The following is a 57,671-nucleotide window of genomic DNA, read 5'->3' as shown; positions in this document are numbered from 1 at the left end:
TGTCTTCAGGGCCTCCGAAAATTTAGCCTCAAAAATATTTTTTAAGGTTTCAGGGTCGCTAGCACGTTCACAGCCTAAATTTTGCGCCACGTTGATCACATCATCTACGGATTTATTTACACGTACGAAAAAAGCAACTTTTATATCTGCCCGAATATTATCTTTACAGATAAGGCCATCACCCTGCATCCGGTTTATTTCCAGTTTTTTTACCGAAATATCCATGGTTTCCATTTTATGGAATACCGGAATAACATACATCCCGCGGTTAAAGGCCACATGTGTACCCCCAACGCCCGATCGTACGATGGCTTTTCCTTGTGGAATCTTCTTGTAGAACATGCTGAGCACTACAAAAAAAGCGAATATAATAAAGACGATAGCACCAATTGCAATTAAGGCAACTCCGGTTATGCCATCCACGAATAATAAGGTATTGTTCATATAATTTAATGGTTTGTTACAGGTTATTTAAGTTAATATCTTTTTTTACCAGGTAGATGCGTTCGGTTTTCAGCTCATCTACAATACGGACATCATCTCCATATTTTAAAGGTTTCCCATCTACACTTTTAACGGGCAATCGGATAACATCCGAATTAATTTTAAGCTCTACAGAACCGATATTTTGATCCTGAATGGTAGAACGCATTTTAGCAACGCGACCTAAAAAATCAAGTCTTTCTTCGCCACTGTAGCCTACATTTTTATACAGTTTTACCAGCGGTATTGTTACATAATGCATCAGGAAAAAGGTTAGCAGGAATACAGGAATCAAGATAAAAACCGATTTCCACCCATAAGAGGCGAGGTTAAAGGTTAAAGACGAAATTATCGTAATGATCCACCCTATAAATTTAAAAAGCGTTACAATGACCATTAGGGGGGCCTTCCCCATATTAATATAATCCATTGTTTTTCCTATAAATGAGGGTTCCATAGGCTGGTCTGTCTCCAAGTCCATACCAGCATCCAAATCCTGAATATCAGCCCCGTCGAAATTAGCATCCACATTAACGTCGCCAAAGTCAAAACCATCGCCCATTAACATGCTAAACAACCAGTACAACAGCGATAGTCCTGTTAATAATGTCATAATCGCATTCGGAAGCGGATTAAAAAGAATATGGATAATTTCTGTCATGGTAATAACGCGTTAATAAGGTCTTTTAAATGTATAGAATACCGTATGTCTGGCATACTGCATTACATAAACAGATACCAGCTCCCAGCCCTGCTGTCCGAGGCTGCTTAACTCAGCGTCTATTTTTTTTGTGTCTAAGATATTACCGAAAAAGCCTCCAGGTCTTATCTTTATAGTTTTATATTCAAATTTTTTCATGGCTTTAGTCCTAATTGCTTTTTTAATTGTTCAAGTTCTTGTTTCGTATTTTGGTTACGTGCTTCAGAATTTATTGGGTCAGTATCGGCTAATCGTTGCGTAAGGGCAACTTCCCGGTAAGCCTCGCCCATAGCATCATCAGATGCTGCTTTAGCCTTTAGCTTTTCCAGCATCTCAATTGTACTGTTACTCGCTATATTTGCCATTTGCTTATTTGCAAACTCAGCTGCTGAATTCACTTTTTCTTTGGCTTTTAAAGTTGTCAATTCTTTTTCCCATTTGGAAATATTGCGCGTTAATATATCTATAGATGCCGCAATTTCCTTAGCCGTATGGGCATGTTTTTCGGTTTCTGCATTCAATAATTTCAAATCATCAAGGATATCTTTTTTCCGACGCAAAGCCTCCATCGCCAAATGCTCAGCCTGCTCCATATCCAACTCCTGTTTTGGTATTTTTTCCAATGCTATTCGCGCTTTATCTTCATAATCTTGGGCTTCTATTTTTTTTGATTGTATAAGGTTTTCATTTCGAATAACCTGCGCACGGCTCTGTATATAGCCCTCCTCGGTTTCCCGTAATTGTTTTTTCATATCCTTAATACCTTGCTCGGTAAGGTGTATAGGATCCTCCATCTTGTCGACCAAGGCATGAATCTCCGCCTGGCCAATCTTTAAAAGTCTTTTAAAAATATTCATAACATATTATTGTTTAGAAAATTGTATTAACTGTTGAGCGTATTCATTAAGCAATAGTGAGAGGGAATTGATAGCCGCATCAAACTCGTTTTGATCCAAATTATGAATCTGTACGGTATAGCGAAATATTACACGTTTGCCATCCTCTGTTAGTGCAAAGCCACCATGTATGATATCGCGGTTTTTCACTAATAGCGCCTTTAATATGTTCAGGTCATCAGCCTGAAGACTAAAAAGGTACTGCTCAAATATCAATACCGGCGGACTAACGCCAATTATTAAATTCCGTATTCCCTCTGTTTCACTCTCTACCACGAAGAAACCTTCCGTTTCATTTTTACTTTTAATGGTAAAATCCAGGTCAATTATAAATTTTTCTACCTTATTAAAGTGCATTGGCTAATAAATTTATATATTTGCTTATAATGTTAGCATAAATATAATGAATGCAAAAATATTTTGCAAAATAAATTTTATATTTTTTTAATATGAGTCAGATTGGGATTAATATAAAGAAGCTAAGAAAGGTCAAGAGTTTAAGTCAACAAGCATTTGCTGACCTATTTAACCTGAGTAGAGGGAATATATCCTCCTATGAAGAATTTCGGGCTGAGCCTCGTATTGAAGTAGTTTTGCAAATTGCAAAATATTTTAGCATACCCGTTGCCGAGCTGCTTGAAAAGCAACTTACGGTAAACGAAATTCTTAATTTTGAAGATCATTTTTTCGAAGATCAGCCGGCGAAGAATAGCAACACCCTTACTGCAATTCCCTTTATAGGTAGAGAGCTGTTCCAGCAAGAAAAGGTAAATTGGTTAGCCATGGATCAGTTTCCACAGATTTTTTTACCCACCCTTACGAAGCATAAGTTAATAGCCTTAGAAAATGTAAGCTACATCGCTAGGCCCAACTTTTTCCCTTTTCCGGAAAATAGTATTTTATTTTTTGAACAGGTGCAGGTAGATATTCTGCATACCCTAGATCAACATTTTGGTTTTTACCAAAATGGAGAGGAGTTTTTTTTCGGCAAATACCTGGTAGCGGAAAAAAAGATTGAATTTGTTTTAAACGACTGGAAAAAAGTAAGATTTGATTTGCCAGAGGCCGAATGTTTTTGGAAATTATATGGCTCCTTTGAAAGGAAAGATAATTTGGTCTATTAATTGATGAGTACAATCGTATGATAAAAAATAACAGATATCAAGGTTTTACTCTCCTCCGCTCCATGCTACCGATGCTGCCGATGCTGCTCGCAGTGGCTTGTAATTCTGGAGCAAAGCAACAGCACAGTAGTGCAGGTATTGATTCTACAAGGGGATCACTTTTCGAAGAACAAAAGGTATTGGATACAACGGTGGTAACCCGCGACGGTAATACCCCATTTACCGAGAAATATGTTATTAGCAGAACGGAAGTTGCGCTAAAACAAGCACCATCAATGCAGGCCAAAACGATGGAAAAAGCCCATTACGGAGATAGTTTTGAGGTTATTGAAGATTTGGGGGAATGGCTTGCTGTGTGGAGTAAAGAGCGTTATCCCTTTGCTGGCGAGCATGACGGCAAGCCTCGTGTCGTTACTGCATCCCGAAAAATATTTATTCCTAAGGCTGCTGTTGGTGGCAGAAGCGCGTTGAAATTGTATGTAGAGGATGCTAAAATTGTGACAACAGTAACACCCGAGGGTAGAAAGTCGCGTTATGAGGAGCAAGGCTTTCCCTTGTCAGAATATTTAGATATAACACTTATTACTGCAAACGATTACCGCGTAAAAAAGGCCGAACGCTATGAGGCTCTTTTGTTAGATACAGTAGATCATCCTAAAGTTGATGGTAAACTTGTATTAAAAACAAAGGCTAAGGAATTGATTTTTAACGATAGTCCGCCCGAAGCAGAAGAGACAAGAGCAGATTATTGTTACATAGGGCAGATCCCTGCATTAGAAAGTTATGTGGTTTCCGGCAACTATTATGAGTCGTCCGACTATAAGCTAATCGATAAAAATACAGGTAAAACACAGGTAGAGCTTGAAGATTACCCCCTATTGTCTCCAGACGGAAAACACCTGTTATCTTTTCACGCTGACCCCTATGAAATGACCGAAGAGGTAGCAATATACAGTATCCAAGGGGCTAAAATTTCAAAGGTAGTATCTCTTTCTTTTAAACATTGGATGGGTAGTGTTACAAGGGGGGATGTTTTCTTTTCAAAAGATGGTGCAATATACCTACCCGTAGCTTACAATAAAATATACTGGTCGGAAGATGGCCATATTGATTCCGCAAAACAATTTATGAAAGTTACACTTCTTAAATAAGTGATCTACTGCGATTAGCGCTATACCCGATAAACATAACTACCTACAGTCGTTTTAGTATAGCGCTAAGCATTCCGTTAAAATTCCAATTTTAAGAAACGTGCTGTTTCGCTGTTTTTTTGTTTAATAAGGTCCTCCGGTGTTCCGGCAAACATCAGCTGTCCACCATTGTTTCCCCCTTCAGGCCCCATATCAATCACCCAGTCGGCAACCTTCACTACATCCAGGTTATGTTCAATAATTAACACCGTATTTCCGCGATCTACGAGGCGGTTTATAACGCCAAGGAGAACGTTTACATCCTCAAAATGTAAACCCGTTGTCGGTTCGTCTAAAATATAAAAAGTATTTCCCGTATCTTTTTTAGAAAGCTCGGTAGCAAGTTTCACACGTTGAGCTTCTCCACCAGAGAGCGTAGTTGAAGACTGTCCGAGTGTGATATAGCCTAAACCAACATCTTGTAAGGTTTTTATTTTGCGATAAATAGAAGGTATATTCTCGAAGAAATCAACCGCTTCGTCGATGCTCATATTCAAAACATCGGAAATCGACTTACCGCGGTAGCGTACTTCCAAGGTCTCCCGCGTATACCTTTTGCCATGACAGCTTTCGCACGGTACTTGTACGTCGGGTAGGAAGTTCATTTCTATCAGTTTCATTCCCGCACCCTGGCACGTTTCACAACGCCCACCTTTAACATTAAAAGAGAACTGTCCCGGTTTATAGCCTCTGATTTTCGCCTCGGGAAGCTGAACAAATAAGGTACGTATATCCGAGAAAACACCTGTATAGGTCGACGGGTTGGACCGTGGTGTTCGCCCAATAGGGCTCTGATCGATTTCGATAACCTTATCGATATTTTTTAAACCATCAATACGTTTATAGGGCATTGGTGTAGCTTTGGCCCTGAAAAAGTGCTGGTTTAGAATGGGGTATAAGGTACCCGTAATTAGACTGGATTTACCCGATCCGGACACCCCGGTAACCAGAATAAGTTTGCCCAAAGGGAAATCAACCGATACATTTTTAAGATTATTGCCATTGGCACCTTTTAGCGACAGCGTATGGCCATTACCTTTTCTGCGTGCAGCAGGTACTGCTACAGTTTTCTCCCCGTTTAAGTAAGCTGCAGTTAGAGATTTTGCGTTTAAAATATCCTTAGGTGTACCTTCTGCGACCACTGTACCGCCATTCACACCGGCTGCTGGCCCCATATCGATTACATAATCGGCATTTAAGATCATGTCTTTATCGTGTTCTACGACCAGTACAGAATTGCCGATATCGCGCAGGTTTTTCAGTGATTTTATCAGGCGCTCATTATCACGCTGATGCAGCCCGATGCTAGGTTCGTCGAGAATGTATAACACATTAACCAGTTGCGACCCAATTTGTGTCGCCAAACGAATACGTTGAGCTTCACCACCCGACAAGGTTTTTGACGAGCGGTTTAGGGTAAGGTAATTTAGGCCTACATCCAGCAGAAACCCTAAACGAGTACGTATTTCTTTTAATATTTCTGTGCCGATTAGTTTTTGGCGTTCGTCTAAGCGCGATTCTAAATTTTCTAACCAACTGCTCAGCGAAGCGATGTCCATTGCCGACAGTTCGGCAATATTTTTGCCATCCACCAAGAAATGTAAGGACTCCTGCTTTAGCCTTGCACCTTTACAAGAAGGGCAGATAACCTTGGTGCGGAAGTCTTCCAAGGCAGGGGCATCCTCATTTTGTTTTCCAGTTTGTTCTTCCAACATTTTAAATATCCCCGAAAAACTAACGCGATATTCTCGCGCTCCATAGGAGCCATAGGATACGGTAAGCGATACCGGTTCGTCGGCACCGAAAAGAAGAATATCAACCTGCGCCTCGGTCAGTTTTTCAATCGGCGTTGTAAGGCTGAATTCAAACTTATGGGCCACAGCTTTTAGTACCGCAGCATTCCACGATTCCTTAAGTGCACCCAATGGTACAATACCTCCCTTTTGAATGCTTAATTTTCTATCTGGTATTACGGTATTCTTATCGATTTCAAAAATATAACCTAAGCCATCACACTTTGGGCATGCTCCATAGGGCGAATTAAAGGAAAAGGTGTTTGGCTGTGGCTCATCGTAGGAGATTCCAGATTCAGCATCCATAAGATAACGGCTGAAAAACTGTTCCTTGCTGTTGTCTCTATTCGCGATTTTTATAATGCCTTTAGCAGTTTTCATCGCTTGTAATACCGATGTATAGAGGCGCTTACGGTCTTCTTCCGTCACTTTTACACGATCAACTACGGTTTCGATATCGTGAATCTTGTATCGGTCTACCTGCATTTTAGGCTCAAGATCTAAAATTTCTCCATCTACCCTTACTTTCGTATACCCTTGCTTGCGGATTTGCTCAAACAGTTCTCTATAATGCCCCTTACGCCCTTTTACAATAGGTGCGAGGATGTAAATATAATCTTCCTTAAAGTCGGCCAGTATGCGGTCTACAATTTGATCTTCCGACATACGTTGCATTCTTTTACCTGTTACAAAGGAATAAGCCTCGCTGGCACGCGCGTATAGTAGACGCAGGAAGTCATAAATCTCGGTGATGGTGCCTACTGTAGATCTCGGGTTTTTGCTTGTAGTTTTTTGTTCTATCGATATTACAGGGCTTAAACCTGCAATTTTATCGACATCAGGGCGCTCCAAGCCTCCCAAAAACTGGCGGCTGTAAGCCGAGAATGTTTCCATATATCGACGCTGCCCCTCGGCATAGATGGTGTCAAATGCTAGCGATGATTTTCCCGAGCCACTTAAGCCGGTTATGACCACTAACTCATTTCTTGGGAAAGAAACATCTATGTTTTTTAGGTTATGCACCCGAGCACCAAATACCTCTACAGCACTTTGATCTACTAAATCTACCGCTTTTTTCTTTGACATTAGAACATTAATTTTTTGCAACTTGCAAAGTTAAAAAATATTTAGTTAATAAGCTGTAGCTTATGGGCTGTAGCGCTCCCGCAATGCGGCTGTTTTTTTGCGTACGGATAACGTTAAAAAGTTTATAATCTATTGATTTTTTAAAAAAAATTTTTACTTTGTCTATTAATCCAATATGAATTGTGAAAAAAATTGAGCTTAGCAAACAAGATAAAGAAGTCGTAGAAGAGGCGCTTTCGCATTGGCAGGAGCAGGGCATGCTTACGGAGGAGAAGGTTACAGCGCTTCTGCAAAATATCGATGAGCGTAGCTTTGAGTGGAAAGTATTGGCGAGATATGCTTTTTGGGTGGCTTTGGCATCTTTAATTTTCTCTGTTATTTCACTTTTCGCCGACGATATGTTGGTGAGTTTTATTGAACGTTTTTACCAGACGCCAAACATAGTATTCTGTTTAGTCTTCGCAGCTGTAGCCATTCTATTTTTTATTCTTGGTTTCCGACAAAAAGGTTTATATCCGGAGAAGACCTTTTCCAATGAAACATTGATGCTGGCAGGAGCATGCGCTACTGCGGCAAGTATTGGTTTTTTAGGGCAGGTAATAGATCGTAATACCCATTATTTTTCCATATTATTCTTTATGTCGGTTTTGGTATACGCGATATTGGCAGTTAAGCTAAGGTCTAAACTGCTATGGATTTTTATGCTCGTTGCCTTGGGTATATGGTTTGCAACGGAAACAGCGATGCATAGCAATTGGGGTTGGAAGTTTTGGGGGATGAATTTTCCGCTGCGATTTACAATTTTTGGTGCCTTGCTAACACTTGCTGCCGCTGAGGTGCAACCCAGGGTCACGTTGTTGATGCCATTTCAATCGACGAGTTTTGTGATCGGTTTGTTGTATACCATGATTGCACTGTGGTGTCTTTCCATCTTTGGCAATTATAGCGAGCTTGAATCATGGGCCGTTATTCCGCAGATCGAGATTTTTCATTGGGGATTATTGGCCATTGTGGTTTCGTTGGGACTGACGATTTATGGTCTGAAAGTGAAAAATAGCACTGCACGGGATATAGGTTTTGTGTTTTTCTTATTGAACTTATATACACGGTTTGTTGAATATTTATGGGATAGTATAAATCGAACCCTATTTTTCTTGATTTTAGCACTATCCTTTTGGTTGGTTGGAAGATGGTCGGAAAGAATATGGAAAAAACAAACAAATAAGGATTAAGGTAAAAAACGTTACAAATAAATTCTTCTCTTTTCGGGATTAACGCAGGTTGCTCCGCTAAATAGGTATGAAAAACAACCTAAACGTTATTAATAAGTATAATTTGTGCTTACCATGCCAACACCAGCAGCAGCAAACAGATATATTACGGAATTTAAAAAAAGGAGCTCGACACTATATCGAGCTCCTTATTGAATATACGAACCTTTTTGGCTGATCCAGTTCAGCACGTTTATTTTAATTAATCTTGATGCTATAGGTAATATCTACACCACCAGCAGCAAGCATATCGTGAACAGAGCAGTATTTTTTTACGGCTAATTCGGCTGCTTTTTGGGCTTTAACTTCATCGATATCTCCTTTTAACAGGAAGTCGATATGGATATTGGTGAAAATATTAGGAACCTCTTCTCTTCTTTTTCCAGCAACTTCTACCTGGATATCAACAATTTCTTGACGTTGTTTCTGTAGGATGGAAATAAGATCTAAAACACTGCACGAACCCAATGCCATTAACACCAGTTCCATCGGCCGTACACCTTTACCTTCTCCGCCAATTGCCGGAGTACCATCAATATTAACTTTAACATCAGTCAGCTGACTTGAACCTTCAAAATGAACAGCTTTATTTACGCGGGATAGGGATATTTTCATATATGCAAATGTAAAAAAGTTTTAAGTAATACGTACGTCATAAGTGTTTGGTCTGTAGGATTAGGTGTACATCTACAGACCAAACAGGTAGTTACGGCAATTTTACACCTCTGTATTTGCTGGCATCGACTTTTTCGATGCGGCTGCCATATTTCGCATTGATAGCTTCAATAAAGACATTAGCCGTTATTGCATTTCCTAGTGGTGTAAGGTGAATACCATCCAAGGAGAAGGCATTGCCCGATATAAATTTAGCACTAATAGGGATGCCGTTATAGTTATAACCAAATTTTACTTTATGTAAAAATGCAGACATATCTGCCAAAGCTAAACCTTTGCTTTCTGCGGTAGACTTGATAAATGTATTAAATTCGTCTGTTCGTTGTTGTACCAATTTAGCTTCCTCCGTATCGAGTACAAATCTATCTTCAACGGCATTTCTAGGGTCTAAACCATAAGGTCTGCCCTCGCTGTTGGGAACGCCCAGCAGTCCTTCTGATAAGAAGGGTAGAACAAACATATCCTGGTCTGTTGCAGGGCGGACTCCCGCTTTTGTGTTGATATAAATATCCGTAACGGCGGTTGGCACTTTAGCATTTACTGCCGCCAATAGCGCCTGCCGTGTCACGGTGGTAAAATGTGGAATACTGGTAACATCAGGAATGGTTCCTAAGATACCTTTTTGTCCTTTTTCTGTAAGGCGGTTTACCAAATCAGCGTACATCTTCTGGAAGACAGGTAAGGTAGTGAGCGTGGCTGTGCCGTCGAGCTTCAATACCCCGCCGTTGGTCGCGAAACCTAGGATATCGTTGCCACCAATCCAACATGTAAAAAAGGTGTGGTTACGATTGGATACAAAATCCAGGTAGCTTTTTTTGCCCACCTCAGCATCCGGTAGTAACCTCTCAAAGAACATATTAGCCGCACTTACCAAAGGTACTTGCGAATGGTCAACACGGATTCCCGGTACCCCCAGGTTTTGAATATCGTCGGTATTTTTGAGTAAATGATTTTTCTCGGCATCTGTATACGCTGTTTTGTCGGTTACAAATTCCGTTACCGGACTACCGTTTACCAGGGCCTTTAACCGGAGATAACCCGATCCATTTTCCTGTGCTTTGGGAAACCATGGTGATTTAAATTCGCCCGCACCAACCCCCTTCATTTTATCGGCGATAAGATTGGGGAAGGCTGCTTGCTGTCCTTCTAAATAAAGGCCACCATCCGCATATCCAGCAGAAAGTGAGTTTCCTACGGCGATGACTTTGCTGAAGTCTGCAGTAGCCGACTTCTCTGCTGTCCAACTGTCAAATTCTGGTTTACAGGATACCACCAATGCCATGGCGGCAAGTCCGATATATAGTTTGGTATTTATGTTCAAATTTTTCATAACGATTACCATTTATAGGTTAAAGAAATGCCAGGGGCGTGAATATTGGTCTTATAAGCACCCGCTAGTCCGGTAGGAGCACTCGTTACTGTACGTTCCATAATACGTTGGAAGGCATAGGAGCCCGTTAAATCCCATTTCTCGGATATGTTATACGTAAAACCTCCAGCAAGCATATAACGGTTGTTGTCTGGCGTTTCTGGCGACACATATTCTCCTCTAACAGGCGATACAATATACCCCGCACCGGCTCTAAGATGAAACTTATCCGTTGGTTTGTAGTTTATACCCAATTTTCCAGAAAATGCATTGTCATAATTCTTTGGCGTATGGGTGTCTTGTAGCAAAGGTGTGTTTTCATCGTACTTGAATGCCAGTTCCTTATAAATATCATACCCGATAAAGGTTGCATCTGCTGCGATATCTATTTTCTCGCTTAGCGGAAATGAAATACCTAGATTTAAGGACGATGGCAAAGGAAGTTCGGCACTAAAAGTGGTGTTGGGGAAGCTGCCCGCTAAGGCCTCAGGCACGGTAAATGTTGCTTTTCCGTCGGTTAGCTTCGGAACCACCTTGGACCGGTAGCTTAATGATATTGCAAATTCGTTTTCTAAGTTATAATGTACACCAATATTGTAACCTGTTGCGGTACCTGTACCTTTAAGTTCTGCGCGACCTGCCGTACCATCTTGGAAATATACAGGGAGCGATCGGGAAAGGTCCACCGGCCCTATAGCATAGACAAAACCTCCACCAATACCGAAATTATCGGTAAGTTTTATACTTAAAGTAGGTTGAATGTATATCGCCCGCATGGTTAGGTGGTTGAGCTCAAATTTTCCTGGCCAATTGGTGCCCCAGTCTACTGCACCACCAAAGGGCGTGTAAATACCAATACCCGCTTTCCACCAGGTGTCCTTGGGGCCGAATGTTGCAAATACTGAAAATGGCGGACTGACCTGAAACTTCGTGTTATACTGTTCACTGCCGTTAATTTCTCGAAATGCGGAGCGGTACATAATCGCAGAACCGCCAATGGAGATTGCATTATGTTTCATCTTTACCAATGCCCCAGGGTTATAAAATATACTGGATTCGTCTACAAATAATGCAGAACCAGCGCCGGCCATGCCGACTGCTTTTAGCCCTTGTGTGTTAACTTGGGATCCTTGAGCCCATAACAATAGTGGAGCTGCCGATAGGAGGGTGAGTAGTAACTTTTTCATACAATTGTTCGGTTAGCTTATAATGGTATAATTACAATGCTAACATAGTATTTATTTTCCGTAAAAAATAATTTTTTAATAATTAAGATGTGTTAAAAGGTTTTTTTTTGGTTATCTTCAAGGCTTAAAATATACAATCAAATGAGTCAAATAACATTTAAAGGTACAATTGTTACGAGTAAAGGTAGTTTACCTGCTGTAGGCACGGCAGCACCAGATTTTTCACTTACAGGAGGCGATTTGTCACAAAAGTCTTTATCGAATTATAAAGGAAAGAAAGTTGTTTTAAATATTTTCCCAAGTATTGATACCGGCACCTGCGCAGCGTCGGTACGCCACTTTAACCAGTCGGCAGCGGCATTAGATAATACGGTAGTATTATGTATTTCTAGAGACTTACCTTTTGCACAAGCCCGTTTTTGTGCTGCAGAAGGTTTGAGCAACGTGGAGACCTTATCAGAATATAAGGATGCAAATTTTTCGGATGCTTATGGCGTTCGATTTGTTGACGGGCCTTTGGAGGGTTTATTAAGCCGCGCTGTTGTGGTAATCGATGAAGCAGGGCATGTGGTGTATACCGAGCAGGTTGCTGAAACAGCCGATGAACCTAATTATGAGGCTGCTTTAGCGGCCTTATAAGAAGCATAAATAAAGCTCTTTACTGTAATACTTAAAAAAGAATTACCGAAAAATTTAGTCATAATCAATATTATCCATATTTTTGGATAATATTGTATTATGACATCACCTATTGCTAAAAAAGTAGCGCTGATTACGGGTATTACCGGTCAGGATGGAGCTTACTTAGCCGAATTTTTATTACGCAAGGGCTACCTTGTGCATGGAATTAAACGAAGAACTTCGCTTTTTAATACGGAGCGTATTGATCATTTATACCAGGATCCACATTTTAATAATCGTGATTTTATTTTGCATTATGGTGATCTGACGGATTCTACCAATTTAATACGTATTATTCAAGAAGTACAACCCGATGAAATATATAACCTTGGTGCTCAATCGCATGTAAAGGTAAGTTTTGATAATCCAGAGTATACAGCAAACACAGATGCTTTAGGACCATTGCGTATTTTAGAAGCGGTACGTTTATTGGGGCTTGTGGAGAAAACACGCATTTATCAGGCCTCTACCTCCGAATTGTACGGTTTGGTACAAGAGGTGCCACAGTCTGAGCGCACAGCCTTTTATCCACGTAGTCCATATGCCGTTGCCAAAATGTATGGTTATTGGATTACCGTAAATTATAGGGAAGCTTATGGCATGTATGCCTGCAATGGGATTTTGTTTAATCATGAGAGCCCTGTTCGGGGCGAAACCTTTGTGACACGTAAAATCAGTAGAGCCGTTGCCCGTATAGCTCTGGGGCTACAGGGAAAGGTATTTTTAGGAAATCTATCGGCACAGCGCGACTGGGGGCATGCCAAAGATTACGTGGAGGCGATGTGGTTGATGTTACAACAAGATACACCGGAGGATTTTGTTATTGCAACGGGTGAAATGACTACCGTTCGTGATTTTGTACGCCTTTGTTTTGCTGAGTTGGGTATTGAGGTTGAGTTTAGCGGTAAGGGCGAAGCTGAAAAAGGGGTTATTATCCATGTTGATGTGGATCGCTTAGCTTCCTTAAATATTGATGCTGAGCATATAAAGTTAGGACAAACGGTGGTGAAGGTCGATCCACGCTATTTTAGACCTACTGAAGTAGAACAGCTGCAGGGGGATGCTTCTAAGGCGTTTGAAAAATTAGGCTGGAAACCAAAATATACTATTACCACCTTAGTACAAGATATGGTACTTTCCGATTTGCAACTCATGCGTAAAGAGTGTTATTTGAAAGCAGGCGGTTTTGATACGTTGAACTATTTTGAATAATTTTTTGGAATAATTTTTGTTTAAAGCTTGTTGCACATTTATGCAGCGCTATAGGCGTATATTTAATTTAATCGAGAGTATAAGTAATAATGGAAATTAAGCGTTCAACAACGGATAAGATAGCGTCTCACGAAAAGAAAGATAATTCTAAGATTTATTTTTTCGTAATTGCTATTGCAGCCCTCTTATTGACAAATGTGTATTTTTATATAAAATTTAAGTCCTCAGGCGAAAAGTTATATACAGTAGCATTACAAAAAGAAAACTTACAAATAGAAATTGATCGTATTGAAGCCGAATTAGATAATATTAAGCAGAATAAAACCGAGGTTATGCCTGCGGCATGGGTCGAAGATGAAGCGGCAGCACGGAAGGCTATTTCTGATTTACGTACAGATTTAGATAGATCCAATATTTCGGATAAAAGTTTGCAGGAGGCTCGCGATAAGGTTCAAGGATTAAAGAGTAATGTCTTTTCCCTTAAAAATGAGTTAAACGAGCTGCGCTTGCAAAACGAGATTCTTTCGCGTGAAAATAGTAAGCTCAATACTTCGGTACAGGAAAAGGATTCTCAGCTTAAGGTGCTTAAAGAGAGTAATACCGCATTAACGGAAAAGGTGGATGTGGCCTCTTCTATAAAGGTATCCAGTATATTTGTGAACGGGGTTGATCGAAATCGTAAAGGTGAATTGGAGCTTGAAACAAAAGCCAAACGTATCCAGGACTTACAAATCCGGTTTACTATAGCCGATAATCCATTAGCAAAAGAAGGTTCGAAAGATGTATTTATACGGATTATAAATCCACAAGGCAATTTAATTGCTGAGAGCGCTAATGTATTTTATGTGCATGGCGATAAATTGCAGTTTACTAAAAAAGAGACTATAAATTTCACAAATAAAGGCGAGGAATATCAGTTCCTATGGCGAGATAAAGATAAATTTCAAAAAGGTGCTTATACCGTATTATTATACGCTGATGATGCCATCATGGGAAGATCTAGTATTATTTTAAAATAAAGACTGCATTCTCGTCGGTTAGCTAAAATTATTTATAAGCGATACTGTATTAAATTACATGATCGCTTTTTTTGTGCCTGTTTACCGCCATAGACTTTTGATAATTGATTGTAGTTGGGGCGCTGTGCTTAAGTATAGGTAATGCTTTTTATGGTACTTATACCCGCATTGCTATCAACAAAAGGAGCCGGCCTATGGGCAAGGGGGAAAGGGTAGGAAAAAAAATGGGCTTATCCTAATTTTGGATAAGCCCATTTTTTATGGTCCATATGTGAACAACATAAAGAGATATTGTTAATTATCGTAGTTTTCCTTTTTCGGAAAAACCAGGGACGCAATTACACTGAGGACTAAAATACCGATTATGATAACCAGGGAATGCGTTGTCGTAAAACCCCAAGCCTTCAGATAATCGTGTAAAAGCATTTTCACACCAATAAATACCAATAAGAAAGCTAATCCTACTTTCAGGTAATGGAATTTATGGATAATATTCACTAAAAGGAAAAACATGGATCGCAGTCCTAAAATTGCAAATATATTGGAGAAGAATACAATATAAGGATCTTTAGTGATGGAAAATATTGCTGGAATGGAATCCACAGCAAAAATAAGATCCGTAAATTCTATGACCAATAACACCAAAAATAGCGGTGTAATATAACGTACACCATCCTCAACATGAAAAAATTTTCCGCCATCTGTTTTTGATGTAACCTTAAAGTACTTCGATGCAAATCGAACTACAGGATGATTTTCAGGATCTACTTCTTCATCTTTATTGCGGTTTAGGTACATATTTATACCGGTGTATATTAAAAAAGCACCAAAAACATAGAGTATCCATGCGAACTTAGTTATCAAAGCGGCCCCGATAAAAATAAAAAGACAGCGTAGGATAATAGCCCCCAAAATACCCCAAACCAATACCTTATGGTAATGTTTCTCCGGAATACCGAAAGAAGAAAATAAAAGCACCATAACAAAGATATTGTCTACAGAGAGTGCATACTCTACGACATAGCCTGTAAGATATTCCAGGGTAAGATTCCTGTTATAGGCCTGTATACTCGCAGGTAAGTCGTTGGCCACGATTTTAACATCATGGAAATGTTTAGCGATTACCTCCTGCAGGCGAGCAAAATCGTGTATGTCGTGCAATTGGTTACCCCAGAAATATAAGATTAATGCAAAGCCTAAGGCAAACAATACCCATATACTCGACATAATCGCAGCTGTTTTAAGACTTACAGGTTTGTCGGATTTACTGAATAGACCCAAGTCTATGGCCAGCATAAGGATAATGAAGAGGATAAAGCCTCCAAAAAAAAGAATTTCATGGCTCATAGTATAGGTTTATTTATTTCTTTCTGTTGTAAATTTAACCAATTGTTGTAATCCTGTATTATACGCATTATCCGGGAATTCTTTTAAAATATCAAAAGCCTCCTGTTGATAAGCCATCATTTTTTTTGTGGCATAATCTAGGCCACCACTGCTACGAACGAAGTTAATCACTTCACGTACCTTTTCCGGATCCTCATTATTATTTTTAATCAGGTTTATAATACGGCGTTTTTCCGATTTTGTGGTCTGATTAAGGGCATAAATCAACGGCAGTGTCATCTTTTTCTCTTTGATATCATTTCCTACAGGTTTCCCCACATCATCCATACCAAAGTCAAACAAATCATCTTTTATCTGAAAAGCTAATCCCACTTTTTCACCAAAAAGGTGCATTTTTGCAATGGTTTGTGGATCTGCTTTAACCGAACATGCGCCACTGGCACAGCAGGAAGCAATTAAAGATGCTGTTTTTTTACGTATTATTTCGTAGTAAATATCTTCCTGAATATCTAATTTACGTGCTTTTTCAATCTGCAATAATTCTCCTTCACTCATTTGTTCTACCGCCTCGGAGACAATTTTCAGCAAATCATGTTCATTATTGTGCACAGATAAAAGAAGCCCCTTAGACAGCAGGAAATCGCCGACCAAGACAGCGACTTTATTTTTCCATAAAGCGTTTATAGAGAAAAAGCCACGGCGTTCATTGGCGTCGTCAACCACATCGTCGTGTACGAGGGATGCGGTATGCAGTAATTCAACCAAAGACGCTCCACGGTAAGTAGACTCGTTGATTTGCCCACATAGGCCTGCAGCAAAAAATACAAACATAGGGCGCATTTGCTTACCTTTTTGTTTGTATAGATACTGCGTAATAATATCTAATAACGGCACTGAGCTTTGCATAGACTGCTTAAATTTGGCTTCAAATGCCGTAAGTTCAGTGGCGATAGGTTTTTGTATTTCTTTTAGACTTAGCATGAATAAATGGTACTTCCTTACAATGCATCAGCATGCATGCAAATTAATGAAAAATAAACTTACATTGGTTCAATTGTTGCCTCTAGCTGGGCATACCATTCTGATCCATACTCCCTGATTAAGGGGTCTTTTAAAAATTTGTATACGGGAACCTGTAATTCTTTACCAAAAGAACAAGCATCTTTACAAATATGCCAACGGTCGTAATGTAAGACGTCAAATTCTGGGTAATGGGTTGTACGTATTGGGTACAAGTGGCATGAGATTGGTTTTTTCCAGTTTACTTCCCCCAGCTCATACGCTTTTTCAATGGCACATTTCGTAATTCCATTTTCCCAGGTTACATAGGCACATTCTTTATTTCCATCTACACAGGTTGTAGTCAAATCGCCATCGCCATCGATAACATACTTACCCTGTTCTTCAATTGCCTGAATGCCTTTTTCCGTCATATAAGGCTTTACTGCGGGATAAATTTCCTCCAATATGGCCTTCTCCGACTCTAACAACGGAGCACCAGAATCGCCTTCAATACAGCATATTCCTTTACATTTGGATAAATTGCAGACAAAATCATTATTAATGATATCCTCATGCACTAAAACGTTCCCAACTTCAATCATGTATTTTTTATTTAGAATAACTTACTTTTTTTCCGAGTTCATATTTTAATCCTTCGGCTTTAACCAATTCCATCGTAATCGAACCAATTAGAATTTCTACCTGCGCCTTCACCGGTATCCGGTTACCATCATTGGTCACCCAAAGATACAACTTCGAGTCTTTTTTAAATATCCTTCCAGGTTTTATCTCAGGACTTAATTTTATACAGTTCAGGGTTCCTAGACTTGTTTTAATATCTTCAGTGCCTACATATGTAACTTTAAACTCGCCGATTTCATCGTTCAGAAAATAGGTAAGTTTAAAAGAATCGTCTACCTTTAAAGAAGACAAATCCAAGTTTCGCGAGAAATAATAGGCCGACAGCAAATCGAATGTCTGGGGGTTTTTACTCTTAAAGCTGCCTTTCGCGCCATTAACGGTCTGTGCTTTATGGTCGAATGTAGCATATTCTTTCCGTGTATACTTCCCTTCTTTAATATCTTCCAGGTATAAATAAGGCTGGTATGTATTTCCATCGATATACGAATCGTATTTATTTTTTACCGTATAGAAAATAGAAAATGCACTAGACGTTTGTCCGAAGGCATTTAGGTGATAGACATTTTTATTTGAGAATTGTAACTGCGATTTGTTAACCGATAATACACCCGTTGCAGCAGAAATAACCCCATATCGAAGTTTGTAGGTCAATTTTTCACCTTCTTTAAATGTGGGTTCCTTAAGATAAGCTAGGCTCTGCGCCGATAGGCTGTTGAGGCATAACATTAGTACAAATAATACAAGGTAGTTTTTTCTCATAATAGTTTAGGCTGGATTATAATTAGACGATATTAATTTTTGCGTTTAAATACAGGCACTGTAGAACAAGGTTCACCGTACATTATACTCTTGGCTACAGCAGATAACCTGCTGGTAAACGCTACAAAAGCCTGTTCAGGCACAAATATATCCCCACAACCTTTTACCACAATACGTTCGTCTTGGTACTGCATAAAGTCTATAGCCTGTATGGCTTGAACATACAACTGTGTTAAAACCTCCTCTTTCGTACCAAAGTGTATCCCTGCGGCAAATGGCGCTAAACGGTTGGCCAGGAGCATATAGGCCCAAGTAGGTACTATGGCCTCTGTGGAGCAGGTGATGGCGATCTGTTTACCGGTATACTGCGACCAGTCATGGTCCTTAACAAAATCTCTAAAATCCTTTTCTTTTAAGATAAGACCGTGAAAAAGATTATCTTTTATATCGTAAACTTGAATTTCTTCTTGTGGATAATACTTTGCTAAGTCCACGGTTATTAAGCCACTCTGTGCTACTTTATTAACAAAATTTTCTTGAATATCCATACTGTAAAAATAAAAAAAGCCGGACACATATTTGTGTCCGGCTTTAAAATTAACGATAATATATTAATAAAATCTAATTCGATTGTCATCAATGTTTGCATTATCCTGAAGAGCTTTAAAGATAGAGCCCCAAGTACGTTGCTGTTTAGCCGTTAACAATTGTTTTTGCTGGTTCTTACGCTCCGAGTCTACCATTTCTTTAGGGTTAACAAAGCTTTCTACCTGCACCGCATAAATACCTTGGCTACCCTCGATGCTTTTCGATGGTTTGTTTGGCTGTAAACCAAATATAGTACCGATAACAGCGCTTTCTAAAGCTACACCAGGGATTACAGGGTTAGCTAAAACAATGTTTTCAACCTGGATTGCAGGTTTACCAACTTTCTGTGCGATCTGCTCAATGGAAGATGCCCCTTGGATTGCATTGTTCATCTTCTCTTTTAACATACGCGCTTTCACCATATTTCTTACGCCTGTTTCGATTTCCGATTTAACAGCTTCTAAGGGTTGAATGCCTTTCGCATGAACAGCTGTTAGTTTTGCAATAATAAAACTATTCTCTGTTTCGTAAACTTTGTCGGAAACTTCACCATTTTTAGCTTCAAATAACCAACGTACCAACTCTCTAGGAACCTCCACACCATTTACAGTATTGTCCATTGCCTGGATTCTATTTGAGTGCTGTAGGTTTAATTGCTGTTGTTTAGCATTTTCAGCAAAGTTGGCTGCTGTAGATCCGGTAAAAAATGCGTTAGCCTTGTTATAGGCTGCATCTGTAGTTTCTTTACCCGCAGCAATTGTTTTATCTACAATGGCAACTTTAACTAATTTAGAGTTACCAACTTGTTTTTCAATTTTTAACACGTGAACACCAAACTGCGATTCCACCACTACGATATCGCCGGGTTTACCACCGAATGCTGCCTCCTCAAAAGGTCCTACCATCTGGCCACGTGCGAAAGTACCCAATTCACCGCCATTATTTTTACTACCAGGGTCTTGGCTATATTCTACCGCTAAAGCAGCGAAGCTTGCACCTTTAGCTAGTAAACCTTTAATCGAATCCGCTTTAGCCTTCGCCTTTACAACACCACCTTCAGCAGCCGCATTTAATAAGATATGGCTAGCTTTAACAGAGTCCGGGCTATATTTGGCGTTAATAACTTTCGCAATCTCGTAGGTGCCATTGGATAGGAATGGGCCTACCGTAGTACCATTAGCCGCATTGAAAATTACCGAATCTAAAGCAGGGCTTACCTGTCCTTTTTTGATGTATGTTACCGGATATTTAGTATCCGAATTTACGGAAGCAAATAGGGAATCATTTGTCGACGCGATTAATTCATTTTTTAAATGTTGAATAGCCGTCAACGCTGCTGTCGAATCCTTAGCAGTAGGTCTAGCATCTACGACCACAAGATCAGCAGCACGTATTTCTTCCTGGTTTTTAAATGAATTTTTGTGCTTATCGTAATATTCTTTATAATCAGCATCGGTTAATTTAATTTCCGAATCATTTACAGAAGAATAGTCTAATAACACATATTTAAAGTTTGCTAATTTATTTTTAGCGGTATAATCTTCCTGAGCTTCTAAAGCCGTTACATAAACAGCTGCACTCACCAGGTTCGCATACTTTTCGGTAAGACGTTGGTTTGCTACACCCTCTAACATCGCATTCCATTGATCGGCAATCTGGCTATTTCCATTTTTTGCTTCTTGGATAACTTGCGACAAATAATTACGGTCGAATTGTCCTGTCTGTGGATTGGTAAATGTTTGGATAATCTGTTGGGAAGGATTTGGACCTGTAATAAGATCGTTCAATTCTTTACTACCCACAATAATACCAATTTTTTTAATCTCTGCTGCGATTAATTCCTTAGAGATAAATTGGTTCCATACCTGTTGTACCGCAAAGTTTTTTATTTGAGGTGTCTCTGCTCCACCCATTTGTTGTTGGTACATGGCTGTAGTTTGATCTACCTGGGCGTTAAAACTTTGGTAGTCAATAGATTCGCCGTTTACGCTGCCCACCTCATTCTGTTTCTTTGCAAAAAAAGGCATTCCGGACTTAATGATGTCCCCTAATAAAAATGCCACGATTGCTAAACCGATAACGAATAATACTAATCCGGCACGATTACGCAAATTCCCCATTAATCCCATATTCTCGTTTTGTATTTATGTGTTTTATAGTTATTTAATTGACTTTTCTTTAACAAAGGCGCAAGATACAACTTTTATAAAAAAAAGTATAAACTTTTATATGCTAAATCGTAGTTATTTACAGCTGTCTTTCGACATATTTACTATTGTGCAAACGATGGAAATTGACTGTTGTTTGATGGGATATAAAATCCGGTCATATTCTCGCCATTAATATGCTGAAAATTATTGTCCGACGTAAACGAGGTAGCCTGTAATTTACCACGTGCATCTTTAAAATCGAATGTTATAGGCACTGTATTATAGTATTTCTTGTTTTTTTCGTCGTAAAACAGCTCCTCAGATTTGATAACAGCGCCATCTGTTCGTGTTACGACAACATTTTTCCGGAACTCAATTAAACCATCAGGCCCATGCTGCATGGCATAATCCGAGCGAATGCGTTGCGTTTCCTGCACCTTATCATCATAGAAAATAATTAATACACCCTTTGGGAATTCGCTATTCGTGTTACGGTTTCCGGTAGTATCGTGGTGAATACGCATTTCAGGTCCTGTAAGCTGTCCTTTAACTTTTGCGGAGTCACTAAATATAACTTTAACATTTTTGGAGATATCCACCGCTTCCTCCTTTTTCATGTTTTCAAATTTACTCACCTCGCGCAGGTCATTTTCACAGGAACAGAGCCAAAAAGCCCCTATTGAAATGAATAACAATAGGGGTGTAGATTTTAGTAGGGTACTGTTTTTATTAATCATAACCACGTCTCAAAAACCATGTGTCATTAATTGTAAAACCAATATTAAGGTTAATATAGCGCTCGCGCACTAAATTATTAGATAAGCTACCCTGCTGGCCAAATTCTGCCGAGATATTAATTCTAGAAAATGTTCTACCAAAGTTAGTTTCTGGCATTGGTAAGCCAAGCCCTACGGTTACAGCCATATCATTGATCTTATTGTCTTGGAATCGCACCTGTGTTTGGTTGTATCTGAAACCCAAACGGTAGTCTACAACATTCCAATATTTCACGGATGTAGGATCAGGTTTAAATTGCCCACCAATAGCACCTCCAATATTTTTACCCAACTGCGGTTGCCCTTGTCGAGGCTGGAAATTAGACCAGTCGGCATATTTAAAGTCGGCACCTACCATCCAATTATAACCCTTGGATAGTGTAAAACCTACATTATGTTTTAATGGAAGATTTATTTTTCTTGGATCTTTATTGGCTATAAAAACCGTATCACGTGCTACGTTTTCGATATCATTATTAATAGCACCATCCGTTCTGGTTCTGGTGATGGTTGTGGTACTTTTTATGGTATTGTTTAAGGAACCCGAATACCCTAAAGTAAGGTTCAATTTGTTGCCCAAGGATTTGGAATACTGTGCACCATAGTCTACCGTAACGCCATTGATTTCACGCGTTTCATTGCTACTTGAACGCAGCATACTCAAATCATTTGGGAAGCTAATGGTCGAAATATCTTTCAACTCCCCGAAAATTAACCCCACGTTAGCACCAATACTCAGACCCTTAAAAGGCGAAACACCATAACCAACAAAGGCTTTGTTGGTGCCACCTTCACCATAACTCATTCTCTGGTTTACAATGTTATTGGAAACGGTATTTTCTACAGAACGGTAACCAATATCGGAGTAAGGCATTAAACCAAAAGCCACACCGCCAGCTTTATTTAACGGAATACCGATAGCGAAATGAGAGAATGCAAAATCTGCTGTATTATCTTTAATGCCACCCTTTGCCAACTGTGTAGTATTGCCGTATAAACCGGCCTCCAAAATGGTGCGCGAAAATGCGGTGTAACTAGCAGGGTTGAAGATATTTAATGTGGCTAATCCCGATTGAAATCTTACCCCTGTTGCAATGCCGCCCATAGCCCGCGTTTGTGGTAACAAATCTTCACGCATTTGCCCTATACCAAACTGCGAGTAAGGAGAATTGGACGTAGTTTTTTGCGCATTAGCTTGTAAGGCGGTCAGGAATATCCCTGCACTAAATATAAATTTTAAAGTCTTACTAACTTTTAAACCTTTCGATTGTCTATGCATATAATTTGTTAAACTCCGCTTCGGATCTATAATTTTATGAATTAGGTCAATGTATTACTGACGATATTAAATTTGTACAAAACTATCTAATTTTTGATGAATCCTTTAGTTCATTTTGTTAAAAAAGGTTAATCTGTTGTTATATAGATTGTTATGTGAGTTGAAAATATAAAATAGCAACAATAATGATAAGGTACAAACCCTCATATAACCATTTCGATTTGGCATAGGTAAAATAATAAGCCAAATAGATTGCCAATGGTGGGGCACAAAGTAAAAAGTGATTGATTGTAATATGCTCATTCAAGTAAAAAGAAGCGAAAATTAACGCTACCATATAGAAGAGCAACTGAAACGATTTTCGTATCTGAACAATGCTTCGAAAATAATGCTCGCGAAGGGTTATCAGAAAGAATAACAGCGCAATAGCAATCGGAATTATTACAAAATAATCGTTTACATCTACGGATAAAGAGGTTGGTAATGAATTAGCGAAAGGCGAGAATATGGCCTTAAATTCTTCAAAACGATCAAACCAGAAATAGACGACGCCCATTAAAAAATAAATCGTAGAAAAGCCCAGTAAAGGTGTTACCCACTCACGCCATAAAAAAGGGCGGAAAATAATGAGCGCTATCCACAACAAGATGAGCATGACCATAAACGGAAAATAAATAAAGCTGCCCAGCGCAACAATCATTCCCAGGTCGAACATAAGCCCTTTGACATCGGGCTGTTTGTAAATATTAAATAGCTTGCCCAACATTAAGATGGTAATAAAATTGCATATTAATGTTGGGGACAGGATTAGAAAGGGTAAAAATAAACTTACCAAGGTCATAAACATCAAGGCTACCAGGAAGTTTGGCTTGGTGAAAAAGTTAAAATGGTTGATAACTTTATTTAATAGAAAAGCCTGCAATAAGGTAAGGACCAGTGTGGTCATTAGATTATTTAACGGGCTTAACCCAAAGCCTATTTTTATGCCCAGCAAATTGTTTACGGCAGGTTCGAAAATTAAGGGATCAATATGGTCGGGTAAATGAAAAAGAGCACCCAAACATAAAAATGTACCTATGATACTAACCAGTAAAATATTAACAGGAGTAAATTTTCTAAGCTGATTGATAATCATAGTGATTCCTTAATACCGCAGCGCAGGTTATTTTATTTGTTTTCTAATTTTTTAATTCTTCTATCTATAGAAAATAAGTATAGGAAAAGACCAACCATTATGGTTAATAATACCAATACTACTACCCAGATTTTACCCGAACTGCGTAAACCGGTAGCCATCTCTATGCTGTTATCTGCTTGTGCGAAAGCCGATATACCCGATACTAGTGTAATTAAAATCGATAAAATTATTTTTTTCATGATACGTGTTAATCTTCAAATTGATTTGATTTGTTTTCCAAAATGCGTAAACGATACCTTAAAGTGCAAATCCAAGTACCTGTAAGAATCCAGCCAATGACTGCAGTATAAAATACCGGACGCATGTAATGATCCATATCTAAGTCGCCAAAGGTAGAGTTTCCACCATTTCCCGGGTGTAAAGAATCGGTAAGTTTGGGAAGGATATAGAGCAAAACAATCATTATCGGAAAAGCAAAAATATTATAAACAGCAGATATTTTAGCCCGCTTTTGCTCTTCTTCCAATGCGTTTCTTAAAACAAGATACGCCAAATACATCAGCGTAGCAATAGCCGATCCATTCAGCTTAGGGTCATTTGGCCAGGGGTCTCCCCAGGTTATATTTGCCCACTGCATGCCCGTTAGTAAACCTAAAAAACAAAATATAATACCTACGTTTACAGCTTCTACAGCCATAATATCATGTTCCGCCTTTCCGCTACCCAAATATTTCACGCTATAAATAACAGATATAAGGTACAATATCAACATGGCAAACCACATCGGGACATGGAAATACACATTACGGATAGTTTCGTGTAAAATAGGTAACTCAGGAACTGGCCCCATAAATCCGGCAATAACAGATGCACAGATAAAGCACATTGCTAATACTTTCCACCAATTTTTTCTCATTGTAAATGAAGTAATTTTAATCCCTCCAAAGGTAAGGAAATAACAATAAAGAAATGGTCATTGTTATTACATTAATTGCTATTAAAACAAGGATTTCTTTTGTGCTGCTGGCCGTTTCCATGCCCATCAATGCCTTTTTGGAAAGCTCGATTAATAAGATTAGAATGGGAATAATAATAGGGAATGCCAAGATAGCCATTATGGTGCTATTATTTCCAGTTTTAGCACTAATGCCAGATACCATTGTAAATACCGTAGCAAAGCTGCTGCCACCAAGAATCACGGCTACCAAATACAAAGCAGGCTCGGCAACGGTCATTTTAAAGATAATGGCATATACAAAATAAGCAATAAGCGCTAAAAATAACATCAGCAGCAGATTGTAGATAATTTTGGATAGAATAATAGCCTTAGGGCTCGCAATCGTATAATAATACAATTGCCGGTACTGACTCTCTTGAACAAAAGATCGGCTTATTGCCGTAATGGAGGCGAACAGCAGAATTATCCAAAATAAAGCATTCCAAACGGCAGGGGATTCAATAGATTTAAAGGCTTGGTAGCACACGAACACCGTGGATACTACATAGAGTAAAATGCTGTTTATAGCGTGTTTAGAACGCCATTCTAAGCGAATATCTTTGTGGACTAAAGTCTTTATCTGATTCAATAAACTCATCTGTCCACAAAGATACATATTTTGCTATCTTGTTAAGCAAGATAACCGAGGTATTACGCTTTGTTAACTTCCGATTTGGCATCATCGGCTAGATCACCTGCTTTATTTGCGAATTTATGTGCTGTATCTGAAGCTTTGCTGGCTAAGTCAGAAGCTTTGTCCGAAGCCTTATTGGCCAAGTCGGCGGCCTTATCCGAAGCCTTGTCTAAAGCCTGTTTGCCTGCATCTTTAGCTTTAGCTTTAAAGTTTTCTAAATCTTCTTTAGCACTTTTAGCAAGTTTAGCTGCTTTTTTGGCTTCCTTTTTTGATAAATCTTTTATGGATTTAGTTAAATCTTTAATACCACAATTGGCCTTATCTAATGTTTTTTTCCCATCTTCAGTTGCCAATAAGTAATAAGCAGCGGCGCCAGCGGCTAATCCTAATAAAGCAAATGCAAATAATCCTTTTCTACTTTTCATAACGTTAATTCCTTAATAAGTTTCTAAATGTTTTACAAATTGTTGTCTAATAGAAACAAGCATTGTTCCAAAAAGTTTTTGTAAAAAGGGATTAACTAAAATTTAACGTTCTATTTTTTGTGCTGTTTGTAGCGTGAACAAGTGGTGGTATAATCCAGATCCTTTGGAAATTAACTCGATATGATTGCCAAAGTCGGCAACCTGTCCATGCTCGATAACAAGTATACTATCCGCATTTTTAATTGTCGACAGACGGTGAGCAATAATTATGGAAGTCCTGTTCTTCATTAATTCTTCCAAGGCCTCTTGTACCAGACGTTCCGACTCCGAGTCTAGCGACGATGTAGCCTCATCCAAAATTAAAATAGCAGGATCTTTTAGTAAGGCACGAGCAATCGCTATACGCTGCCTTTGTCCGCCAGAGAGTTTAACGCCCCTTTCGCCCACCACCGTATCGTAGCCATCCGGAAAGCCCATAATAAAGTCGTGCGCATTCGCTCTTTTTGCCGCCTCAATAATGCTTTCGGCGCCAGCATCCAGTTTGCCGTAATTGATATTTTCGCGTATAGTGCCACCAAAGAGCAATACATCTTGCGGAACAATAGCGACTTGATTTCTGATATCCGTTAATGAAAAAGAGCTAGAGGGTACATCATCGTACAAGATTTCTCCGTTCACAGGTTTATAAAATTGAAGGATAAGCGATGCAATGGTCGATTTTCCGGCACCACTCGGCCCTACAATGGCAATTTTCTGGCCAGCTTCCGCCGTGAAAGATATGTCTTTTAAAATTTTAATATCAGCGCGTGAAGGATAAGCAAATTCAATGTTTTTAAACGTTAACTTTCCGATAATCGACTTTTTAATGGTCTTATCCTCTTCTGTGACCTGAATTTCTTCGGTTGTTTCATGCAAAATTTCTATAACCCGCTCACTCGCACCCAAAGCACGTTGAATATTGGCATACAGCTCGGGAAAACTACCCATAGAACCCGCCACAAACATGGAATATAAAATATAGGTAGTCAGGTCTCCAACGGTAATTTCACCTACCGATACCAGGGAAGCGCCATACCAGATCACAGCTATTACAGCACCAAAAATGCAGAATATAATAAAGGAAGCAAATATTCCTCTGTAGGTGGCGCCTTTAACAGCCAGACGCACAACGTTATCTAATTTTTTGCTATAGCGCTGCGCCTCATAGTACTCGTTGACGAAGGCTTTGACATTGGTAATTCCCAGTAAAGTTTCCTGCACAATGCTATTCGAATCGGCCAGCTGATCTTGCGTCTGTCGGGAAAGATTGCGTATAAAACGCCCGAAAAATATAGCCGTAACAACAAGTATAGGTAATATACACAAGTTCATTAAAGCTAATTTTGGCGATACAATGATTAATAACAGCACCCCTAACACCAAACTAATCCCCTGTCTAATAATTTCGGCCAAGGTGGTGGTTAAGGTATCCTGAATTTGAGAAAGATCCGAGGAAAGGCGGCTATTTAACTCGCCGACTCTACGGTTGGCAAAGAAATCGATAGGCAGTGTTATAAGCTTTAAATACGAGTCTCGGCGTACATTCGCTACCGCTTTTTCTGCAATCTCAACAAATAGCCGAATTCGGAAAAATGACATTACCGATTGGCTGAAAAGAATAAGTAACGATATTCCTCCAATATACAGCACACTGGCAGGTAACCAAGGGTAGGTTTGTTTATCCTGTGCAGCATCGATCATGGCGCCCAAAAGTGCCGGAAAGGTGAGCATGGTTAGGCTGGAGAGAACGAGAAACACCATCCCGATAATAAATTTACCACGGTAAGGTTTTAAGTAAGAAAAAATCTGAAGGGCCTTCTTTAGAAGTTCTTTATTCAGCTTGGGTTTGGGTAAATCATCTGTATGCGAATCGCTACTATTCAATCTCGGTCTAGCCATTATTTGTAACCTTAATCACTATATGTTAAACCACAAAGGTAATAATATATACCTGTTGGCTTATCAAACTTTCGTCACTTTTTGCGATTTAAAGCGGTTTTCTGTCTAAATTTTAGGGCTAGCTGAATTCGATAATAATCGTTTCATCGGGGTATAACCCTAACAAGTTACTGGCATTGCCTTTGTTAATGGCGATCTCGAGGTAGTTGCTGATGCCAAAAAGGCATAATTTCTCGCCTTCCGAAACCTCATTATAGTGCCAGCTCATCTTATTAATGGTTTCGTTGCGCTTAAAATGTAGCGTAAAATCTCTTCCTTTCTGTACTTGGTTGAAGAGCTCCTTGCTAATGTTGCTAATTACATTACCAAAGGAGTCGATATACGACACATGCCCCTTGATAATATTTTTTTCAATAATAGGTAGTAGCGTTACCTTTTGTAAGGGAGCTTCAATTTTTGAGCCTAAATCTTCAATTCTGCTGCCCTTCGCAATATGGCAGGCAGCCTTAACTAAGATGTCGGCTAATGGAAAATGTAGGAATCGTAAATCTTGTGTTATTTCTATTTCATGCAACGCTTCCGCCTGTTTCTCGCCTAAAATAATGCTGAAGATGCCATTGTCGGCACCCACGAAATAGTGGCCATTAAATTTCATGGCGATATATCTTGAGCCCTCCTGAAATACCGTGTCTATTCCGATAAGGTGTACTGTTTCTTTGGGGAAATAATGGTAAGCATTTTGCAGAATAAAAGCTGCATTTTGAATGTTAAACGACGGGATTTCGTGCGAAATATCAATTACACGCACCTCTGGAAGTAAAGATAATATACTTCCCTTAAGTGCGGCCTGATAAAAATCACGATAGCCCAAGTCTGTTGTTAATGTTATTACTCCCATACTGACAGCTCGTTGAATTGAAAACGTGCTTATAACGATGTTTACATTTTATGCAAAAAGGCAAAGTTAACAAAACTCATTAGCAAAAAGGTTTTCTAATACGTTTTTCATGAATATTTTTTGGAATTCGCTAGGGTGATTATTTTAGTTTGTATTTTTGGTTTAAAATTGTTGGTAAAGGATAGTTTTAAGCCTTGTAAGTCAAAAATCTTATTTATATTTAACGGAGATATTTACCATTTAAAATTTACAATTTGAGCGAATTGATCATTAATCTGGATAGTGTAAACTTGGTTTCCCTTTGGGGGGCGCAGAATGAGAACTATGAAGCCGTAAAGAAGAGATTTCCAAAATTACGCTTAATAGCCCGAGGTACGGAATTGAAAGTTTTAGGTGAACAAGAGGAGCAGAAGTCCTTTGAACGAATATTTGAAGGTATTTTGGCTCATGTATCGAAATTTAATGCTTTGGAAGCCTTGGAGCTGGAGGAGTTGCTCGGTATCGCTACAACGGCGGGGGCAGCGGAAAAGCCGAGTGCTGAAGATGCTGCAGCTGCGAACCTGCTGAAAGGCGAGCCTATCGTATATGGCCCCAATGGATTGATCGTTCGTGCGCGTACAGCAAACCAGCGTAAAATGGTAGAAAGCATCAACAGCAATGATGTTTTATTTGCTGTTGGCCCAGCAGGAACGGGCAAGACCTATACCGCAGTAGCATTGGCGGTACGTGCCTTGCGCAATAAGGAGATAAAACGTATTATCTTAACCAGACCTGCTGTGGAGGCTGGAGAAAATTTAGGCTTTCTGCCCGGCGATTTAAAGGAAAAAGTAGACCCTTATCTACGTCCTTTGTATGATGCACTGGATGATATGATTCCTGCCGAAAAATTGAAAGGTTATTTAGAAAATAGAGTTATCGAAGTGGCACCCCTGGCTTTTATGCGGGGCCGTACGTTAGATAACTGTTTTGTGATTTTGGATGAAGCGCAGAATGCTACAGATATGCAGCTTAAGATGTTTTTAACGCGTATGGGCCCTTCGGCAAAGTTTATTGTTACAGGCGATTTAACACAAATAGACCTTCCTAAAAAGTCGCAATCTGGATTGGCTACGGCGGTAAAGATTCTGGACGGCATAAAAGGAATAAATATTGTCTATTTAAGTGGTAGCGATGTGGTGCGGCATAAGTTGGTGCGTCGAATTTTGGAAGCTTACGGAGATTTGAATAAAAATTAAATATATACAATAATATACGGTGCGTGAGCACCACCCCTACAAAAGATGAGTGCGATAAAAGAAACCAACTTTAAATTTGATAAGCAAACTGCATTTTACCGCGGTAAAGTTCGCGATGTATATACCATAGACAACCAGTATCTGGTGATGGTAGCATCGGATCGTATTTCGGCTTTTGATGTGGTTCTGCCTAGGCCTATTCCTTATAAAGGACAGGTATTAAACCAGATTGCTGAAAAATTTTTAAAAGCTACGGAAGATATTCTGCCAAACTGGGTTATTGCTGTGCCTGATCCTTCTGCCACATTAGGCCATACCTGTGAGCCATTTAAAGTGGAAATGGTTGTGCGTGGTTATTTATCGGGCCATGCGTGGCGTACGTACAAAGCGGGAGGAAGGTTATTATGTGGTGTAACCTTACCGGAAGGGCTTAAAGAAAATGATAAACTGCCGCATCCTATTATCACCCCTACAACAAAAGCCGCTGTTGGGCACGATGAGGATATTTCTAAAGCCGAGATTATAGCACAGGGTATTGTAAGTGAAGCAGATTATGAGGCATTGGAGCAGTATACGTACGCTATCTATGCTAGAGGAGTGGAGATAGCGAAAGAAAGGGGGTTAATCTTAGTGGATACCAAGTATGAGTTTGGAAAAAAAGATGGTCAGATTTATCTGATGGATGAAATTCATACACCGGATTCTTCGCGTTACTTCTATGCGGAGGGTTACGACGAGAGGCAGGAGAAGGGGGAGGCACAAAAACAATTGTCTAAAGAGTTTGTACGACAATGGTTGATTGAAAATGGATTTCAAGGTAAAGACGGGCAGGTGATACCCGAAATGACCGACGAGATTGTGCGCTCTATTTCCGAACGTTATATTGAGCTATTTGAACATATTACAGGCGAAAAGTTCGTCTTCCCGACGGAAGGTGAAGTATTAACACGTTTGGAGAATAATATTAACAGTGCTTTGAAAAAACTAGCATAAATTTAGAAATTTAACCTATGCGATTTACTATTGACAAACACGAGCGTTATGTGGTTATTGAACCTCTATGTGCCCATTTAGATGGCCATGCTGCCGCTTATTTAAAGGCTGAGTTTATGTTGCGTAATACCTCTGGTCAGCGTAATATCGTATTGGACTTTTCTAATATTGAAAAGATAGATGAGGAGGGTATACGCATGGGCTTGTTAGCGCATCGTTTATGCCATGCCGCAGGGGGGATGTTTATTGTAACACATTTAAATGCGGAGTTGTTACAATGGATAAAACTTGCCCAGCTGGATACTTATTTTGTTATTGTGAAAGGTATCCCCGAAGCAGAAGACCTTATCTTTGGCCATGAACTTCAACATGATTTAAGAGGGGATTTATAGTGCATGAAATTTGAGGTTTTAATTTTAGGAAACAGCTCCGCAACACCAATGTATGAGCGACACCCGACGGCTCAAATTGTTAATTTTAACGAGCAGCTATTTCTGATTGATTGTGGTGAAGGTACACAGATGCAATTGCATCGCTACGGCATAAAAAGTAATAAGATCGCTCATATCTTTATCAGTCACTTGCATGGAGATCATTATTTAGGTTTGGTAGGCTTGTTGTCGTCGATGAATCTGCATGGTCGAAAATCTGATCTCCATCTTTATGGGCCTGCACCTTTAATTGATATCTTGAATATACAGTTTAAATATTCGGATACACAGCTGCGCTATAACCTATTTTTCCATGCCACCAACCCTGAGGTGGAAACGGTGCTTTTACAATCGGCCATGTTGAAGGTAAGCTCCTTTCCTTTGCTGCACCGGGTGCCGACAACAGGCTTTCGTTTCGACGAAGGTAAACGTGCAGCAACACTGATAAAAGAACGTATTGAAGAATTTAAGGTGCCGACCGTTTTTTTACCTCAGCTAAAACGGGGTATAGACTGTGAAGGATTGCAAGGTCAGCAGTATCGGGCTTCGGAGTTGACACTTCCAGCACCGGCATCCCGAAGTTATGCCTTCTGCTCCGATACTCGGGCTTTTGCTGCCTATATAAACAGTATTCAGCAGGTCGATCTGTTGTATCATGAGACTACCTTTCAGCATGATATGGTAGACCGTGCTCAGGAAACCTTCCACAGTACAAGTTTGGAGGCCGCGCAGGTTGCTAAACAAGTGGAGGCAAAGAAATTGTTAATGGGCCATTATTCCGCTCGCTATAAGGATTTAACCCCCCTCTTGGAGGAGGCTAGGTCCGAATTTGCAAATGCAGCGCTATCCATGGAGGGTAATTGGTATAAAGTTTAGACATTCTGTAGATTTTTTGCCATATTTACGGCTCATTACTAACAGACAAAAATTATGTCTTTCAACTTAAATGCTTTATTAAGGGACAATATCAAGAAACTTGTTCCTTACTCTTCCGCGCGGGATGAATTTAAAGGAGAAGCCTCCGTACTTCTTGACGCCAACGAAAACGCTTTTGGCTCACCGCTTTCCCATTCCTACAACCGCTACCCTGATCCATTACAACATCAACTCAAAGAAAAGTTAGCTCAAATAAAGGGTGTACCTGCAGAAAATATCTTTTTAGGAAATGGTAGTGATGAAGCCATAGATCTATTATACCGGGCATTTTGTAAACCGGGGGTAGATAACGTTATTATTGTTCCTCCCACGTATGGTATGTATGAGGTGTCGGCAAATATTAATGATGTTGAAGTGCGGAAAGTGAATCTTACCAGCTCCTACCAACTAAATCTGGATGGTATTGCTGAAGCCATTGATGCGCATACGAAACTGCTATTTATCTGTTCACCAAACAATCCTACAGGCAACAGCATTAACCGTAAGGATATCGAAACTATCCTTGTTAATTTTAATGGTATTGTCGTTATCGACGAAGCTTACATTAACTTCGCTAAGCAGCAGTCTTTCACGAAAGACCTTGCGGAGTTCCCGAACCTTGTGCTATTACAAACGCTATCAAAAGCTTGGGGCTTAGCGGCTTTACGCTTGGGTATGGCTTATGGAAGCACAGATATTATACGTATTTTTAATAAAATAAAACCGCCCTATAACATTAATCAGGCTACTCAGGATCTGGTGCTTGAGGCATTAAATAATGTAGAACAAGTAAATGCGTGGATTAAAAATACCGTAAATGAAAGAGACCTGTTGGCGCAGGCTTTGGCTACGATACCGCAAGTTGAACACATCACTCCTTCCGATGCGAATTTTATTTTGGTGAAGTTGAGCGAACCAAGGGAGCTCTATACCTTCCTGGTAAATCAAGGAATTATTGTCCGCGACAGATCTAAGGTCGAGCTTTGTGAGGGGTGCCTTCGTGTTACGGTGGGTACAAATACGGAAAATACAAAACTACTAGCTGCTATACAGCAATTTTATATCTAACTAACGAAATGGAAGAATTAATAAAGCCTGTGCTATTTATTGATAGAGATGGGACCATGATTTTAGAGCCTGAAGATGAACAGATTGATTCTTTTTCCAAGCTTAAGTTTTACCCGGGAGCATTGCAGTATCTTCCTCGGATTGCAAAAGAACTGGATTTTGAATTGGTATTGGTGTCCAACCAAGATGGCTTAGGGACTGCCTCCCATCCGGAGGAAAACTTTTGGCCTGTACATCATTTTATTATAGATACCTTCCGTGGCGAGGGCGTGACGTTTGCAAATGAGCATATTGATAAAACTTTCCCTCATGAAAATGCAGCTACTCGTAAACCCGGTATCGGGATGCTGGGGCAATATTTTGACGCGGCAAAGTATAACTTAGCGGCATCTTTTGTAATTGGTGACCGTGTTAACGATGTTAAATTGGCGCAAAACTTGGGCGCAAAAGCAATATGGTTGCGTAACAATGATGCGCTTGGAAAAGCCGAAAATGTGGAAATAGCGAAGGAGAGTATTGCTTTGGAAACATCGGATTGGAAGGCTATTTACGAGTTTTTGAAATTGGGTTCTCGTTCGGGTGAACATCATCGTAAGACGAATGAAACGGATATTTATATCCATTTGAACCTGGATGGATCGGGAAAAGCAAAGATCGATACAGGCTTACCTTTCTTTGATCACATGCTGGATCAGATTGCGCGCCATGGTGCTATCGACCTAACAGTTATAGCCAAGGGTGATTTACATATTGATGAACACCATACCATTGAGGATACAGGGATTGCATTGGGCGAGGTATTTTTAAAGGTGTTGGGCGATAAGAGAGGTATTGAGCGTTATGCCTATACCTTGCCAATGGACGATTGTTTAGCGCAGGTAGCCTTGGATTTCGGTGGGCGTAATTGGATAGTTTGGGACGCCGATTTTAAGCGCGAAAAAATTGGAGATATGCCTACAGAGATGTTTTTTCATTTCTTTAAGTCGTTTTCTGATGCGGCCAAAGCTAACCTTAATATAAAAGCAGAAGGCGATAATGAGCACCATAAAATTGAAGCGATATTTAAGGCTTTTGCCAAGTCAATAAAAAAGGCTGTAAAACGGGATGCTGACAATATGCAATTGCCTAGCACGAAGGGCGTATTGTAATTTAAAAGGAAAGTAGCAATGATAGGAATAGTAAATTACGGGGCAGGAAACATCTTCTCTTTGACGGCGGCCCTGGACCGCATTGGTGTCGGTTACGGTATGATCCATGTCCCCGAAGATTTTGATCAGTATGATCGTATTATTATCCCCGGGGTAGGGCATGCTGGTGCGGCAATGCAGAAGCTCCGTGATTCCGGATTGGTAGATACCATCTTGGAGTTAAAAAAACCTGTTTTGGGAATCTGTGTAGGGATGCAGCTGTTAACAGCCTTCTCGGAGGAAGGAAATGCCGCGATGTTGGCCATATTTCCGATGCATACGCTCCACTTTAGTTCCCGTGTAGACGAGAAAGTACCGCATGTGGGATGGAACAGTGTGCAGGTAGAAAATAACTGCCCATTGTTTACGAATATTCCTGATAATACGTACTTTTACTTTGTTCACTCCTTTTTTGTAGCGCATAATGCCTCGTTTTCTGGCGCTGTTTGTCACTATGGATTACCCTTCTCTGTTGCTGTTCAAAAAGATAATTTTTACGGTGTACAGTTTCATCCTGAAAAATCAGGTAAGCTGGGGGAGCAGTTGTTATTAAATTTTTCAAAATTGTAATTAAAAATATTATGTATATCATACCCGCAATCGATGTTTTAGATAAAAAAGTTGTTCGTTTAAGAGAAGGTTCTTATTCGGATGTTACCGTCTATGATATTTCTTTGGAAGAACAGATTGAACGTTACCGTGCCAATGGAACTGACTTGGTGCACATTATTGACTTGAATGGTGCTAAAGGTGATTTCTCTAATCAATCGTATCTTTTCGATATCGTACAACGTACCGATATGAAAGTGCAATATGGTGGCGGTGTACGTAGCATTGAGAAGGTGAAAGAGCTTATCGATGCTGGGGTGTACCGCGTTATTGTAGGTACACAGGCTATTACAAACCCATCTTTTTTAGAGGAGCTTAGCGTTTTAAATGAAGGACGTATTAAATATGCCGATCATATTGTTATTGCAATCGACGTTTTAGATGAGGTTATTAAATACTCCGGTTGGCTGGAAAGTTCCCCAATTAAATTGGTGGAATATATCGATAAGTGTCTGGCTATGGGTTTCTACCGCTTCTTGTGTACCGACATCAGCAAAGATGGTAAATTGGGCGGTGCTGGAGTAGAGTTGTATAAGAAATTATTAGACCACTCGCCAATTATTAAATTAATCGGTTCTGGGGGTATTAGTTCTATGGAGGATATTGAAGCGCTAAACGATTTAGGTCGTATCGAGTCTTGTGTTGTCGGTAAAGCTATCTACGAAAACAAAATATCGATCGAAGAAATTAAAGCGTGGAATTTAAAGTCGTTAATTAAATTTTAGCCATGTTAGCGAAGCGCATTATCCCTTGTTTGGATGTTAAGGATGGCCGTACGGTAAAGGGGGTGAACTTTGTTGATCTCCGCGATGCTGGTGATCCTGTAGAGCTGGCCTGGCAGTATTCGCAGCAAGGGGCTGATGAATTGGTGTTTTTAGATATCACAGCAACGCACGAAAAGCGTAAAACAACTATCGAGCTGGTGAAAGCCGTGGCCAGGCAGGTAAATATTCCGTTCACTATTGGTGGTGGTATTAATTCGCTGGCGGATGCGGAAGTTTTGCTGAATAGCGGTGCGGATAAGATATCCATTAACTCTGCTGCAGTACGTAACCCGCAGTTAATTGATGATTTAGCCAAAAGTTTCGGAACACAGTTTGTTGTTATCGCTGTAGATACTAGATTTGTAGACGGTAAAAACTATGTGCACCTGCGGGGCGGTAGGGATAAGACGGATATTCCAACAGAATCGTGGATTAAAGAGGCTGAAAGTAGAGGCGCTGGCGAGATATTGTTGACATCAATGGATCACGACGGCACCAAAAATGGTTTCGATAATACCTTGCTGAAGAAGATTAACGATACCCTTCATATCCCGTTGATCGCTTCTGGTGGCGCCGGGAATCAGCAGGATTTTGTGGCTGTATTTCAGTCAACGCATGTTGATGCTGCCTTGGCAGCATCGGTTTTTCATTATGGGGAGATTTTAATCCCAGACTTGAAAAATACATTACGTAATAATGGTATTGTAGTACGATAAATTTTCAATGTCCTTCTCGAAGGGTATTGTTTTATATATATTAAGATGATAGATTTTAAAAAAGGAGATGGCTTAGTTCCTGTGGTTGTTCAGGATGTACAAACATTAGAGGTGTTAATGTTGGGGTACATGAACGAGGAGGCTTGGGCGAAGACCCTGCAGGATAAAAAGGTAACTTTTTTCTCGCGCAGCAAAAATAGACTGTGGACAAAAGGAGAGGAGTCGGGTAATTTTTTACTCGTAAAGAGCTATCATATCGATTGCGATAAAGATACCCTATTGATTAAGGTTACGCCAGCCGGGCCAACCTGTCATACCGGAAGCCGGAGCTGCTTTGATACAGCCTATAATCAGAATTTTATCCTCGCCTTGGAGGGTATTATCGATCAGCGTTATACCTTTCCAACAGCAGACTCTTATGTGAACAAACTGCATGAGAAGGGCTTGAATAAGGTGGCACAAAAGGTGGGCGAAGAAGCCGTAGAAACCGTTATTGCGGCTTTAGCAGAAACAGAGTTTGACTTTATTAATGAAACATCGGATTTATTTTTTCACTTATTAGTTCTTTTAAGGGAAAAAGGAGTTACGCTGGAACAGATTGCACAAAACCTGGCCAGCAGACATCGCTAGAAATTGAGGTAGGGGATAGGCGAAGGCGAAGTATCCCTAATTTTAAGCTATAACAGGAAAACAAAAGCAGCATTGATTACTTTATTACAAACTTTAAACGGACATCAAAACCCGGTATATACCTTAGAAATGGATATCCCTAAGCAGCTGTTATATTCAGCGGGTAATGATAAGGGGGTGGTAGAATGGGATTTACAAACTTTGGCTTTTAAAAGGGTGTTATGCGCTGTGCCGAGTTCAGTATATGCCTTGCATCAAATTCCAGGTACATCCTACTTAGCCGTAGGTATGCGTTCGGGGGATCTATTTGTTGTTGATACCCACAGCCAAACCTTAAAAGCAAAGCTGAAGATAGAATCCGGTTCGATTTTCTGTATCCGTTCCTTGGTAGGGAAACAGGAGCTGGTTGTTATTGGCGAATCTGGTAAGGCTTATGTGTATCGATTAACAGATTTTCAACTGTTGTATACCTTCCAAATCTCGGATACCACAATCCGAAGTATAGCCGTTTACGCTGATGAAAGTGCGCTTGCTTTTGGCGATAAAAATGGGGTTATTTATTTGATTTCCGCAGTCGACTATCAGCTTATAGCAAAAGCTAAGATACACGATATGTCTATTACAAGCTTATGCTTTGTCGGCAAAAGTTTGTATAGCGGTGGGCGCGATGCCAAGATGTATAAATTAGATTACCCTTCCTTGGAGGTGGCTCTAGAAATTACACCGCATCTCTTTACGGTGTATAGCATTTTACCTTTACATAAAAATGGTTTTATCTCTACGGTGAGTAGAGATAAAACCATTAAAATTTGGAATTCCGATCTGAAGTTGCAAAAAAATATCTCGCGTGATAAAGGTATAGCTTCTCATTTTTTATCCATCAATAGCCAAGCATATCACCCTGAACTGGGTTTATTAGCTACTGCTGGTGATGATAAAGCCATTCATATTTGGCAAATAAGCTTAACGTAATGTAAGGCTATTATCTTCAATCATTGCATTTATTTCGATAAGGTATTTTTTGTCTACCTCGTCAAAACTGTCGAGCTCGCTGCTGTCTACATCCAGCACACCGATAAGGGTATGGTTACGATATAGGGGAACCACAATTTCCGATTTAGAAAGCGCACTGCAGGCTATATGTCCTGGAAATGCATCTACGTCGGGCACAATAATGGTTTCATTATTTGCCCATGCTGTACCACATACCCCACGGTTGTAGGCTATACGTGTGCAAGCGACAGGTCCCTGAAATGGGCCTAACACCAACTGGTTATCATCGATTAGATAATAGCCTACCCAAAAAAAATTAAACTGCTGCTTTAATGCAGCAGCAATATTTGCAAGGTTTGCAATTAAATTAGACTCCCCTTGTAGTAATCCCTTTATTTGTGGTAGTAAACTTTGGTATTGTTCCACTTTACTACCCGATTGTATCGTTAAATCCTCTGCCATTGTAGCCCGTAATTTTTAAAGTTTTTTTAATGCTGCTTTAATTAAGTCTTCCACAGTTGCATTACCCTCCTGAGCAATGAGTGCCGTTAATACCTTTTCTACTGTATTTTTTTGGAAACCCAACATCACCAATGCCGACAAAGCTTCCTCTGGAACAGATTGCTTTGCCACCGGTAACGGAAGTAAGGCATTGTCGCCTTGTTTTTTAAGTTTATCCTGAAGTTCCAAAATTACACGCTGTGCTGTTTTAGGGCCTATACCTTTTATTTTTTGTATAATCGCTACCTGTCCGTTTACAATGGCTGCATGAATTTCCTCCGGTGTTATGGATGATAGTATCATCCGTCCGGTATTAGGACCAATGCCAGACACCGATATGAGGTGATGGAAGAGGTGGCGTTCCCCTTCCGTAGAAAACCCATACAGCGTATGCGCATCTTCCCGAACCTGAAAGGATATAAATAGTTTACAGTTCTCCTGATCTTTAATTTGCGAAAAGGTAGTTAATGAGATATGAACAAAGTAGCCAATGCCCCCCACCTCGATAACAACGTGGGTAGGGGCTTTGAATACTAACTTGCCATTAAAATAATCGTACATGATTAATGGTTTAGGGTATTAACGAGTTTGTGCATCGACTACAGCAATGGTTACCATATTCACAATTTCGCGAACAGAGCTATCTAATTGCAATACGTGTACAGGTTTATTCATGCCTAATAAAATGGGGCCAATTGCCTCTGCATTACCTACCTCCTGCAGGAGTTTGTAGGCAATATTTCCTGACGCTAAGTCGGGGAATATCAGGGTGTTTGCCGGCTCTCCCTGCAATGTGCTGAAAGGGAAGTTGCTCGACAAAAGATCTTTGTTTAATGCAAAGTTGGCCTGTAGTTCACCATCGGCAATAATTTCGGGGTGTGTATCGTGCAAAATCTTAACCGCTTCGCGTACTTTTTCTGGCGTCTCCCCATCGGTAGAACCAAAGTTTGTATACGAAAGCATGGCAATTCTTGGTTTTATGTTAAAACCACGTACTGCGTTTTCAATGAGCACCGTAATATCGGCAAGTTCCTGCGCGGTAGGGTTGCTGTTTACGGTGGTGTCGCCAAAGAACAAAGGTCCTTTTTTTGTTAACATCACATACATACCCGCTAAGCGGCTTCCCGGTTTGGCACCGATAACCTGTAATGCCGGTTTTATCGCCGAAGCATAGTTGCGGGTAAGGCCGGAAATTAAAGTGTCGGCATCACCAAATTCTACCATACTTGCAGCATAGTAGTTTCTGTTGAGCATAAGCTTCTGTGCATCTGTTTTCGAAATACCACGGCGCTGTCTCTTTTTATAAAGATGGTCTACATATTTTTCGAATTCTTCCGTGTTTTCCTGTTGTTTGGGGTCAATAATCGTAACGTCGCCCAATTCAAAAGCAAATTCCTCGATTAAGTTGTTTATTTTCTGTTGGTTTCCTAATAAAATTGGGATAGCAATACCCTCCTCTTTAACAATCTGTGCAGCACGTAATGTTTTGGCATTATCTGCTTCGGCAAAGACCACCCTTTTAGGGTTATTTTTTGCTACAGCAGTAAGTTTACGAACAATACCGTCATCTTTACCGAGGCGTTTTTGTAATTCCTCGCTATACAGATCCCAGTCTTCTATATTTTGCCGAGCTACACCCGAAGCCACAGCGGCTTTGGCTACGGCAATAGACACCTCCGTAATTAAACGAGGGTCCATAGGCTTAGGGATAACATAATCTTTTCCGAAGCGCAAGTTGTTGGTATTGTAAGCTTGGTTAACCTCTTCAGGTACGGGCTCCTTCGCTAATCGCGCAATGGCATGTACAGCCGCAATTTTCATCTCTTCCGTTATCGCTGTTGCCCGCACATCCAAGGCCCCGCGGAAAATATAAGGGAAGCCCAATACATTGTTCACCTGATTTGGGTAATCCGATCGCCCTGTACCCATAATAACATCCGAACGGGTTGCTACAGCCAGGTCATAAGCAATCTCCGGATTAGGATTTGCCATCGCTAGTACAATAGGATTTGGAGCCATTGTATTTAGCATTTCCGGTGATAAAACATCGGCTGCCGACAAGCCGATAAATACATCGGCATCTTTTACCGCATCGGCCAGGGTATACAGGTCTAGGCTGGAAGCCCATTCTGCTTTTGTTGGATCCAGGTTATCACGATCCTTACGGATTACACCCTTACTGTCCAGCATAACGATATTTTCTTTTTTAGCTCCTACAGCCACATACATGGACGAGCAAGATATGGCAGCTGCACCTGCGCCATTTACTACAATTTTTACGGTGCTAATATCTTTACCTTGTAATTCACAAGCATTAATCAACGCTGCTCCCGAAATAATTGCCGTACCATGTTGGTCGTCGTGCATTACCGGAATATTCATTTCCGCTTTTAATCTTCTTTCGATTTCAAAACACTCTGGCGCTTTAATATCTTCCAGGTTTATACCTCCGAAAGTAGGCTCTAGCGCTTTAACAATATTTACAAATTCGTCCACATTTTTAGTGTCCAATTCAATATCGAAAACATCAATATCGGCAAATATCTTAAATAATAATCCCTTTCCCTCCATAACCGGTTTTCCTGCCTGAGCACCAATATCGCCAAGACCCAAAACTGCGGTACCATTACTGATTACCGCCACCAGGTTTCCTTTTGCGGTATACTTATAGGCATCTTCAGGGTTTTCAGCGATGGCCAAGCAGGGCTCAGCAACGCCTGGAGAATAGGCCAACGAGAGATCGCGCTGGGAGCTATAAGGTTTTGTCGGTACAACCGCAATTTTCCCCGGACGCCCCATAGCATGGTAGTTTAAGGCATCTTTTTTTCTATTTATATTACTCATATTATTTGGATATTTCTGTGTTATAAAGGTACCAAAGTATTAAACTAAACTAAAAAACGAAAACGTTATCCTATTTATTTTAAGTTATCTAAAACGACAAACATATTTTGGCGCATGGCAGCAGCCGTACCCGCATAGTTGTAGACCAGTATTGTAAAGGTGTACTGTTTGCCATCTTTTGCGGTATGATAGCCACTGTAACCCAGGGTGCCGCCTATGGTACCGCTTTTCATTTTCATTTGGTTATATGTGGGCAGCGTTTCCAGGAACATTTTATAATAAGGCCTGTTTACAGCATACTGCATTATGCTATTCATAGCCTTGGCCGTCACGTTATTCTGTGGCGAAAGGCCCGATCCATCCTTAATATTTAATTCTGCCGGGTTAATTTGCAGCTTTTGTTGCCAATATTTTTTGAGGAGATCAGCCCCTTCGGCGGTAGTCAATTTGCCGGCACTAATATTTCCTATGCTACGTAGCAAGGCTTCACCATACAGGTTCACACTTTTTTGGTTAAACCAATATATTATTTCCGCCAACCGGGCTGAGGTATGTACATACAGCTCCTTCGTCTTTACCGGGAAATCGAGCTGCTGCTCTTCCAGTCTTTTCCCTGTTGTAGGGAGGCTATCGGTCGGTATACCCCGGGTATTCAGGTAGTTTGTGAATTCAAAAGCCAGATTATAAGCCGGGTCAGGAATCGCGATTTCAATGGTTTTATTAAGGTCTAATCCGTAGCTACCCTTCAGGTATATTTTTTCGGAGTAGGGCGCTGTATACGCCAGCACATTATCACCAGAGCCCTTTGCCCCGGTTTTTACCGCATTAATAATATGGAGGTACGAGATGTCAGTTGTTGTGCCCTTTAGCGTTGCGGTTTTATGTACTGCACCCGGAGTAAAGTTGACGCCGGTTTTGTTCTCGCGCCAATTTAAGCCAGATATTCCAGCCCCATAATAATTGCCGATATCGTCCCATAACCATCCTCCAGGGACATCATGCCCCGCATAGAGTCTGTCGTCGGCGATAATATTACCGTTAATAGCGCTGATACCTTCTTTTTTTAAGGCCTGTAGCCATTTGTCTAAAACCACTTCGGCTTTGGTATCCTTAAAGCGGTCGCTTCCTAAGGTAGGGTCGCCGGCACCTTGGATCACAATATTACCCTGTAAAATGCCTAAGCTATCTATGGTGCCCGTATAATACAAGCGCGTTTTATACGTGAAATCCTGGCCCAGAAGGTCCAAAGCAGTAATAGAGGTGATAACTTTTAAGGTCGATGCGGTCGGAAGTCCCAGCTCACTATTCCTTTCATAAACCAGGTCTCCGGTTTTGCTATCGTTAACATATAAAGCGGCGATACCATTTTTGAGGGAAGGTTTTGCTAAGAGGTCGCGGAAAGATTTATCTATGTTTTGGGCTGTTTGCTGTCCAAAAGAAAATGAAATAAATAGGGAATAAAGGAATAAAAAAAATAAAGCTTTTTTGTTCATATTTGGATTTATCGTTCAGCACAAATATACAAGAAGTTATTCTCTTATCCGACACTGGTATTGTTGCGCATTTGTAAAAAAGGCGCTTTTTTATTGCTGCGTAGCCGTGTAACCCAGGAGGAAATACTTAAATTGCGACAAATCTTTAAACGAATACTTATGGCACATATGGAGCGATTAGGAAAAATTAGAGCGTTAATGAATAAGGAGGGAATTGATGCGTACATCATCCCTTCGTCGGATCCACATATTAGTGAATATCTACCCGATCGTTTTAAATGTATTGCCTGGACATCAGGTTTTACGGGCTCTGCTGGAACATTAGTAATTACAGCCGATTTTGCAGGTCTTTGGACGGATGCGCGTTATTTTGTGCAGGCGAATGCCGAACTTAAGGGCACAGGTTTTGAACTGGTGAAACTTAAGGTGCAGGGTGCTGCAGAATATGCAGAATGGCTGTTAAATACACTGCCCGCGGGTGCTAAGGTTGCTTTCGATGGTAATTTGGCTTCCTTATTGGTTGCACAAACGGTACAAAACACGCTCGTTCCACATGGGATTACTGTGGATGGGCATTGTGATTTATTGACGCCAATCTGGGAGGGGAGGCCGGCATTGCCCGTTGCTAAAGCGTATCTTCTGGATGAGGCAACAACTGGGCAGAATACGGCGTCGAAAATTGCTGCGGTACGCGATAGCTTGCTGAAAAGTAGGGTTGAAGGGCATTTTATATCATCGCTGGATGATTTAGCATGGTTGCTGAATATCCGTGGGCAGGATGTACCTTGTAATCCGGTGGTTTTAGGGTTTGTATACCTGGATCAGAAGCAGGCTGTGTTGTTTATAGAAAATGAGAAGCTGGATGCGGATAGTATGGCTGTTTTAGAGTCGCAGGGTGTAGCAGTACGCCCATATTACGAAGCGTTGGAATTTGTCAAAAATATAGTAGTCCAAAATATTCTGATTGACCCAAAACGTACCTGTTTTGCTATTTACGACGCTATCCCAGCAACAGTGCCGATTGTGGAGCTTATTAACCCTTCTACTACTTTAAAAGCTATTAAAAATGAGGTGGAGTTGAAACACCTCCGTGAGACCATGATTAATGACGGGGTGGCTTTGACTAAATTTTTTATGTGGTTGGAGCAAAACATCGGGAAGGTAGAACTGACTGAGCTTTCTATTGCCGATAAATTACAACGCTTAAGAGCACAACAACCCGGGTTTGTCGACATTAGTTTTAATACCATCGCTGGATACCTGGATCATGGTGCTTTGCCGCATTACCACGCAACTGAAGCTAATTTTTATACCTTGAAAGCGGAGGGGCTATTGTTGGTAGATTCTGGTGGGCAGTATAAAACGGGAACAACGGATATTACGCGTGTTGTATCTTTAGGAAATATTACGCAGGAGCAAAAGGAGGATTATACCATTGTGCTTAAAGGTACTATCGAAGGTAGCCAAGCGGTATATCCTAAAGGGTCTAAGGGCTATCAGATTGATGCTATAACGCGTAGGCCTATCTGGGCGACTTTGCGCAACTATGGGCATGGAACGGGCCATGGTGTTGGCTTCTTCTTAAATGTGCATGAGGGGCCACAGGTATTTAATTCGGCAAATATCGATGTTGCTATTGAAGAGGGGATGATAACTTCCATAGAACCAGGTTTGTATCGTGAAGGTAAACATGGTATTCGTATCGAGAACTTGGTGTTGTCGAAAGCCTTGGCAAATAGTGAATTCGGCGATTTTATGGATTTCGAAACGTTGACAATATGTTATATTGATACCGCATTGGTGGCAAAAGAGCTGTTGGATAAAAACCATATCGACTGGTTGAACGCGTATAACCGGTGGGTATATGATCAAGTTTCTCCTCGTTTGGAGGAGAGCGAAAAAGCTTGGCTGGCCAGTAAAACCCAGGCTATATAAGATTTAGTTATTTTGTTGCAGGTGTCTTTTTAGGCACCTGTTTTTTTTAGCGTTTAATCGGTAGCTTGTTTTTACTATTATCGCCCTATAAGACAAGAATTTTGTCTTTAAATCTTTGTAATTTTAGCACATGCAATCAAGAAGGAAATTTTTACGATATTCTGGGTTTGGCGCGTTGCTTTTGCAGCAGCTACCCTTATTTGCTTTGGGGCAAAGTTCGAAAACGACAGGTAAGCCAATTGTTTTGTCTACCTGGGACTTTGGCTTAAAGGCCAATGCTGAAGCTTGGAAGGTGTTGAGCAACAACGGTAGGGCGGTGGATGCTGTAGAGCAAGGTGTGCGCTTTACAGAAGCAGATCCTACTGAACGTAGTGTAGGTTATGGTGGTAGACCTGACCGTGATGGTATTGTTACTTTAGATGCTTGTATTATGGACGATAAGGCCAATATTGGGTCGGTTGCCGGGCTCGAGCATATTGTACATGCGGTATCGGTGGCACGGGCGGTAATGGATAAAACACCGCATGTTATGTTGGTCGGCGACGGGGCATTGCAGTTTGCTAAGGAACAGGGTTTTAAAATGGAAAATCTCTTGACGGAGGCTTCTGAACAGGAGTGGAAAGCCTGGTTGAAAACGGCGAAGTATGAGCCTGTGGTAAATATTGAAAACCACGATACCATTGGTATGATCGCTTTGGATGCTGCAGGAAACCTCTCCGGTGCCTGTACCACCAGTGGTATGGCTTTTAAGCTGCATGGTAGGGTTGGCGATTCTCCAATTATTGGTGCCGGCCTTTATGTAGATAATGAAATCGGTGCTGCAACAGCGACAGGGCATGGTGAAGAGGTGATACGTACCGTTGGAAGCCACTTGGTTGTAGAATTAATGCGGCAAGGGTTATCGCCACAAAAGGCCTGTGAGGCTGCGGTACATAGAATAGTGGCGTTTACGAAAAAACGGGGTAAAACATTAGATGCTATTCAGGTCGGTTTTATTGCGCTGAATAAAAAGGGGGAGTATGGGGCATATTGTATCCATAAGGGCTTTAACTTCGCCAAGTATGATCATAATGGAAATGAACTTAAGGCTGCAAAGCATTATTTAAAGGGTTAGTATGGCTAGGGTAGAGATTGCTTGTTTTAATTTGGATTCGGCTAGTATTGCACAGCAGTATGGTGCCGACAGGGTGGAGCTTTGTGCAGGTATGGATGTGGGGGGTACAACACCGAGCATTGCGGATATTAAGACGGTCCGTGAACGACTGTCGATAGCTTTGCATGTTATGGTGCGCCCGCGTGGAGGCGATTTTTTATATGCTGCGGACGAACTGCATGTTATGAAAAATACAATCACCGAGGTGGCTAAATTAGGTGTTGATGGTTTTGTTTTTGGTATATTAAATGCCGATAAGACTGTAAATGTTGCGCAGAATAAAGCCTTGGTGGAATGGGCAGCACCATTGCCGTGTACGTTTCACCGTGCCTTTGATGAGGTTCCTGACCCGGAGAAGGCATTGGAAGATGTTATTGCCTGTGGCTTTGCTACGATCCTGACTTCGGGGGGGGCACCGGATGTTATGGCAGGCCTGCCGCAGTTAAAACAGTTGGTCCTGCAGGCAGGGGATAGAATTACCATTATGCCGGGGGGAGGTTTACGCTCTACAAATATTGAAATGGTACAGCAGCAAACTGCAGCGCATTACTACCATTCTTCGGCCATTACTGATGGCGGCACTACAGCCGTTGCGGATGAGGTGTTGCTGTTGCAGCAAAAATTGCATTAGTTTATACTGCATATTCGTTGTAACTAATGCAAGGGGCGGGAAGCGGGAGGTCTTTAAGCTGTACGACTGTATGGGTAATTTCGTGCCGCTTAGCTGGTGGTTTTCACTGCTCTTACTTTGCCCTGCATGGCTGAAGGAAAAATAAGTGCCTGCTAAGTATGAATTTAAAGCAATAAAAAGTTTAAATTGGCTTTTTATTGCATGTCTTTTTTAGGCTGTTTGATGTCGCTTTAAGCTAATAATAAGCCTAAAAAAGACGTTGTTGCATTACTGAATCTGCCGTGTATACTGAACCTTCATTTGTTGAGCTATATGATGAAACAGCGTTATTATTCTTTGGATGTTTTCCGTGGTGCCACGGTGGCATTGATGATTTTGGTCAACAACCCAGGAACCTGGTCTGCTTTATTTGCGCCACTGCAGCATGCTCCTTGGCATGGTTGTACACCTACGGATCTTGTTTTTCCCTTTTTTCTGTTTGCTGTGGGCAATGCCATGTCATTTGTGATTCCTCGCTTGCAGCAGGAGCGGCCTGTTGTATTCTGGAAAAAGATTGTTAAACGCACGGTACTGATCTTTCTTATTGGTCTCGGACTGAATTGGTTTCCATTTGTTCAATGGTCGCAGGGGGTATTGCATTTTCGTGATTGGGTGAGCGCCGTTGATCCCGGTATTGGGGTTCGTATTATGGGGGTGTTGCAGCGTATAGCCTTGGCTTATTTTGCGGCTTCTATCTTGGTGTATTATGTTAAACCCAGGTCTTTAATTTATCTATCTACTTTTTTATTGTTGGGCTATTGGGGTGTAACAGCAGCTTTAGGCGCTCCTGGGGATGCTTATTCGTTGTCAGGTTGGTTTGGTACAGCTTACGATATACGTATTTTGGGCGTAGCGCACCTGTATAAGGGCGAAGGGGTGCCCTTCGATCCGGAGGGGTTAATGAGTACGTTGCCTGCGGTGGTGCAGGTGGTATTGGGTTACCTTGTGGGGCTTTTTATTCGAGGGCAAGGGGAGGTGACTTGGTTATGGACTAAAGTGCCTGTAAGCAAGGAGCCCCACTTTAAGCTGCTTAGCGGTTTATTGGTGACGGGTTTTATGCTGGTAGTTTTGGGATGGATATGGTCTTTAGGTTTTCCTATCAATAAAAAATTATGGACAAGCTCTTATGTGCTCTATACCACAGGGCTTGCGGTAATGACCTTGGGAAGCTTAATTTGGTATATTGAGGTGCAGTCGGTACGTAATGCCGTAACCAAGTTTTTTGATGTGTTTGGTAAAAACCCACTTTTTATTTTTGTGCTTAGCGGTCTACTACCTAAAGGTACTGCCTTAATTCGGATTCCAAATGGCTATGGCGTCCATGGGGAGCAATTGTTTACCAGTCCGCTGGCCTGGTTTTACAGTAATATATGTGCCAAGATACCAGGGCCTACCGCCTTGGGTTCTTTTGCTTATGCCCTGTGTTTTCTAATTTTTATGTGGATTATTTGTTATTTCTTGGATAAAAATAAAATCTATATTAAGGTTTAACTCCCTATTGTGCAGTTGTAATATTTTGTAAATCCATAAATTAATCCTACTTTTGCAGGCAATTAATAAAATTTAAAAACTTTAATATTATTCAAGAATGTATTTAAGTAAAGAATACAAAGCTGACATCTTCGCAGAATTTAGCGGTGCAGCAAACAACACTGGTTCTGCAGAAGGACAGGTAGCTTTATTCACTAAGAGAATTGCTCACTTAACGGAGCACTTGAAAAAAAACAGAAAAGACTTCAATACGCAGTTTGCTCTACAGAAATTAGTAGGTAAACGTCGTTCTTTGTTAGCTTATTTGTACAAAAAAGATATCAATAGATACCGTGCTATTATTAAAGCATTAGGTTTACGTGATATCATCAAGTAAGCTTTTGGTTAAAAGTATGTAACGAAGGTGACCCCAAAAAGGTCACCTTCGCTGTTTTTTGTGAAATTTATCGCCACTTTCGATTTATCGGCTTTCCTAATTATCAAATTTTCTAATTACCTTTGGACAACTAAAAAAAGTCATAAAAAAATGATGCATGATTAGTGAAGAGGAAAATGCATCTTAATTTAACAAAAATGAGTTATAACGAAAAGAAAGTAACGATTGATATGGGTGAAGGTATTGCCCCTATCGAGTTGTCTACAGGGAAGTTAGCGAAGCAAGCAGACGGTTCTGTAGTATTAAAGCAAGGCGATACCATGTTGTTGGCTACCGTAGTTTCTAGCAAAGAAGCTAAAGCGGGTGTAGACTTCCTCCCTTTATCAGTTGATTACCAAGAGAAATATGCGGCAACAGGCCGTATTCCAGGCGGATTTTTACGCCGTGAATCAAAACTTTCGGATTATGAAGTTTTGATTTGTCGTTTAATAGATAGAGCATTACGTCCTTTATTCCCGGAGACATACCATGCCGATACACAGGTAATGGTGAGTTTAATATCTGCGGATAAAGATATTACTCCAGATTCTTTAGCAGGTTTAGCTGCTTCTGCTGCAATTGCAGTTTCTGATATTCCTTTTGATGGCCCGATTTCTGAAGTTCGTGTTGCCAAAATCGACGATAAATTGGTGGTTAACCCTAAATATTCTGATTTAGAACGTGCTACTTTAGAGTTTATCGTTGCCGGATCAGCAAAAGATATCGTGATGGTAGAAGGGGAAGCGAAAGAGATCTCTGAAGCTGAAATGGTTGAAGCTATTGCGGTAGCTCACGAAGCGATTAAGAAACAAGTTGCAGCACAGGTTGAACTGGCAAAATTGGTGGGTGCAGAAACAAAACGTGAGTTTAACCACGAACCATCGAATGAAACATTGCGTGCTGAGATTTTTAGCGCTACGTACGATAAAGTATATGAAGTAGCGAAATCTGGTTCTACAAAACATGAGCGTACCGAAAAATTTGCTGAAATTGGTCAGGAATGTTTCGCTGCTTATGGTGAAGAAATTGATGAGGAAACAAAATTCTTATTGAAAAAATATTACCACGATGTGCAGTACGATGCGGTACGTAACTTGGTATTGGACGAGGGTATCCGTTTAGATGGTCGTGATGTACGTACTGTACGTCCGATTTGGTCTGAAGTAGATTACCTTCCTGCAGCACACGGTTCAGCGGTGTTTACGCGTGGCGAAACACAATCTTTAACATCGGTAACATTGGGTGCTAAAGATGATGAGCAGATGATCGATGGTGCTTTTATCCATGGCTATAATAAATTTATTTTACACTATAACTTCCCAGGTTTCTCTACAGGGGAGGTAAGACCAAATAGAGGTCCAGGCCGCCGTGAGGTTGGTCATGGTAACTTGGCTTTACGTTCCTTAAAACAGGTGTTGCCTGCAGATGCAGAGAATCCTTATACCATTCGTGTTGTATCGGATATCTTAGAATCCAATGGTTCTTCGTCGATGGCTACCGTATGTGCGGGTACATTGGCGTTAATGGATGCCGGTGTTAAGTTATCTGCTCCTGTATCGGGTATTGCAATGGGCTTAATTACCGATGAAAAATCAGGTAAGTATGCGATCCTATCGGATATCTTAGGTGATGAAGATCATTTGGGTGATATGGACTTTAAAGTTACAGGTACGGAGAAAGGTATTGTGGGCTGTCAGATGGACTTAAAGATCAATGGTCTTAAATGGGAGGTGTTGACGCAGGCCTTAGAGCAAGCTAAGGAAGCGCGTTTACATATCTTAGGTGAAATGAAGAAAACGATTGAAGCGCCACGTGAAGACTTCAAACCTCATGCACCTCGTATTATCTCGTTAACCATCGATAAGGAATTTATTGGTGCTGTAATTGGGCCAGGTGGTAAAATTATCCAGGAAATGCAACGTGAAACTGGCGCCACAATTTCTATTGAAGAAGTGGATGGCAAAGGTATTGTGCAGGTATTTGCAGATAATAAAGAAGCTATTGATGCTGCCGTTGGCCGTATTAAAATTATTGTTACGAAACCTGAAATCGGCGAAATTTATGAGGGTAAAGTGAAAACCATTATGCCTTTCGGTGCTTTTGTAGAAATTATGCCAGGAAAAGATGGTTTGTTACATATCTCCGAAATTGATTGGAAACGTTTGGAAACGATGGATGGTATCTTCAATGAAGGCGATCAGGTTACGGTAAAATTATTGGATATCGATAAGCAAGGTAAATTGAAGCTTTCGCGTAAAGCATTATTACCTCGTCCACCGAAAGAGGATCGTCCGAAAGAGGATAAACCTAGAAATGATAAGCCTAGACAGGATAGGCCTAAAGCAGAGGACAAACCTGAAGCAAATGCACCTGCAGCAGATGCTCCACAAGCATAACAAAAAACACCCGACCCCAAAAAGGTCGGGATTTTTTTAGCCTCCTAATTATTTGCTAATTCTTTTTAAATAGACTCTTAGGCATGGGTTTTGCATAAGCCTATCGGGAATTTTGGGGGCTTTAATATGCTTTTAATACGTTTAAATTTTTTATTCTTTTAATTTTTTAATTATCATTTACTACACATGAAAATAAAAGTTGGTTTCGGCTTTGATGTTCACCAAATGAGGGAGGGACATCCTTTTGTATTGGGTGGAGTAACTTTAGATCATCATGCCGGTGCTTTTGGGCATTCAGATGCTGATGTGCTAGCGCATGCGATATGTGATGCAATATTGGGGGCCGCAAATCTTGAAGATATTGGCTACCATTTTCCAAATACTGACGATCGTTGGAAAGGTATCAGTAGCTTGGTGTTGCTGCAGGAATGTGTGCGTCTTATTCAGGAAAAAGGTTGGTCTTTGGGAAATATTGATGCCATGTTGTGTTTGGAGGCGCCTAAAATTAAACCATATATTCCGGAAATGAAGGCTAATTTAGCGCATGCAGCTGGAATGGATGTAGAGGATATTTCTATTAAAGCAACGACCAATGAAACTATGGGTTTTATTGGTCGGCAAGAAGGGGTAGTTGCCTACGCCGTTTGTTTAATTCAGAAATAAAAAAATCTCATCTGTATTATCTATTTTTGTAAAATGAAGAGAGAATCTAAAAACAATAAGCTTACTCCGGAGGATATCAGTAGGTATACGAGACGTATATGGATGATATTTGCTGGCGTAATTGCTTTTGTGCTTTTGTTTTTGACGGCTGTGCGTTTCGGAATTTTCGGAAAGCTGCCCAGCTTTGAAGAACTCGAAAATCCGCATAGTAATTTAGCATCCGAAATCTTGTCGGACGACAGCAGGGTGTTAGGAACTTATTTTAAAGAAAACCGTTCGAATGTAAAGTATAGTGAGCTATCGCCTTATTTAATACAAGCACTGATTTCTACGGAGGATAAACGTTTCTATGGTCACTCTGGTATAGATTATTCGCGTACCATTACAATGGTTGCACATACGTTATTGGGAAGTAAACAGGGGGGCAGTACGATTACGCAACAGTTGGCATTAAACCTTTTTGCCGACCGACGCGAGCGTAACCCGGTGAAGCGTATTATGCAGAAGCTTCAAGAGTGGATTACTGCGGTACGCCTGGAAAGAAATTATACCAAGGAAGAGATTATAATGCTGTATTTTAATACGGTAGATTTTGGTTCTTATAATACCGACGGCATAAAATCTGCTGCGCGTACGTATTTTAATACAACACCCGATAAATTGGCTCCGGAACAGGCGGCATTATTGGTCGGTATGTTGAAAGGACCTTCGTATTTTTCGCCGGTTCGTTTTCCGGAACGTGCATTAGGACGTCGAAACTTGGTCCTTAGCAATATGTTGAATGAAAAGTTCATTACACAAGCGCAGTATGAGGAGGCTAAAAATAAACCATTGGGTTTACAGCTGAATATTTCCCGGTATGGGGAAGGGGTAGCGCCGTATTTCCGTGCGGTTTTAAAAGATGAAATTAAAAAAATCTTTAAAGCAAAAAATTTGGTAAAGGCCGACGGTACTCCATATGACTTAGACCGCGATGGCTTGAAAATTTATACGCCTATAAATTATAAAATGCAGGAGTATGCTGAGGCGGCTCAAAAAGAGTGGATGCAGACTTTACAGCGTGAATTTGATAAGCAATGGAAACGTCGCGATGCCTTTACCGGTAAAAATGCTAAGCTCCTGGAGACGGGAATGAAGCGCTCTGATCGCTACAGACAGATGAAGGATGACGGTGCTTCGGATGAGGAAATTAAGAAGGCTTTTAATACAAAAACGAAGATTAATATCTTTACCTGGAAGGGTAATGTTGATACCACCATGACGCCATTGGATTCTATTAAGTATAATAAACTTATGCTGCGAAATTCTATGATGGCCATGGAGCCTTTAACGGGCCATATTAAAGCTTGGGTTGGCGGAATTAATTTTGAGCATTACAAGTATGATCAGGTAAAAATGGGTATCCGCCAGGTAGGCTCAACAGCAAAACCTTTTACCTATGCTACAGCAATTGATAATGGCTATTATTCGCCTTGTTTCTCTGTGCCGAACCATCAGCAGACTTACGGCAACTGGACGCCGCGTGGTACGGTTCAGGGTGGTGATCCGATTACGTTGAAAAATGCACTTAAATATTCTCAAAACTATGCCTCAGCGTATGTGATTAATGAGGTCGGTGCAGAAAATGTGGCCAACTTAACTCGTAAGATGGGAATAACCTCTACAGTACCGAATTACCCTTCTATCGCTTTAGGCGCTTACGAAGCTTCGGTGTATGATATGGTGGGGGCCTATTCGGCTTTTGTAAACCATGGTACTTGGATTGAGCCTACGATGATATTGCGCATTGAGGATAAAAATGGAACGCTTATTTATGAAAATACGCCCGCTATTACGAAAGCTTTAAACAGTGAGTCGGCCTATATTATGGTGGATATGTTAAAAGGTGTAATCGATGGCGGTACGGGTAGTCGTTTGCGTAGGCAGGAATATGGTGGGCTTACCAATCCTATTGGGGGGAAAACAGGTACGACAAACGATAACTCGGATGCTTGGTTTATTGGTATTACACCCGAACTTGTTGCTGGCGTGTGGACTGGTGCGGAAGATAGGGGTATTAGTTTCAGTAATATGCAGTACGGACAGGGGGCAGCAGCGGCGTTGCCGATTTTTGGACTGTTTATGAAAAAAGTCTACAGTGATAAAAGTTTAAATTATTCTAAAGGCGATTTTCCAAAACCGCCGGGTGGCCTTACACGGGTAATCGACTGTTCGCAGTACTCCGATTACGAAGGTTATTCTACCGAACCTAAGGAAGTGGAAGAAGATCGTTTGGGATTTTAATTACTATAACCTTTTATTTGTGCCAGACAATAGATTTTACGAGATTTGTTGTCTGGCATTTTTTTGTTGTTTATCATGGCATTTGATTATAAAGAAGAACTAAAACGTATTCCTCATAAACCTGGCGTCTATCAATATTTCGATAAAGATGATGTCCTGATTTATGTAGGCAAAGCCAAGGATTTAAGAAATAGGGTCGGTTCTTATTTTGTAAATGATAAGCAGCTAAATTCGAAAACCCGCGTACTGGTACGTAAGATTCAGCGTATTGCCTTTACCCTGGTGGATACTGAAATTGATGCTTGGTTACTGGAGAACAATCTGATTAAAAAGCATAAGCCACGCTATAATGTGATGCTTAAGGATGATAAAACCTATCCTTGGATTGTTATAAAAAATGAACCCTTTCCACGTGTGTTTTGGACCCGGAATTATCGTAAAGATGGTTCCAAATACTATGGCCCTTACGCTTCTGTAGGCATGATGCATGTGGTGTTGAATACCATCCGCGAACTTTTTCCATTACGTAGTTGTGCCCTTAACCTTGCCCCGGAAAATATTGCTAAAGGCAAGTATAAAGTATGTTTAGAGTATCAAATTGGTAATTGTAAAGGTCCGTGTGAAGGGTTTCAGTCGCAACCTGATTACGATCAAAATCTCCAAGATATTAAAGATATTTTGAATGGTAAGATTTCGGTGGTTACAGGACGCCTTAAAGCGCAAATGCAGGATGCGATTACTGCGTTAAATTTTGAAGAGGCTCATCGAATAAAAAATAATTTAGATAAGCTGGACAATTACCAAAGTAAGTCTACCGTGGTGAGCGCATCGATTACCAATGTCGATGTGTTTAGCATTGCCTCCGACGATTCTTATGCTTTCGTAAATTTCTTAAAGGTTATGAATGGGGTTGTTATTCAAACACAGACTTTGGAAATGAAGAAACGTTTGGATGAAACGGAAGCAGAATTATTGGCCATCGCCATACCTGAGATACGAAATAGGTATAAGAGTGTCTCGCGTGAAATAATTGTGCCCTTTGATTTACATGTGGATGGTTTACAGGAGTATGTTAAGTTGCTGGTACCTAAGTTGGGGGATAAACGTAAGTTGCTGGACCTTTCTTTAAAGAACGTGGCTTACTTTAAGAAAGAACGGTTGCTGCAGTATGAAAAACTAAATCCGGAGGTAAAAACGGATCGTATCTTGTTGCAGATGCAAAAAGACTTGCGTATGAATGTGCTGCCACGGCATATTGAGTGTTTTGATAACTCCAATATACAAGGGAATTTTCCGGTGTCTGCAATTGTTGTCTTTAAAGATGCGAAGCCTTCTAAGAAGGATTACCGCCATTTTAATGTGAAAACGGTTGAAGGGCCCAACGATTTTGCTACGATGGAAGAGGCTGTATACCGGCGGTACCGACGTCTGTTGGATGAGGGGCAGCCTCTGCCTCAATTAATTATTATCGATGGTGGTAAAGGTCAACTGGGTGCTGCATTGAAGAGTTTGAGGCTGTTGGGGATATCGCGCGACGTAACCGTTATCGGTATTGCTAAAAGGCTGGAGGAATTATTTTATCCGGGCGACCAATATCCATTATACCTGGATAAAAAATCAGAAACCTTAAAGATAATTCAACATCTACGGGATGAAGCGCATCGTTTTGGTATTACTTTTCACCGTAACCAACGTAGTCGCAAAACCTTTGTTTCTGAGTTGGAAAATATTCCAGGCATAGGAAAAACGAGTGTAGAAAAGCTATTAAAGCAGTTTAAATCTGTTAAAAGAATACGGGAAACTAATGACGAGGAGCTGTTGCAGGTTATCAATACCAAGCAGCTAAAAGCTCTGCGTAGCTATTTTGAGGTTGGGTAGCTTAGAATAAACACAAAAAAAGATGCTGTATTTCCTTCGAAACAGCTTCTTTTTTTTGTTATTTACGTTTTGCAAGAAGGGTATTAATCTTCGTAACCAAAACGCTTTAGGTGGTTCTTTTTCGATCTCCAGTCGGACAATACCTTAACAAAGACTTCCAAAAATACCTTCCCACCGATAAATTCTTCAATATCTTGACGCGCATAGGTGCCTACTTTTTTTATCATTGCACCACCTTTGCCAATAATGATATTCTTTTGTGAATCCCGCTCTACAATAATTTCAGCAGAGATACGGGTAAGATTTCCTTCTTCTTTAAATGCTGTAACAACGACTTCAGTGCTGTATGGAATCTCCTTGTCGTAAAGCTTAAAGATTTTTTCACGAATCATTTCCGAGGCAAAAAAGCGCATGCTCTTATCAGTTAATTCATCTTTTTCATAGTAGGCAGGGTGTACAGGCAATTTATCTTTTATATACTCCATAATTGGGAATACATTGTAGCCCAGTAAGGCGGATATAGCAAATATGGCATCTGGGTTCAGTTTCTCTTTCCAGAATTCAATTTTTTCTTTTACCTCTAGCTCGGTAGATTTATCGATTTTATTGATTAATACAATAACCGGAGAGTCGGTTTTTAGTAGTTTCTCTAAAACCTCATTTTCATCGTATTTCTCGTTAATATCGGTAACAAACAGAATAATGTCTGCATCTACCAAGGATCCTTGTACAAAATTCATCATCGATTCCTGTAAAGAATACTTTGGTTTTATCACTCCCGGCGTATCCGAAAAGATTATTTGGTGGTCTTCATCGTTCACGATACCCATAATACGGTGACGTGTGGTCTGAGCTTTCGGAGTGATGATTGACATTTTTTCACCCACTAAAGCGTTCATTAGCGTAGACTTACCCGCGTTTGGCTTTCCTATAATACTTACGAATCCGGCTTTATGCGACATTATTTTATTTTTTTGTTGTTTTACAAAGAAACAAATAATATCTTTGTACTCCAATTAAGGAAGTAAATAATCTTTGATTTTGACATAAAAACAAAGGTTTGAAATAAAATATATTGCGGGATGGAGCAGTGGTAGCTCGTCGGGCTCATAACCCGAAGGTCATCAGTTCGAGTCTGGTTCCCGCTAC

Annotated in this window: 55 protein-coding genes and 1 tRNA gene (1 of these 56 running past the window's edge); 27 read left to right on the top strand and 29 right to left on the bottom strand. The window is 40.4% G+C overall.

The window, feature by feature from the left end; translation table 11 throughout:
* The 5 genes in view from ACL9RF_RS09940 to ACL9RF_RS09920 are tightly spaced (at most 16 nt apart) and all read right to left on the bottom strand, a layout consistent with a single transcriptional unit that may run on beyond the window.
* On the bottom strand, positions 1 to 444 hold the 5' portion of the coding sequence (locus ACL9RF_RS09940) for a flotillin family protein (RefSeq protein WP_422800473.1). 1,674 nt of this gene lie to the left of the window's left edge; only the first 444 of its 2,118 coding nucleotides appear in the window; its start codon is at positions 442 to 444; the stop codon falls past the left edge of the window.
* Positions 445 to 460: 16 nt separating this feature from the next.
* Positions 461 to 1,144: a hypothetical protein gene (locus ACL9RF_RS09935; protein WP_422800472.1), complete on the bottom strand. Its 684-nt coding sequence runs from the start codon at positions 1,142 to 1,144 to the stop codon at positions 461 to 463.
* A gap of 12 nt (positions 1,145 to 1,156) precedes the next feature.
* Positions 1,157 to 1,342 carry a DUF4177 domain-containing protein gene (locus ACL9RF_RS09930; protein ID WP_422800471.1) on the bottom strand — a complete coding sequence of 62 codons (186 nt, stop codon included), beginning with the start codon at positions 1,340 to 1,342 and terminating at the stop codon, positions 1,157 to 1,159.
* A complete protein-coding gene (locus tag ACL9RF_RS09925) occupies positions 1,339 to 2,040 on the bottom strand; it encodes a PspA/IM30 family protein (protein ID WP_422800470.1) in 702 nt (233 codons plus the stop codon). The genes ACL9RF_RS09930 and ACL9RF_RS09925 overlap by 4 nt, the downstream gene beginning before the upstream one ends.
* Before the next feature lie 6 nt (positions 2,041 to 2,046).
* Positions 2,047 to 2,436: a molecular chaperone Tir gene (locus tag ACL9RF_RS09920; RefSeq protein WP_422800469.1), complete on the bottom strand. Its 390-nt coding sequence runs from the start codon at positions 2,434 to 2,436 to the stop codon at positions 2,047 to 2,049.
* A gap of 92 nt (positions 2,437 to 2,528) precedes the next feature.
* Here ACL9RF_RS09920 and ACL9RF_RS09915 point away from each other — a divergent pair, with 92 nt between their 5' ends.
* Positions 2,529 to 3,203 (top strand): helix-turn-helix domain-containing protein, encoded by a 675-nt coding sequence (locus ACL9RF_RS09915; RefSeq protein WP_422800468.1) that lies wholly within the window; start codon positions 2,529 to 2,531, stop codon positions 3,201 to 3,203.
* Positions 3,204 to 3,220: 17 nt separating this feature from the next.
* Positions 3,221 to 4,354, top strand: a complete 1,134-nt coding sequence (locus ACL9RF_RS09910; protein ID WP_422800467.1) for a hypothetical protein — start codon at positions 3,221 to 3,223, stop codon at positions 4,352 to 4,354.
* A 77-nt stretch (positions 4,355 to 4,431) separates the two neighbouring features.
* Here the strand turns inward: ACL9RF_RS09910 and uvrA are convergent, their stop codons facing one another.
* Positions 4,432 to 7,272: an excinuclease ABC subunit UvrA gene (gene uvrA, locus ACL9RF_RS09905; protein WP_422800466.1), complete on the bottom strand. Its 2,841-nt coding sequence runs from the start codon at positions 7,270 to 7,272 to the stop codon at positions 4,432 to 4,434.
* Positions 7,273 to 7,454: 182 nt separating this feature from the next.
* Here uvrA and ACL9RF_RS09900 point away from each other — a divergent pair, with 182 nt between their 5' ends.
* Positions 7,455 to 8,504: a DUF2157 domain-containing protein gene (locus tag ACL9RF_RS09900; protein WP_422800465.1), complete on the top strand. Its 1,050-nt coding sequence runs from the start codon at positions 7,455 to 7,457 to the stop codon at positions 8,502 to 8,504.
* A gap of 237 nt (positions 8,505 to 8,741) precedes the next feature.
* Here ACL9RF_RS09900 and ACL9RF_RS09895 read toward each other — a convergent pair whose 3' ends face one another.
* From ACL9RF_RS09895 to ACL9RF_RS09885, 3 genes are all read right to left on the bottom strand, one after another.
* A complete protein-coding gene (locus ACL9RF_RS09895) occupies positions 8,742 to 9,158 on the bottom strand; it encodes an OsmC family protein (protein WP_422800464.1) in 417 nt (138 codons plus the stop codon).
* 91 nt (positions 9,159 to 9,249) lie between these two features.
* Positions 9,250 to 10,548 (bottom strand): SGNH/GDSL hydrolase family protein, encoded by a 1,299-nt coding sequence (locus tag ACL9RF_RS09890; protein ID WP_422800463.1) that lies wholly within the window; start codon positions 10,546 to 10,548, stop codon positions 9,250 to 9,252.
* Between the two features lie 5 nt (positions 10,549 to 10,553).
* Complete coding sequence (locus tag ACL9RF_RS09885; RefSeq protein ID WP_422800462.1) at positions 10,554 to 11,774, bottom strand: OmpP1/FadL family transporter; 1,221 nt, start codon at positions 11,772 to 11,774, stop codon at positions 10,554 to 10,556.
* Between the two features lie 141 nt (positions 11,775 to 11,915).
* On the opposite strand from ACL9RF_RS09885, the gene tpx reads away from it, so the two are divergent.
* The 3 genes from tpx (at position 11,916) to ACL9RF_RS09870 (ending at position 14,686) form a co-directional block, all read left to right on the top strand.
* Complete coding sequence (gene tpx / locus ACL9RF_RS09880; RefSeq protein ID WP_422800461.1) at positions 11,916 to 12,413, top strand: thiol peroxidase; 498 nt, start codon at positions 11,916 to 11,918, stop codon at positions 12,411 to 12,413.
* 99 nt (positions 12,414 to 12,512) lie between these two features.
* Positions 12,513 to 13,667, top strand: coding sequence for a GDP-mannose 4,6-dehydratase (gmd, locus tag ACL9RF_RS09875; RefSeq protein WP_422800460.1), 1,155 nt, complete (start codon positions 12,513 to 12,515; stop codon positions 13,665 to 13,667).
* Positions 13,668 to 13,756: 89 nt separating this feature from the next.
* Entirely contained in the window at positions 13,757 to 14,686 is a 930-nt protein-coding gene (locus ACL9RF_RS09870) for a hypothetical protein (protein ID WP_422800459.1), read from the top strand.
* Between the two features lie 294 nt (positions 14,687 to 14,980).
* Here ACL9RF_RS09870 and ACL9RF_RS09865 read toward each other — a convergent pair whose 3' ends face one another.
* The 15 genes from ACL9RF_RS09865 to ACL9RF_RS09795 all read right to left on the bottom strand — a co-directional run bounded on the left by ACL9RF_RS09865 (position 14,981) and on the right by ACL9RF_RS09795 (position 29,259).
* Complete coding sequence (locus ACL9RF_RS09865; RefSeq protein WP_422800458.1) at positions 14,981 to 16,033, bottom strand: TerC family protein; 1,053 nt, start codon at positions 16,031 to 16,033, stop codon at positions 14,981 to 14,983.
* A 9-nt stretch (positions 16,034 to 16,042) separates the two neighbouring features.
* A complete protein-coding gene (locus ACL9RF_RS09860) occupies positions 16,043 to 17,014 on the bottom strand; it encodes a polyprenyl synthetase family protein (RefSeq protein ID WP_422800457.1) in 972 nt (323 codons plus the stop codon).
* 59 nt (positions 17,015 to 17,073) lie between these two features.
* Complete coding sequence (locus ACL9RF_RS09855) at positions 17,074 to 17,637, bottom strand: DUF3109 family protein (RefSeq protein WP_422800456.1); 564 nt, start codon at positions 17,635 to 17,637, stop codon at positions 17,074 to 17,076.
* 7 nt (positions 17,638 to 17,644) lie between these two features.
* Positions 17,645 to 18,436 carry a DUF3108 domain-containing protein gene (locus ACL9RF_RS09850; RefSeq protein ID WP_422800455.1) on the bottom strand — a complete coding sequence of 264 codons (792 nt, stop codon included), beginning with the start codon at positions 18,434 to 18,436 and terminating at the stop codon, positions 17,645 to 17,647.
* Between the two features lie 32 nt (positions 18,437 to 18,468).
* Positions 18,469 to 18,984 carry a DUF2480 family protein gene (locus tag ACL9RF_RS09845; protein WP_422800454.1) on the bottom strand — a complete coding sequence of 172 codons (516 nt, stop codon included), beginning with the start codon at positions 18,982 to 18,984 and terminating at the stop codon, positions 18,469 to 18,471.
* 63 nt (positions 18,985 to 19,047) lie between these two features.
* A complete protein-coding gene (locus ACL9RF_RS09840; protein ID WP_422800453.1) occupies positions 19,048 to 21,153 on the bottom strand; it encodes a SurA N-terminal domain-containing protein in 2,106 nt (701 codons plus the stop codon).
* 143 nt (positions 21,154 to 21,296) lie between these two features.
* The gene (lptC, locus tag ACL9RF_RS09835; protein ID WP_422800452.1) at positions 21,297 to 21,911 is read right to left on the bottom strand and encodes an LPS export ABC transporter periplasmic protein LptC; all 615 of its coding nucleotides are present in this window, start codon (positions 21,909 to 21,911) and stop codon (positions 21,297 to 21,299) included.
* Positions 21,904 to 23,229: a hypothetical protein gene (locus ACL9RF_RS09830; RefSeq protein ID WP_422800451.1), complete on the bottom strand. Its 1,326-nt coding sequence runs from the start codon at positions 23,227 to 23,229 to the stop codon at positions 21,904 to 21,906. Before ACL9RF_RS09830 ends, lptC begins: the two co-directional genes overlap by 8 nt.
* Before the next feature lie 151 nt (positions 23,230 to 23,380).
* Positions 23,381 to 24,364 (bottom strand): DUF6427 family protein, encoded by a 984-nt coding sequence (locus tag ACL9RF_RS09825; protein WP_422800450.1) that lies wholly within the window; start codon positions 24,362 to 24,364, stop codon positions 23,381 to 23,383.
* Positions 24,365 to 24,396: 32 nt separating this feature from the next.
* A complete protein-coding gene (locus ACL9RF_RS09820; protein ID WP_422800449.1) occupies positions 24,397 to 24,606 on the bottom strand; it encodes a CcmD family protein in 210 nt (69 codons plus the stop codon).
* An 8-nt stretch (positions 24,607 to 24,614) separates the two neighbouring features.
* Positions 24,615 to 25,283, bottom strand: coding sequence for a cytochrome c biogenesis protein CcsA (ccsA, locus tag ACL9RF_RS09815; protein WP_422800448.1), 669 nt, complete (start codon positions 25,281 to 25,283; stop codon positions 24,615 to 24,617).
* 16 nt (positions 25,284 to 25,299) lie between these two features.
* Complete coding sequence (locus ACL9RF_RS09810; RefSeq protein WP_422800447.1) at positions 25,300 to 25,962, bottom strand: heme exporter protein CcmB; 663 nt, start codon at positions 25,960 to 25,962, stop codon at positions 25,300 to 25,302.
* A gap of 53 nt (positions 25,963 to 26,015) precedes the next feature.
* Positions 26,016 to 26,423 (bottom strand): hypothetical protein, encoded by a 408-nt coding sequence (locus ACL9RF_RS09805; protein WP_422800446.1) that lies wholly within the window; start codon positions 26,421 to 26,423, stop codon positions 26,016 to 26,018.
* Positions 26,424 to 26,525: 102 nt separating this feature from the next.
* Positions 26,526 to 28,361: an ABC transporter ATP-binding protein gene (locus ACL9RF_RS09800; protein ID WP_422800445.1), complete on the bottom strand. Its 1,836-nt coding sequence runs from the start codon at positions 28,359 to 28,361 to the stop codon at positions 26,526 to 26,528.
* Between the two features lie 118 nt (positions 28,362 to 28,479).
* Positions 28,480 to 29,259, bottom strand: a complete 780-nt coding sequence (locus ACL9RF_RS09795; RefSeq protein ID WP_422800444.1) for an SAM hydrolase/SAM-dependent halogenase family protein — start codon at positions 29,257 to 29,259, stop codon at positions 28,480 to 28,482.
* A gap of 254 nt (positions 29,260 to 29,513) precedes the next feature.
* Here ACL9RF_RS09795 and ACL9RF_RS09790 point away from each other — a divergent pair, with 254 nt between their 5' ends.
* The 11 genes from ACL9RF_RS09790 to ACL9RF_RS09740 all read left to right on the top strand — a co-directional run bounded on the left by ACL9RF_RS09790 (position 29,514) and on the right by ACL9RF_RS09740 (position 38,779).
* Positions 29,514 to 30,494 (top strand): PhoH family protein, encoded by a 981-nt coding sequence (locus tag ACL9RF_RS09790; RefSeq protein WP_422800443.1) that lies wholly within the window; start codon positions 29,514 to 29,516, stop codon positions 30,492 to 30,494.
* A 45-nt stretch (positions 30,495 to 30,539) separates the two neighbouring features.
* Entirely contained in the window at positions 30,540 to 31,487 is a 948-nt protein-coding gene (locus ACL9RF_RS09785; RefSeq protein WP_422800442.1) for a phosphoribosylaminoimidazolesuccinocarboxamide synthase, read from the top strand.
* A gap of 17 nt (positions 31,488 to 31,504) precedes the next feature.
* Positions 31,505 to 31,879: an STAS domain-containing protein gene (locus ACL9RF_RS09780; protein ID WP_422800441.1), complete on the top strand. Its 375-nt coding sequence runs from the start codon at positions 31,505 to 31,507 to the stop codon at positions 31,877 to 31,879.
* Between the two features lie 3 nt (positions 31,880 to 31,882).
* A complete protein-coding gene (locus tag ACL9RF_RS09775; protein ID WP_422800440.1) occupies positions 31,883 to 32,794 on the top strand; it encodes a ribonuclease Z in 912 nt (303 codons plus the stop codon).
* A 54-nt stretch (positions 32,795 to 32,848) separates the two neighbouring features.
* Positions 32,849 to 33,901 (top strand): histidinol-phosphate transaminase, encoded by a 1,053-nt coding sequence (hisC, locus tag ACL9RF_RS09770; RefSeq protein ID WP_422800439.1) that lies wholly within the window; start codon positions 32,849 to 32,851, stop codon positions 33,899 to 33,901.
* A gap of 8 nt (positions 33,902 to 33,909) precedes the next feature.
* Positions 33,910 to 35,049: a bifunctional histidinol-phosphatase/imidazoleglycerol-phosphate dehydratase HisB gene (gene hisB / locus ACL9RF_RS09765; protein WP_422800438.1), complete on the top strand. Its 1,140-nt coding sequence runs from the start codon at positions 33,910 to 33,912 to the stop codon at positions 35,047 to 35,049.
* A gap of 18 nt (positions 35,050 to 35,067) precedes the next feature.
* On the top strand, positions 35,068 to 35,658 hold the full coding sequence (hisH, locus tag ACL9RF_RS09760; protein WP_422800437.1) for an imidazole glycerol phosphate synthase subunit HisH: 591 nt from the start codon (positions 35,068 to 35,070) through the stop codon (positions 35,656 to 35,658).
* An 11-nt stretch (positions 35,659 to 35,669) separates the two neighbouring features.
* Positions 35,670 to 36,422: a HisA/HisF-related TIM barrel protein gene (locus ACL9RF_RS09755; RefSeq protein ID WP_422800436.1), complete on the top strand. Its 753-nt coding sequence runs from the start codon at positions 35,670 to 35,672 to the stop codon at positions 36,420 to 36,422.
* 2 nt (positions 36,423 to 36,424) lie between these two features.
* A complete protein-coding gene (hisF, locus tag ACL9RF_RS09750) occupies positions 36,425 to 37,177 on the top strand; it encodes an imidazole glycerol phosphate synthase subunit HisF (protein WP_422800435.1) in 753 nt (250 codons plus the stop codon).
* A 45-nt stretch (positions 37,178 to 37,222) separates the two neighbouring features.
* Entirely contained in the window at positions 37,223 to 37,807 is a 585-nt protein-coding gene (hisIE, locus tag ACL9RF_RS09745) for a bifunctional phosphoribosyl-AMP cyclohydrolase/phosphoribosyl-ATP diphosphatase HisIE (protein ID WP_422800434.1), read from the top strand.
* A 72-nt stretch (positions 37,808 to 37,879) separates the two neighbouring features.
* Entirely contained in the window at positions 37,880 to 38,779 is a 900-nt protein-coding gene (locus tag ACL9RF_RS09740) for a WD40 repeat domain-containing protein (protein WP_422800433.1), read from the top strand.
* Here ACL9RF_RS09740 and ACL9RF_RS09735 read toward each other — a convergent pair.
* From ACL9RF_RS09735 to dacB, 4 genes are all read right to left on the bottom strand, one after another.
* Positions 38,771 to 39,262 carry a GAF domain-containing protein gene (locus ACL9RF_RS09735; protein WP_422800432.1) on the bottom strand — a complete coding sequence of 164 codons (492 nt, stop codon included), beginning with the start codon at positions 39,260 to 39,262 and terminating at the stop codon, positions 38,771 to 38,773. The genes ACL9RF_RS09740 and ACL9RF_RS09735 overlap by 9 nt on opposite strands.
* 15 nt (positions 39,263 to 39,277) lie before the next feature.
* Positions 39,278 to 39,862: a Holliday junction branch migration protein RuvA gene (ruvA, locus tag ACL9RF_RS09730; protein ID WP_422800431.1), complete on the bottom strand. Its 585-nt coding sequence runs from the start codon at positions 39,860 to 39,862 to the stop codon at positions 39,278 to 39,280.
* Between the two features lie 18 nt (positions 39,863 to 39,880).
* Positions 39,881 to 42,145, bottom strand: coding sequence for an NADP-dependent malic enzyme (locus tag ACL9RF_RS09725; protein WP_422800430.1), 2,265 nt, complete (start codon positions 42,143 to 42,145; stop codon positions 39,881 to 39,883).
* A 74-nt stretch (positions 42,146 to 42,219) separates the two neighbouring features.
* Entirely contained in the window at positions 42,220 to 43,638 is a 1,419-nt protein-coding gene (gene dacB / locus ACL9RF_RS09720; RefSeq protein WP_422800429.1) for a D-alanyl-D-alanine carboxypeptidase/D-alanyl-D-alanine endopeptidase, read from the bottom strand.
* Positions 43,639 to 43,797: 159 nt separating this feature from the next.
* Between dacB and ACL9RF_RS09715 the strand changes: the two genes are divergently transcribed.
* From ACL9RF_RS09715 to uvrC, 9 genes are all read left to right on the top strand, one after another.
* Positions 43,798 to 45,573, top strand: coding sequence for an aminopeptidase P family protein (locus ACL9RF_RS09715; protein WP_422800428.1), 1,776 nt, complete (start codon positions 43,798 to 43,800; stop codon positions 45,571 to 45,573).
* A gap of 130 nt (positions 45,574 to 45,703) precedes the next feature.
* Entirely contained in the window at positions 45,704 to 46,687 is a 984-nt protein-coding gene (locus ACL9RF_RS09710; protein ID WP_422800427.1) for an isoaspartyl peptidase/L-asparaginase family protein, read from the top strand.
* Position 46,688: 1 nt separating this feature from the next.
* Positions 46,689 to 47,357: a copper homeostasis protein CutC gene (locus tag ACL9RF_RS09705; RefSeq protein WP_422800426.1), complete on the top strand. Its 669-nt coding sequence runs from the start codon at positions 46,689 to 46,691 to the stop codon at positions 47,355 to 47,357.
* 312 nt (positions 47,358 to 47,669) lie between these two features.
* Positions 47,670 to 48,887 carry an acyltransferase family protein gene (locus tag ACL9RF_RS09700; protein ID WP_422800425.1) on the top strand — a complete coding sequence of 406 codons (1,218 nt, stop codon included), beginning with the start codon at positions 47,670 to 47,672 and terminating at the stop codon, positions 48,885 to 48,887.
* Between the two features lie 97 nt (positions 48,888 to 48,984).
* Positions 48,985 to 49,263 carry a 30S ribosomal protein S15 gene (gene rpsO, locus ACL9RF_RS09695; protein ID WP_422800424.1) on the top strand — a complete coding sequence of 93 codons (279 nt, stop codon included), beginning with the start codon at positions 48,985 to 48,987 and terminating at the stop codon, positions 49,261 to 49,263.
* A gap of 197 nt (positions 49,264 to 49,460) precedes the next feature.
* Complete coding sequence (pnp, locus tag ACL9RF_RS09690) at positions 49,461 to 51,698, top strand: polyribonucleotide nucleotidyltransferase (RefSeq protein WP_422800423.1); 2,238 nt, start codon at positions 49,461 to 49,463, stop codon at positions 51,696 to 51,698.
* Positions 51,699 to 51,884: 186 nt separating this feature from the next.
* Positions 51,885 to 52,361, top strand: a complete 477-nt coding sequence (gene ispF, locus ACL9RF_RS09685) for a 2-C-methyl-D-erythritol 2,4-cyclodiphosphate synthase (protein ID WP_422800422.1) — start codon at positions 51,885 to 51,887, stop codon at positions 52,359 to 52,361.
* Positions 52,362 to 52,394: 33 nt separating this feature from the next.
* Positions 52,395 to 54,644, top strand: coding sequence for a penicillin-binding protein 1A (locus tag ACL9RF_RS09680; RefSeq protein WP_422800421.1), 2,250 nt, complete (start codon positions 52,395 to 52,397; stop codon positions 54,642 to 54,644).
* Between the two features lie 75 nt (positions 54,645 to 54,719).
* The gene (gene uvrC, locus ACL9RF_RS09675; RefSeq protein WP_422800420.1) at positions 54,720 to 56,522 is read left to right on the top strand and encodes an excinuclease ABC subunit UvrC; all 1,803 of its coding nucleotides are present in this window, start codon (positions 54,720 to 54,722) and stop codon (positions 56,520 to 56,522) included.
* Positions 56,523 to 56,605: 83 nt separating this feature from the next.
* Here uvrC and era read toward each other — a convergent pair whose 3' ends face one another.
* Positions 56,606 to 57,484, bottom strand: a complete 879-nt coding sequence (gene era / locus ACL9RF_RS09670; protein WP_422800419.1) for a GTPase Era — start codon at positions 57,482 to 57,484, stop codon at positions 56,606 to 56,608.
* Positions 57,485 to 57,598: 114 nt separating this feature from the next.
* Between era and ACL9RF_RS09665 the strand changes: the two genes are divergently transcribed.
* Positions 57,599 to 57,670, top strand: a tRNA-Met gene (locus ACL9RF_RS09665).
* The last annotated feature ends 1 nt before the right edge of the window (position 57,671 follow it).

The sequence above is a fragment of the Sphingobacterium sp. Mn56C genome, from assembly GCF_049319645.1.
Lineage (GTDB): Bacteria > Bacteroidota > Bacteroidia > Sphingobacteriales > Sphingobacteriaceae > Sphingobacterium.
The sequence above is the reverse complement of the archived record's forward strand: the minus strand, read 5'-3'. Positions and strand labels throughout refer to the sequence as shown.

Coding starts and splice junctions, on each gene's coding strand:
- gmd (WP_422800460.1), top strand. CDS start 12,513: ATGACATCACCTATTGCTAAAAAAGTAGCGCTGATTACGGGTATTACC.
- ACL9RF_RS09925 (WP_422800470.1), bottom strand. CDS start 2,040: ATGAATATTTTTAAAAGACTTTTAAAGATTGGCCAGGCGGAGATTCAT.
- uvrC (WP_422800420.1), top strand. CDS start 54,720: ATGGCATTTGATTATAAAGAAGAACTAAAACGTATTCCTCATAAACCT.
- uvrA (WP_422800466.1), bottom strand. CDS start 7,272: ATGTCAAAGAAAAAAGCGGTAGATTTAGTAGATCAAAGTGCTGTAGAG.
- ACL9RF_RS09725 (WP_422800430.1), bottom strand. CDS start 42,145: ATGAGTAATATAAATAGAAAAAAAGATGCCTTAAACTACCATGCTATG.
- ACL9RF_RS09910 (WP_422800467.1), top strand. CDS start 3,221: ATGATAAAAAATAACAGATATCAAGGTTTTACTCTCCTCCGCTCCATG.
- ACL9RF_RS09870 (WP_422800459.1), top strand. CDS start 13,757: ATGGAAATTAAGCGTTCAACAACGGATAAGATAGCGTCTCACGAAAAG.
- hisB (WP_422800438.1), top strand. CDS start 33,910: ATGGAAGAATTAATAAAGCCTGTGCTATTTATTGATAGAGATGGGACC.
- lptC (WP_422800452.1), bottom strand. CDS start 21,911: ATGATTAATAAAAACAGTACCCTACTAAAATCTACACCCCTATTGTTA.
- tpx (WP_422800461.1), top strand. CDS start 11,916: ATGAGTCAAATAACATTTAAAGGTACAATTGTTACGAGTAAAGGTAGT.
- ACL9RF_RS09885 (WP_422800462.1), bottom strand. CDS start 11,774: ATGAAAAAGTTACTACTCACCCTCCTATCGGCAGCTCCACTATTGTTA.
- rpsO (WP_422800424.1), top strand. CDS start 48,985: ATGTATTTAAGTAAAGAATACAAAGCTGACATCTTCGCAGAATTTAGC.
- ACL9RF_RS09755 (WP_422800436.1), top strand. CDS start 35,670: ATGTATATCATACCCGCAATCGATGTTTTAGATAAAAAAGTTGTTCGT.
- ACL9RF_RS09895 (WP_422800464.1), bottom strand. CDS start 9,158: ATGAAAATATCCCTATCCCGCGTAAATAAAGCTGTTCATTTTGAAGGT.
- ACL9RF_RS09845 (WP_422800454.1), bottom strand. CDS start 18,984: ATGGATATTCAAGAAAATTTTGTTAATAAAGTAGCACAGAGTGGCTTA.
- ACL9RF_RS09935 (WP_422800472.1), bottom strand. CDS start 1,144: ATGACAGAAATTATCCATATTCTTTTTAATCCGCTTCCGAATGCGATT.
- ACL9RF_RS09890 (WP_422800463.1), bottom strand. CDS start 10,548: ATGAAAAATTTGAACATAAATACCAAACTATATATCGGACTTGCCGCC.
- ACL9RF_RS09865 (WP_422800458.1), bottom strand. CDS start 16,033: ATGAGCCATGAAATTCTTTTTTTTGGAGGCTTTATCCTCTTCATTATC.
- ACL9RF_RS09825 (WP_422800450.1), bottom strand. CDS start 24,364: ATGATTATCAATCAGCTTAGAAAATTTACTCCTGTTAATATTTTACTG.
- ACL9RF_RS09735 (WP_422800432.1), bottom strand. CDS start 39,262: ATGGCAGAGGATTTAACGATACAATCGGGTAGTAAAGTGGAACAATAC.
- ACL9RF_RS09830 (WP_422800451.1), bottom strand. CDS start 23,229: ATGCATAGACAATCGAAAGGTTTAAAAGTTAGTAAGACTTTAAAATTT.
- ACL9RF_RS09785 (WP_422800442.1), top strand. CDS start 30,540: ATGAGTGCGATAAAAGAAACCAACTTTAAATTTGATAAGCAAACTGCA.
- era (WP_422800419.1), bottom strand. CDS start 57,484: ATGTCGCATAAAGCCGGATTCGTAAGTATTATAGGAAAGCCAAACGCG.
- ispF (WP_422800422.1), top strand. CDS start 51,885: ATGAAAATAAAAGTTGGTTTCGGCTTTGATGTTCACCAAATGAGGGAG.
- ACL9RF_RS09795 (WP_422800444.1), bottom strand. CDS start 29,259: ATGGGAGTAATAACATTAACAACAGACTTGGGCTATCGTGATTTTTAT.
- ACL9RF_RS09820 (WP_422800449.1), bottom strand. CDS start 24,606: ATGAAAAAAATAATTTTATCGATTTTAATTACACTAGTATCGGGTATA.
- pnp (WP_422800423.1), top strand. CDS start 49,461: ATGAGTTATAACGAAAAGAAAGTAACGATTGATATGGGTGAAGGTATT.
- ACL9RF_RS09850 (WP_422800455.1), bottom strand. CDS start 18,436: ATGAGAAAAAACTACCTTGTATTATTTGTACTAATGTTATGCCTCAAC.
- ACL9RF_RS09920 (WP_422800469.1), bottom strand. CDS start 2,436: ATGCACTTTAATAAGGTAGAAAAATTTATAATTGACCTGGATTTTACC.
- hisF (WP_422800435.1), top strand. CDS start 36,425: ATGTTAGCGAAGCGCATTATCCCTTGTTTGGATGTTAAGGATGGCCGT.
- ACL9RF_RS09705 (WP_422800426.1), top strand. CDS start 46,689: ATGGCTAGGGTAGAGATTGCTTGTTTTAATTTGGATTCGGCTAGTATT.
- ACL9RF_RS09680 (WP_422800421.1), top strand. CDS start 52,395: ATGAAGAGAGAATCTAAAAACAATAAGCTTACTCCGGAGGATATCAGT.
- ACL9RF_RS09780 (WP_422800441.1), top strand. CDS start 31,505: ATGCGATTTACTATTGACAAACACGAGCGTTATGTGGTTATTGAACCT.
- ACL9RF_RS09840 (WP_422800453.1), bottom strand. CDS start 21,153: ATGGGATTAATGGGGAATTTGCGTAATCGTGCCGGATTAGTATTATTC.
- ACL9RF_RS09915 (WP_422800468.1), top strand. CDS start 2,529: ATGAGTCAGATTGGGATTAATATAAAGAAGCTAAGAAAGGTCAAGAGT.
- ACL9RF_RS09700 (WP_422800425.1), top strand. CDS start 47,670: ATGATGAAACAGCGTTATTATTCTTTGGATGTTTTCCGTGGTGCCACG.
- ACL9RF_RS09855 (WP_422800456.1), bottom strand. CDS start 17,637: ATGATTGAAGTTGGGAACGTTTTAGTGCATGAGGATATCATTAATAAT.
- ccsA (WP_422800448.1), bottom strand. CDS start 25,283: ATGAGAAAAAATTGGTGGAAAGTATTAGCAATGTGCTTTATCTGTGCA.
- ACL9RF_RS09775 (WP_422800440.1), top strand. CDS start 31,883: ATGAAATTTGAGGTTTTAATTTTAGGAAACAGCTCCGCAACACCAATG.
- ACL9RF_RS09715 (WP_422800428.1), top strand. CDS start 43,798: ATGGCACATATGGAGCGATTAGGAAAAATTAGAGCGTTAATGAATAAG.
- ruvA (WP_422800431.1), bottom strand. CDS start 39,862: ATGTACGATTATTTTAATGGCAAGTTAGTATTCAAAGCCCCTACCCAC.
- hisC (WP_422800439.1), top strand. CDS start 32,849: ATGTCTTTCAACTTAAATGCTTTATTAAGGGACAATATCAAGAAACTT.
- ACL9RF_RS09860 (WP_422800457.1), bottom strand. CDS start 17,014: ATGCTAAGTCTAAAAGAAATACAAAAACCTATCGCCACTGAACTTACG.
- ACL9RF_RS09800 (WP_422800445.1), bottom strand. CDS start 28,361: ATGGCTAGACCGAGATTGAATAGTAGCGATTCGCATACAGATGATTTA.
- hisH (WP_422800437.1), top strand. CDS start 35,068: ATGATAGGAATAGTAAATTACGGGGCAGGAAACATCTTCTCTTTGACG.
- hisIE (WP_422800434.1), top strand. CDS start 37,223: ATGATAGATTTTAAAAAAGGAGATGGCTTAGTTCCTGTGGTTGTTCAG.
- ACL9RF_RS09805 (WP_422800446.1), bottom strand. CDS start 26,423: ATGAAAAGTAGAAAAGGATTATTTGCATTTGCTTTATTAGGATTAGCC.
- dacB (WP_422800429.1), bottom strand. CDS start 43,638: ATGAACAAAAAAGCTTTATTTTTTTTATTCCTTTATTCCCTATTTATT.
- ACL9RF_RS09810 (WP_422800447.1), bottom strand. CDS start 25,962: ATGAGTTTATTGAATCAGATAAAGACTTTAGTCCACAAAGATATTCGC.
- ACL9RF_RS09710 (WP_422800427.1), top strand. CDS start 45,704: ATGCAATCAAGAAGGAAATTTTTACGATATTCTGGGTTTGGCGCGTTG.
- ACL9RF_RS09930 (WP_422800471.1), bottom strand. CDS start 1,342: ATGAAAAAATTTGAATATAAAACTATAAAGATAAGACCTGGAGGCTTT.